Origin of the sequence: Pseudomonas sp. YQ_6 (genome assembly GCF_043103245.1) — a bacterium.
In the GTDB taxonomy this organism is placed as follows: domain Bacteria; phylum Pseudomonadota; class Gammaproteobacteria; order Pseudomonadales; family Pseudomonadaceae; genus Aquipseudomonas; species Aquipseudomonas alloputida.
In genome coordinates, this window is sequence record NZ_JBICJR010000035.1 from 1 (window position 1) to 55,743 (window position 55,743).

Consider the following 55,743-nt stretch of genomic DNA (forward strand, 5'->3'; position numbering starts at 1 on the left):
CCGTTCGCCGCTGCCGCCGCTACCGTATTCGCGGGTAAACCCGCTCCTACACGTCAGTTCAACGCATCCAGCAGTGCCTGGTTCATTTCCGGCGTACCGATGGTAATCCGCAGGAACTGGGCAATACGCGGTTGCTTGAAGTGACGCACGATCACGCCCTGCTCACGCAAGCGTGCCGCCAGCTCGCCGGCATCCTGCTGCGGGTGGCGGGCGAAGATGAAGTTGGCAGCCGACGGCAGCACCTCAAAGCCCTTGGCCTGCAGCTGACCGACCAACATCTCGCGGCTGTCTATCACCTTGCGACAGGTTTCCTCGAAGTACTCACGGTCTTCGAACGCCACCGCCGCGCCGACGATAGCTGCACGGTCCAGTGGATAGGAGTTGAAGCTGTTCTTGATCCGCTCCAACGCCTCGATCAGGTCCGGGTGCCCCACCGCCAGGCCAACTCGCAGCCCCGCCAGCGAGCGCGACTTCGACAGCGTCTGGGTAACCAGCAGGTTATCGTAGCGATCCACCAGGCTGATCGCCGTTTCACCACCGAAATCGATGTAGGCCTCATCCACAACCACCACCGAATCACGGTTGGCCTGCAGCAGTTGCTCCACCATCTGCAACGGCATCAGGCAACCGGTCGGCGCGTTGGGGTTGGGGAAGATGATGCCAGCGTTGGGCTTTCTGTAGTCCTCAATGCGGATCTGGAACTGCTCATCCAGGGCCACCTGTTCGAAGGCAATGCCGTACAGGCCGCAGTAGACCGGGTAGAAGCTGTAGCTGATGTCCGGGAACAGCAGCGGCGCATCGTGCTGGAACAGGCCGTGGAAGATGTGCGCCAGCACCTCGTCCGAGCCGTTGCCGACAAACACCTGCGCCGGGGTCACGCCGTAGTACTCGGCCACCGCTTGCTTGAGACGGTCACCGTTCGGGTCCGGGTACAGGCGCAGGTTATCGTTCAGCTCGCCGCGCATGGCCTCCAGCGCCCTGGGCGACGGGCCATAGGGGTTTTCGTTGGTGTTCAGCTTGACCAGGCGGGCCAGCTTGGGTTGCTCGCCCGGCACGTAAGGCACCAGGTCCTTGACGAAGGGGCTCCAGAATCGACTCATGCTCAGTTCCCCTTCTCTTGGGTCAAAATACGGTATTCAGCGCTGCGGGCGTGGGCGGTCAGCGACTCGCCACGGGCCAGGACCGAGGCAGTGTGGCCCAGTTCGGACGCGCCCTGTTCGGAGCAGAAGATGATCGACGAACGCTTCTGGAAGTCATACACCCCCAGCGGCGACGAAAAACGCGCGGTACCTGAAGTGGGCAGCACGTGGTTAGGGCCAGCGCAGTAATCGCCCAGCGCTTCGCTGGTGTGGCGGCCCATGAAGATCGCGCCAGCGTGGCGAATGTGTGGCAGCCAGGCTTGCGGGTCGGCCACCGACAGCTCCAGGTGCTCCGGTGCGATGCGGTTGGCCACGTCCATGGCCTGCTGCATGTCACGTACCTGGATCAGCGCACCACGGCCATTGATCGACTTCTCGATGATATCGGCACGTTCCATGGTCGGCATCAGCTTGTCGATGCTGGCAGCCACGCGATCGAGGAAAGCGGCATCCGGGCTGACCAGGATGGCCTGGGCGTCTTCGTCGTGCTCGGCCTGGGAGAACAGGTCCATGGCGATCCAGTCCGGGTCGGTCTGGCCGTCGCACACCACGAGAATTTCCGAGGGGCCGGCGATCATGTCAATGCCTACCTGGCCGAACACGTGGCGTTTGGCGGTGGCAACGTAGATGTTGCCCGGGCCGACGATCTTGTCCACCTGCGGCACGCTTTCAGTCCCGTAGGCCAGCGCAGCCACGGCCTGGGCGCCACCGACGGTGAACACCCGGTCGACACCGGCGATGCAGGCAGCCGCCAGCACCAGCTCGTTGACCTCACCACGCGGGGTCGGTACCACCATCACCACTTCAGCCACGCCGGCAACCTTGGCCGGGATGGCGTTCATCAGCACCGACGACGGGTACGACGCCTTGCCGCCCGGCACATACAGGCCAGCACGGTCCAGCGGGGTGACCTTCTGGCCGAGCACGGTGCCGTCGGCCTCGGTGTACTGCCAGGAATCCTGCTTCTGCCGCTCGTGATAAATGCGCACACGGTTGGCGGCCTTTTCCAGGGCCTCGCGCTGGACCGGGGTAATACGGGTCAGCGCCAGTTCCAGGCGCGCGCGATTGAGGATCAGGTCGTCAATCGACTTGGCGTCAACACCATCGAAGCGCTGGGTGAATTCCACCAGCGCCGCATCACCGCGTTCACGCACGGCCTTGATGATGTCGAGCACCCGCTGATTGACCGCGTCATCGGACACACTTTCCCAGCTCAGCAGATGATCCAGATGTCGGGCGAAATCCGGATCAGCAGCGTTGAGACGGGCAATTGCAGTGGACACGGTCATGGCGAGGGCCTCGATTATTAGCGAATGCTCAGGCGCCCTAGGCTACCAGTCCATCCGCGCGGGCACCCGAGAAAAATGGCTATGACGCGGATAGACGGGCGCGACAGCGAAGGTCGCGCGCAGGAGTCAACCGCGGTGTCGCGATTCGACCGCTTGACGCAGCGTGTCGATCAGGCTCTGGATACGGGCGTGCTGCATTTTCATGGAGGCTTTGTTGACCACCAGGCGCGAGCTGATCGTGGCGATCAGTTCCTGGGGTTCCAGGCCGTTGGCACGCAGGGTGTTGCCGGTGTCGACCACGTCGATGATCTTGTCGGCAAGGTTGATCAGCGGCGCCAGCTCCATCGAGCCATACAGCTTGATGATGTCGACCTGGCGACCTTGTTCGGCATAGTAACGCTTGGCTACGTTGACGAACTTGGTGGCCACACGCAGGCGGCCCTTGGGCTCGGCTGCGCCGACTACGCCCGCGGTCATCAGCTTGCATTGAGCAATCTGCAGGTCCAGGGGCTCATACAGGCCCTGGCCGCCGTACTCCATCAGCACGTCCTTGCCGGCCACACCCAGGTCGGCAGCACCATGCTCGACATAGGTCGGCACGTCGGTGGCACGCACGATCAGCAGGCGCACATCGTCCTGCGTGGTAGGAATGATCAGTTTGCGGCTCTTGTCCGGGTTTTCGGTCGGCACGATGCCGGCCTCGGCGAGCAACGGCAAGGTATCGTCGAGAATACGGCCTTTGGAAAGCGCGATGGTCAACATTGGAACGTCGGTCCTTAAGCGGCTGCTGCCGGCCAGGTCATCGACCTGGCCGCATTCAATTCAAAAGGTGCGTCCTTGCACCCGCGGGGTACTAGCCCGGTACGCGGCGGATTTTCGCGCCGAGCATCTGCAGTTTTTCCTCGATGCACTCGTAACCACGGTCGATGTGGTAGATGCGATCGATCAGGGTATCGCCTTCGGCAACCAGCGCCGACAGCACCAGGCTGGCGGAAGCACGCAGGTCGGTGGCCATGACCGGGGCACCCTTCAGCGCCTTGACGCCAGTGACGATGGCGGTGTTGCCTTCGACCTGGATCTGCGCGCCCATGCGGTGCATTTCGTAAACATGCATGAAGCGGTTTTCGAAGATGGTCTCGATTACCGCGCCAGTGCCTTCGGCAATGGCATTCAGCGAGATGAACTGCGCCTGCATGTCGGTGGGGAACGCCGGATACGGGGCAGTACGCAGATTCACGGCTTTCGGCCGCTTGCCGTGCATGTCCAGTTCGATCCAGTCCTCGCCGGTGTTGATGTCGGCACCCGCTTCCTTCAGTTTTTCAAGCACGGCTTCGAGGATGGTAGGGTCGGTGTCCTTGACCTTGACGCGGCCACCGGTCACGGCAGCGGCAACCAGGTAGGTACCGGTCTCGATGCGGTCCGGCATCACGCGGTAGTTGGCCGAATCCAGTCGCTCGACACCATCGATGGTGATGGTGTCGGTACCGGCGCCCTGAATGTTCCCGCCCATGGCGTTGATGAAGTTGGCCAGGTCGACCACTTCAGGCTCACGCGCGGCGTTCTGCAACACGCTGCGGCCCTTGGCCAAGGCAGCGGCCATCATGATGTTCTCGGTACCGGTCACGCTGACGGTGTCGAAGAAGAAGTGCGCGCCACGCAGGCCACCTTCAGGCGCCTTGGCCTTGATGTAGCCGCCTTCCACTTCAATCTTCGCCCCCATGGCCTCAAGGCCACGGATGTGCAGATCGACCGGGCGCGAGCCAATGGCGCAACCGCCAGGCAGGGCCACTTCGGCTTCGCCGAAACGGGCAACCATCGGGCCCAGCACCAGGATCGAGGCGCGCATGGTCTTGACCAGCTCGTACGGCGCGACCAGGGTCTTGATGGTGCGTGGATCGATCTCCACCGACAGCTTTTCGTCGATCACAGGCTCGATGCCCATGCGCCCGAACAGCTCGATCATGGTGGTGATGTCGTGCAGGTGCGGCAGGTTGCCCACGGTGACCGGGCCATCGGCCAGCAGGGTCGCTGCCAGAATCGGCAGGGCTGCGTTCTTCGCGCCCGAAATGCGGATCTCGCCGTCAAGGCGAGCGCCGCCAGTAATAATCAGTTTGTCCATTGGAGTCTCGCCGCCAAGTTGGCTCAGGTGCGCTCAGCCCAGGCTGCGCTGCTGAAAAATTTCATGGTTACCGCATGGATGCTGCCATTGGCGATCCACGGATTCAGGTGAGCATAGATCGCCTGCTGGCGTTTGACCGGACTCAGGCCAGCCAACTCGTCGCTGATCACGTTCAACTGGAAGTTGCAGCCTTCGCCTTCAACTTCGACCCGGGAACCCGGCAATTTCTCTTCAAGGAAGCTTTTAACTTCTACGGCCTGCATGCTCAACCTCAATCGGCGCCCGATGCGCACGGGTCGGCCATCATACAAAAAAGCCCCTCGCCTGCGAAGCCCAACGAAGGCTTCGCTGACCGAGGGGCCATCATCCGTGCCGGGCCACTAGCTTGCCAGCACTTCATCGAGATCATAGACCTCGGCAATTTCCCGCATGTCGTCAGGCATGCCACGCACTTCGCACGCCTTGCCAGTGGCCTGAGCATCACGCATGTACGCAAGCAGTAACGACAAGCCGACACTCGACGACTTCTCGACAGCCGAGCAATCAAGCACCAGTCGCGGCTCGCGCGAGCCATCGATCAGCACCTTGCCTTGCTTGCGCAAGGCCGGGCCGCTGCGGTAATCCAGCACGCCAGCCAGACGCAGCACGCCCGGCTCTGCCATGCTTACAGCGGCCTCGCTCATTTGACGGTCTTCTCTGGCGAGTTGTCGGCAGCCTGCTTGGCCTTGGCCACTTCGCCGGCCCAGCCGTCGATGGTCTTGTCCAGGTCATTGCCATTGCGCTGCATGGCATCGGCGAACTGGTCACGGAACAGCTTGCCGATGTTGATGCCGTTGACGATCACGTTACGCACCTTCCACTCGCCGCCAATGTTCTCCAGGGTGTACTGCACGGGGTACACGGCACCGTTGTTGCCGGTAACCTTCATGCCGACACTGGCGCGCTTGCCGTCGTCGGCTTTAGCCGGGTCGACAGTGATGCCCTGGTTGTTGTACTCGAGCAAGGCATTGCCATAGAACTGCATCAGGCTGCGCTTGAAGTTTTCCTGGAAGCGCTGCATCTGCTCCGGGGTCGCCTTGCGCGAGTACTTCACGGTCATGATGCTGCGCGAGATACCGTCAGCATCCACCACCGGGCCGAGAATGCGGTTGAGCGAGTCATAGAAGGCGTTGGGGTTGGACTTGTACTGTTCCTTGTTGGCCTTGAGGTCGCCGAGCAGTTCATTGGTGGTGCTTTGAACCACTTCGTGCGGTGTCTGCACAGCCAGGGCCAGCAGGGGGAAGGCCGCCAGCAGCACCAGCAAGCCACGTCGCAGGATCGAAATCATGGGTACTCCTTAATTAGCCGGTTGCGCTTCTTTCGGTTCCTTGCCAACAGAGTTGAGCAGGAACTTGCCAATCAGATCCTCCAGCACCAGTGCCGACTGTGTGTCATGGATGGTTGCACCATCCTTGAGCACTTCGTCTTCACCGCCAACGCTGATGCCGATGTACTTCTCACCAAGCAAACCGGCGGTCAGGATAGAGGCAGTGGAATCGGTCGGCAGGTTATCGACCGACTTGTCCAGCTGCAACGTCACCCGACCGGTGTAGGAATCACGGTCCAGATCGATGGCGGTGACCTTGCCGATGGTCACACCGGCCATGGTCACTTTAGCTCTGACCGTCAAACCGGCGATATTGTCGAAGTAAGCATAAACTTTATAGGTATCGCTGCTCGGGCTGGCCGACAGCCCGCTGACACGCAGGGCCAGCAGCAGCAGCGCCAGGATCCCGGCCAGGAGGAACAGGCCGACACCGATTTCCAGGGTGCGGTTTTGCATCAGAAATCTCCAAACATCAAGGCGGTCAGAATAAAGTCCAGACCCAGCACTGCCAACGAGGCATAGACCACGGTCTTGGTGGTTGCACGACTGATCCCTTCTGAGGTGGGCTCACAGTCGTACCCCTGGAATACGGCGATCCAGGTCGAGACGAAAGCAAACACCAGGCTCTTGACCAGCCCGTTGAGCACGTCGTCAGTGAAAGAAACACTGTTCTGCATGTTGGCCCAGAACGAGCCCTCGTAGACACCCAGCCAATCCACCGCCACCCACGAGCCACCCCAGATACCGACCACGCTGAAGATCAGCGCCAACAGCGGCAGCGAGATGAAACCGGCCCACAGGCGTGGCGCAACGATGTACTTGAGCGGGTCGACACCGATCATTTCCAGGCTCGACAACTGCTCGGTGGACTTCATGTTGCCGATTTCGGCGGTCAGCGCGGAACCGGCACGCCCGGCAAACAGCAACGCCGTTACCACCGGGCCAAGTTCACGCAGCAGGGTAAGGGCGACCATCTGCCCTACCGCCTGCTCCGAGCCGTACTTGGCCAGGATGCTGTAGCCCTGCAGCGCCAGCACCATGCCGATGAACACGCCGGACACGACGACGATCGCCAGCGATAGCACACCCACCGAGTACAACTGCTTGGTCAGCAGCTGGAAGCCGCCGCCAATACCACCGCGACCGACCAGCGCATGGAACAGGAACAGGCACGAACGCCCGAGCACGGCCAGCACGTCGATTGCCGAGCGGCCCAGCAGGCGGACACGTTCGAGTAAGGATTTTCTGCGCATCAACGCGCCCCCAGCAGGTCGGCGCGGTAGTCAGGCGCGGGAAAGTGGAAGGGAACCGGGCCATCCGGGTCGCCTTTCATGAATTGGCGGATTCGTGGATTGTCCGAACCCATCAGCTCATCAGGCGTCCCCTGGCCCAGCACTTGGCCGTCACCTACCACGTAAATGTAGTCGGCGATGCTGGCGGTTTCTGCCAGGTCATGGGAAACCACGATGCTGGTGATGCCCAGGGCATCGTTGAGCAGGCGAATCAGGCGCACCAGTACCCCCATGGCGATCGGGTCCTGGCCGACGAACGGTTCGTCGTACATGAGGATCTGCGGGTCCAGGGCAATCGCCCGGGCCAGCGCCACACGGCGCTTCATGCCACCGGACAGCTCGTCGGGCATCAGGTCGATGGCACCGCGCAGGCCCACGGCCTGCAGCTTCATCAGCACGATGTCACGGATCATTTCGTCCGACAGCTGAGTATGCACGCGCAACGGGAACGCGACGTTCTCGAACACATCGAGGTCGGTGAACAACGCGCCGCTCTGGAACAGCACGCCCATCTGCTTGCGGGCGTCGAACAGGTCGCTGCGCGACAGCGTCGGCAGGTTCTGCCCGGCAACCCATACCTCACCGCTCGAGGGGCGCAACTGTGCGCCCATCAGGCGGAGCAACGTGGTCTTGCCGCACCCCGATGGCCCCATGATGCCGGTGACCTTGCCGCGCGGGATGCTGATGTCCACGTTGCTGAAAATGCTGCGCGAACCACGTTTGAAGGTTACTCCCTTCAACTCGACCGCGTAGGCGCTATCCACACTCATCTAGACTCCTTGCTAATGCAGCCTCGTCCTAATGGACGCCGGCCTCCATCTGGAAGGCACACGCACCCCTGACAGGCCGAATAGCGGCGAACTATAGCACCGCTGACAGCCCCGCCCCAAGGCCGGACAAGCAGTCGTTCAGCCCCGGGACAGGCTTTGGTGGTATTCACTACAGCAATCGAGGAGGTGAGGGTTTTCATCATTGCGCGTATAATCGACGCCCTTTCATCAGGCATTGCTTTTTCGACATGAGCCAATCCAGCGAGCTGATCCAATCTGCCCAACGCACTCTGCGCCTGGAACTCGAGGCCGTAGAGGCCCTTTTGGCGCGCATCGACGACAATTTCGTCAAAGCCTGCAAAGTGATTCTGACCAGCAAGGGTCGGGTCGTCGTGGTCGGCATGGGCAAGTCCGGGCACATCGGCAACAAGATCGCCGCGACCCTGGCCAGCACCGGCACACCGGCGTTTTTCGTGCATCCGGCCGAAGCCAGCCATGGCGACATGGGCATGATCACCCGTGATGATGTCATCCTTGCGCTATCGAACTCTGGCAGCACCGCCGAAATCGTCACCCTGCTGCCGTTCATCAAGCGCCTTGGCATCAAGCTGATCAGCCTGACCGGCAACCCGGACTCGCCGCTGGCCCAGGCCGCCGAGGTCAACCTTGACGCACGTGTCGAACAAGAGGCCTGTCCGCTGAACCTGGCACCCACCTCCTCCACCACGGCAGCGCTGGTACTGGGCGACGCCTTGGCCATCGCCTTGCTCGAAGCCCGCGGCTTCACCGCCGAGGACTTCGCCTTCTCGCACCCGGGAGGCGCGCTGGGCCGCCGCCTGCTGCTGAAGGTCGAGAACGTGATGCACGCCGGCGACGATCTGCCTCAAGTTCCACGCGGCACCCTGCTCAAGGACGCGCTGCTGGAAATGTCCCACAAAGGTTTGGGCATGACCGTGATCGTCGAAGCCGATGGCAAACTGGCCGGGATCTTCACCGACGGTGACCTGCGCCGCAGCCTGGACCGCAATATCGATGTGCACACCACCCCGATCGACCAGGTCATGACCGTTCATGGCAAGACTGCGCGTGCCGACATGCTCGCCGCCGAAGCCCTGAAGATAATGGAAGACCACAAGATCAACGCCCTGGTGGTGGTGGACCGTGAAGACCGCCCGACCGGCGCCCTGAACATGCATGACCTGCTGCGCGCCGGCGTAATGTAAAGGAGCGATGGAATGAACCAGGACCTCATGCAACGCGGCAAAGGCATCAAGCTGGCAGTGTTCGACGTGGACGGCGTGCTCACCGACGGCCGCCTGTACTTCCTCGAGGATGGCAGCGAATTCAAGACGTTCAATACCCTCGACGGCCAGGGCATCAAGATGCTCATGGCCTCGGGCGTGACCACCGCGATCATCAGCGGGCGCAAGACCCCAGTGGTCGAACGCCGGGCCAGAAACCTCGGTATCCCGCACCTCTACCAAGGCCGGGAGGACAAATTGGTGGTGCTTGACGGCCTGCTCGCCGAACTGGGCCTAAGCTATGATCAAGTGGCTTACCTGGGCGACGACCTGCCCGACCTGCCGGTGATTCGCCGGGTGGCTCTGGGCATGGCCGTAGCCAACGCCGCACCGTTCGTACGCCAACACGCCCACGGCGTGACCCAGGCACGTGGCGGCGAAGGTGCGGCCCGTGAATTCTGCGAAATGATCATGCAGGCCCAGGGCACCCTGGACGCTGCCAACGCCAACTATCTGTAAGGCTGCCCATGCTCAGCAAGAAAGCCCGAAACATTGCGCTGCTCGGGGCGATAGCCGCCCTGTTGGTAGCCATTGGCTACTGGAATGTCAGCCCGGAAAGCTTCCTCGACAAGCCCGTGGCCCAGGTCGACGAAAGCGCCATCGATTACTACGCGATCAACGCCCATAGCGTGCAGTTCCTGCCCGACGGCAAGCTGCAATACGAAATGACCGCCGACAGGATCGAACACCTCAAGACCAGCGAAATCACCCAGGTGACCACACCGGACCTGCACCTGTACCGCGGCACCGAGTACCCGTGGCATGTGCAGAGCACGCGCGCCGAGGTCAATCCTGACGGTACCGAGGTCGAACTGATCGACAAGGTGCGGATTGCCCGCACCGATGAAAAGCAGCGTGAAACCATCATCACCAGCTCACGCATGACCGTGTTCCCGCAGAAGCAATATGCGCAGACCGAGCAAGCCGTTAGAATCGACGGCGCCGGAGGCACAACTACGGGCAAAGGCATGAAAGCGTATTTGAAAGAAGGCAAGATGGACTTGCTCTCTAACGTAAGAGGACAGTATGAGGCTCGTTAAAACCCTCCCCCTTTTGCTCAGCCTGAGCGCAGCACTGGGAAGCGCGAGCGCCCTCGCCCTGCCGAACGACCGTGACCAGCCTATCCGCATCCAGGCCGACAACGCTCACCTGGATGACAAGCAAGGCGTGGCCACTTACACCGGCGACGTGATCATCACTCAGGGTTCGATGATGATCAAAGGCAACACCGTGACCATTACCCGCTCCGCCTCTGGCGATATCGACGTAGTGACCTCGGTGGGCAACCTGGCCTACTTCGAGCAGCAGCAGAGCGCAGCCAAGCCGGACAAGATGAAAGGCTGGGGCGTAACCATCCAGTACCAGTCGCAGAAGGACTTGGTCATTCTCACCGACCGCGCCAAGGTCGAGAGCGAAGGCAATACCACCGAAGGCGAAAAGATCGTTTACAACACCCAGACCCAGGTGGCGACCGCCGGTCGCGGTGGCAATGTGACAACACCCCGCCAGCGCATCGACATGGTGATCCAGCCCAAGAAGAAGGCCGAGTAAATGGCAACCCTCAAAGCCCAGCATCTGGCAAAGAGCTACAAGGGGCGGCAGGTAGTACGTGATGTCAGCCTGTCTATCGACAGCGGCCAGATCGTCGGCCTGCTCGGCCCCAACGGCGCCGGCAAGACCACCTGCTTCTACATGATTGTCGGGCTGGTCCAGGCCGAACAGGGCCGCGTACTGATCGACAACCTCGATGTCAGCCACCAGCCCATGCACGGCCGCGCCCGCGCCGGAATCGGCTACCTGCCGCAGGAAGCCTCGATCTTCCGCAAGCTGTCGGTCGCCGACAACATCATGGCCATCCTCGAGACCCGCAAGGACCTCGACCGGGACGGCCGCCGCAAAGAGCTGGAAAGCCTGCTGCAGGAGTTCCACATCAGCCACATCCGGGACAACCTCGGCATGAGCCTGTCCGGTGGTGAACGCCGCCGCGTCGAAATTGCGCGCGCCCTGGCAACCGCACCCAAGTTCATCCTGCTGGACGAACCGTTCGCCGGTGTCGACCCGATTTCGGTCGGCGACATCAAGCAGATCATCCACCACCTCAAGGCCAAAGGTATCGGCGTACTGATTACCGACCACAACGTGCGTGAAACCCTGGATATCTGCGAAACCGCTTATATCGTCAACGATGGCCGACTGATCGCCGAAGGCGACGCTGAAACCATCCTGGCAAACGACTTGGTCAAAGAAGTTTACCTGGGTCACGAGTTCCGCCTCTGACCCGGCACGCGCCTGAAGTACTGGCAAACAGCCCTGAAACTGCGGGTAAAGTTGTTACGGTACTCTAGGCAAACGCTACAATTTAAGGCATAAAACTTGCTTGATCTGGCGCTCCGGCGCCCTCGTGTAGTGGATGGCGCATGCGCGCCGGCGAACAAGGTATTAAGCCCCTGCCATGAAACCATCGCTCGTCCTAAAAATGGGCCAGCAACTGACGATGACACCTCAGTTGCAACAGGCCATCCGCCTGCTCCAGCTCTCTACCCTGGATCTCCAACAGGAAATCCAGGAAGCGCTGGAGTCGAACCCGATGCTCGAACGTCAGGAAGACGGCGAAGACTTCGACAACAGCGACCCGATGGCCGACAACGCCGAGAACAAGCCGGCCGCCGAAGTTCAGGACAACAGTTTCCAGGAAAGCACCGTCAGCGCCGACAACCTGGAAGACGGTGAGTGGAGCGAGCGCATCCCCAACGAGCTCCCGGTCGATACCGCCTGGGAAGACATCTACCAGACCAGCGCCAGCAGCCTGCCGAGCAACGATGATGACGAATGGGACTTCACCACGCGCACATCGGCCGGCGAAAGCCTGCAAACCCACCTGCTGTGGCAGTTGAACCTGGCGCCGATGTCCGACACCGACCGCTTGATTGCCGTGACCCTGATCGACAGCATCAACGGCCAGGGCTACCTGGAAGACACACTCGAAGAAATCTGCGCCGGTTTCGACCCCGAGCTGGATATCGAGCTGGACGAGGTCGAAGCGGTACTGCACCGCATCCAGCAGTTCGAGCCGGCTGGCGTCGGCGCCCGCAACCTGGGCGAATGCCTGTTGCTGCAACTGCGCCAGCTGCCCGCTACAACCCCGTGGATGACCGAAGCCAAGCGCCTGGTCACCGATTTCATCGACCTGCTCGGCAGCCGTGACTACAGCCAGCTGATGCGTCGGATGAAAATCAAGGAAGACGAGCTGCGCCAGGTCATCGAACTGGTACAAAGCCTTAACCCCCGCCCTGGTTCGCAGATCGAGTCCAGCGAGCCCGAGTACGTGGTGCCCGACGTCATCGTGCGCAAGGACAGCGACCGTTGGCTGGTAGAACTGAACCAGGAAGCCATCCCACGCCTGCGCGTCAACCCACAATATGCCGGCTTCGTGCGCCGTGCCGACACCAGCGCCGACAACACCTTCATGCGCAACCAGCTGCAGGAAGCGCGCTGGTTCATCAAGAGCCTGCAGAGCCGTAACGAAACCCTGATGAAGGTTGCCACGCAGATCGTCGAGCACCAACGCGGCTTCCTCGACCACGGCGACGAAGCGATGAAGCCGTTGGTACTGCATGACATTGCCGAAGCCGTAGGCATGCACGAATCGACCATTTCGCGGGTTACCACGCAGAAATACATGCACACCCCGCGTGGCATCTACGAACTGAAATACTTTTTCTCCAGCCATGTCAGCACCTCCGAGGGCGGAGAATGCTCGTCCACGGCGATCCGCGCGATCATCAAGAAACTGGTTGCGGCGGAAAATCAGAAAAAGCCATTGAGTGACAGCAAGATCGCTGGTTTACTGGAGGCACAAGGCATCCAGGTAGCCCGTCGCACCGTCGCCAAGTACCGCGAGTCTCTCGGCATCGCACCGTCGAGCGAACGCAAGCGACTGATGTAGCCCCTGAGATGTGCCACAGCGTTTTCGTGGCAGGTGCAAGACCTGCCTCTTTATGCACGGGCAACAAAGGAGAAGCTGTATGCAAGTCAATATCAGTGGACAGCATGTAGAAGTCACCCAGCCACTGCGCGATTACGTGCTTGAAAAGCTCGCCCGCGTGGAGAGTCACTTCGACAAGATCACCAACGTGCAGGTAATCATGAAGGTCGAGAAGCTTCAGCAGAAGGTCGAGGCGACCCTGCAGATTCCCGGCGGCGAAGTGGTAGCCAACGCCGAACACGAAGACATGTATGCAGCGATCGACGCCTTGGCCGACAAGCTCGACCGCCAACTGAAAAAACACAAGGAAAAACAGCAAAGCCTGCTGCAAGGTGCAGCTGCCCGCTGATCCCCCTCATCCATGATCCGACTTGAAACCATCCTGACCCCCGGCCGTTCCCTCGTGAACGTGCCGGGCGGCAGCAAGAAGCGCGCCCTGGAAAAGGTCGCCACTGTCATCGCCGACCAAGTGCCAGAACTGGAGATGCAGGACGTCTTCGAAAAACTGGTAGCCCGGGAAAAGCTCGGTTCTACCGGTTTCGGCAATGGCATCGCCATCCCGCACTGCCGGCTTGAAGGATGCTCCGCGCCAGTCAGCGCCCTGCTGCACCTGGAAGCGCCTATCGATTACGACGCCATCGATGGCGCGCCAGTGGACCTGCTGTTTGTGCTGCTGGTGCCCGAAGCGGCCACCGATGCTCACCTTGAACTTCTGCGTCAGATTGCCAGCATGCTCGATCGCAAGGAGGTCCGTGATCGACTGCGTGCGGCCACCAGCAACGAGGCCCTGTTCCAGGTTGTCCTGGACGTACAGAACGAGCACTGAACATGCGCCTGATCATCGTCAGCGGCCGGTCCGGCTCCGGCAAGAGCACGGCCCTCGATGTCCTGGAAGACAGCGGTTTCTACTGCATCGACAATCTGCCAGCCGGGCTACTGCCGCAGTTGGCGGAAAATGCACTGATCAACACCGAATTGCTGCAGCCCAAGGTGGCGGTTTCGATCGACGCGCGCAACCTGCCCAGCCACCTGATGCGTTTCCCCGAGCTGCTTGAAGAAGCCCGCGCACGGCACATCCAGTGCGACGTGTTGTACCTGGATGCCGATGAAGAGGTCCTTCTCAAGCGTTTCTCGGAAACCCGCAGGCGGCACCCCCTGACCAACGCCAACCGCTCGCTCGCGGAAGCGATACGCGTGGAAAGCGATTTGTTGGGCCCCATTGCCGACCTGGCCGACCTGAAGATCGACACCACCAACCTGAACCTGTACCAGTTGCGTGACTCGATCAAGCTGCGCCTGCTCAACCAACCCGAGCCTGGTACAGCGTTTCTGGTCGAGTCGTTCGGGTTCAAGCGGGGCATGCCGGTCGACGCCGACCTGGTTTTTGACGTGCGCTGCCTGCCCAACCCGTACTGGAAACCGGAACTGCGTGAGCACTCGGGCCTCGATCAACCCGTGATCGACTACCTGGCCGCACAACCGGATGTCGAAGACATGTACAACGACATCTCCAGCTATCTGCTCAAATGGTTGCCCCGCTTCGCTGCCAGCAACCGCGCCTACGTAACCATTGCCATCGGCTGCACTGGCGGACATCACCGTTCGGTGTACATCACCGAGCGCCTTGGTCGACAGCTGCAGCAAACCCTGAAAAACGTCCAGGTCCGCCATCGCGACCTATAGCCCAAGGATCCGCCCCAGATGCCCGCCCGCGAAATCACCATCATCAACAAGCTGGGTCTGCATGCCCGGGCGGCAGCCAAGTTCGTCGGTGTGGCCGGCCGCTTCCCCTGCCAGGTACGGGTGGGTCGCGCCCCGGACAAGCTGGTGGATGGCAAGAGCATCATGGCGGTGATGATGCTGGCCGCAGGCAAAGGCACCCAGGTGCACCTGCATACCGAGGGCGAGCAGGACAGCGACGCCATGGACGCACTGGTCGAGCTGATCAACAATTTCTTTGACGAAGGCGAATAGGCCTCGCAAACCTGCGCTTGCACAAGTTCAGGACATCGCGGTATCCATCACCATCATCAAACAGAATCCTGTACACAGCCCAAGGCTGGCCAGTCGATGATGGCCGTTGCTGCGCGATTCGGGGATGATTTCCTGGGTGACCACCAGCAACATCGCCCCCGCTGCACAGGCCAGCCCCAGCGGCAGCAGCAGTTCGGCCACATTCACCAGCCAGGCACAGATCAACGCCGCCACCGGCTCGACCAAGCCCGAGGCTGCGCCGATCAGGAAGGCCTTGAAGCGCGGCATGCCCGCCCCTGCCAGCACCAGCGCGATCACCAGCCCCTCAGGCACATCCTGCAAGGCAATGCCCATGGCCAGGCTGTCGGCGTCGGCCATGCCACCCCCGGCCGACACACCAATGGCCATACCTTCGGGGATGTTGTGGGCAATGATGGCAATCACGAACAGCCAGATACGCGCTGCAATCACCGGCTGGTTTGCCGTGCCCACCAACGCCTCCGGCGAAGCCCAGGATACCTTGAGGTCGACCAGGAACAGGCACAACGCCCCGAACATCAGGCCAAAACTGACCAGGCCACCGGCCCCCCAAGGGCTGAAGCCAATAGACTGAGCCGCCGCCAGGCCCGGCATGATCAGGGAAAACGCGGTGGCCGCCAGCATCACGCCAGCACCGAAGCCCAACAGCGTATCCGCCAGCGCCACGGGCATATTGCGAATGACCAGTACCGGTACTGCGCCCAGTGCTGTACCCAGCGCGCATAAAGCACCGCCCTCCAGGGCGCGCAGCATGCGCGGGTCGAGGTCTAGCCAGGCGAGGCCCCGCGCCACCAGTAACGCGGCGCCAGCCAGCAAAAGCAAAGTCCCAAGCGCCAGGCGGAACAGGCGCACACTGCTGACAGACATCACCTCAGAGCGCATACCGGTCCGACTCACTTCAGGGCTTCAAGGTAACGACGTTCAACTTCCACCCAGTCAATGACGTTGTAGAAGGCACCGATGTATTCCGGACGACGGTTCTGGTACTTGAGGTAGTAAGCGTGCTCCCACACGTCCAGGCCCAGGATCGGCGCATTGCCGTGCATCAGTGGGCTGTCCTGGTTGCCGCTACTTTCCACCATCAAGGTTTTTTGCGGCGTCACGCTGAGCCAGGCCCAACCGCTGCCGAAGCGGGTCAACGCGGCTTTGGTGAAAGCCTCCTTGAAAGCCTCGAAGCCGCCAAGTTGTGCAGTGACGGCTTGCGCCAGCTGGCCCACAGGCTCGCCACCGCCCTGAGGTGACATGACAGTCCAGAACAGGCTGTGGTTGGCGTGACCACCGCCGTGGTTGGTCACGGCGCCACGCAGGTTTTCCGGCAGTTGCTTGACGGCAGCGACCAGTTTTTCCACTGGCCATTCGGCCCACTCGGTACCTTCGAGGGCGGCGTTGAGGCCGTTCACGTAGGTCTGGTGATGCTTGGTGTGGTGGATTTCCATTGTCTGGGCATCAATGTGTGGTTCCAGCGCATCGTAGGCGTATGGCAATGCAGGCAAGGTATGGGGCATGTCAGTGAATTCCGTAGGCATGGGTTCTGGGTGCCACATCCGGCTGGGCAGCGAGCTCGCTGGCCCCGGCGCTGTGGCGGGTGAGCAAGCGCTCGGTACGCGGGTACTGGCCATACTCGGCAATGAAACTCAGCAGCTCGGTGTAAGTGCGCGCACTGTGGCGCAAGGCGGCATCACGCAGTGCCAGAGGCAGGCGCGCTTCCTGGCAGGCCTGCAGCAGTCGCTGGTGAGCAGCGCACAGGTAGTCGGCGCTTTCATGCGGCTGGTCAAGGCGCAGGTGCAGGTCAGCCAGGTTGTGGTGGGCGATGACGAATGCAGCCACCGCTTCGTCCACGTCATGCCAGCGCTCGAACAGCACCTGCGCCAACGCCAAGGCTTGCAGGTAGTGTTCCCGGGCGTCCACCAGCTCGCCTTGTTCGAATAGGCGGTTGGCGGTTTCCGTGGTGCGTTTCCAGTGCTGCATGGTTGTCTCCTGGGCGGTGACGCAGTGTCAGATACCGCCGGCGGTGAGTTTTTCCGGGTCCAGCAGCGCTTCGAGCTGGTCGCGGGACAGGTCGGTGTGCTCCAGCGCCACATCGATGATTGGACGACCCTGCTTGTAGGCGGTCTTGGCGATTTCGGCGGCCTTGAGGTAGCCGATGATCGGATTCAACGCCGTGACCAGAATCGGGTTGCGCGCGAGGGCTTCCTTGAGTTTGTCTTCATTGACCTTGAAGCTGGCGATGGCTTTGTCGGCCAGCAAGCGGCTGACATTGGCCATCAGCTCGATGCTTTCCAGCAGGTTGCGGGCGATCACCGGCAGCATCACGTTCAGCTCGAAGTTACCGGCTTGGCCTGCGACGGCGATGGTCGCGTCGTTGCCAATCACTTGGGCGGCGACCATGGCAGTGGCCTCCGGGATCACCGGGTTGACCTTGCCTGGCATGATCGAAGAGCCCGGCTGCAGAGCTTGCAGCTCGATTTCGCCCAGACCGGCCAGCGGACCGGAGTTCATCCAGCGCAGATCGTTGGCGATTTTCATCAACGCCACCGCGGTGGTCTTGAGCTGGCCAGACAAAGCCACGGCAGTGTCCTGCGAGCCGATCAGTGCGAACAGGTTCTGGCCGGGCGTGAACTCGACCTTGGTCAGGCCACTGAGCTGGCGAGCGAAACCGACAGCGAACTGCGGATGGGCATTGATGCCGGTACCCACGGCGGTTCCGCCCTGGGCCAGCGCCTGCAAGTGCGGCAGCACCCCTTCGATGTGCGCCTTGGCAGCATTGATCTGCGCTGCCCAGCCATCCAGCACCTGGCTCATGCGCACGGGCATCGCGTCCATCAGGTGAGTACGACCGGTCTTCACGAACTGATGTACTTGTGCCGACTTGACCTCGATCACCTGTACCAGGTGCGCCAGGGCTGGCAGCAACTGCTCGTGCAGGGCCAGCGCGGCGCTGACGTGGATGGTGGTCGGAATGATGTCATTGCTGCTCTGGCCACAGTTGACATGGTCATTGGCATTGACCGCCTCACCCAGTACATGGGTAGCCAAGGTGGCGATCACCTCGTTGGCGTTCATGTTCGAACTGGTGCCAGAGCCTGTCTGGAACACATCCACCGGGAAGTGCTGGATGAAGTCCTCGGCCAGCAGTTGCTCGACAGCCTTGACGATAGCCTGGCCCTGCCCGGCAGACAGTTGCTCCAGTTCGACGTTGGCCTTGGCCGCAGCGGCCTTGGCCAGCAACAAGGCACGAATGAACTGGGCCGGCATACGCTGGCCGCTGATCGGGAAGTTGTCGACCGCGCGCTGGGTCTGGGCACCGTAGAGGGCCTGGGCCGGCACCTGCAGCTCACCCATGCTGTCACGCTCGATACGGGTATCACTCATCATCAAATCCTTGCATCAGTTCATCGGGAGAAATCGAAGGCAGCAGACGGCAATTGGCCAACTGCAGGGCATAGGGTTGCCAGCGTTGGTTCTGCTCCTGGCGGTCGAGGTTGCGCAGGTCCAGCAGAGGGCGCCACGCCTGATCCAGGCACAGGCAACGCCAATGCCAGGGGAGCATGCGATCGCAGGCGGTATCCAGCAGCAGGCGAAACGCTGTCAGCGCCACCGTCCATGGCGAGGTTTCGGTGCAGCACACCAGATAGCGGCCTTCGGCCAGGTAATGCTCGATCAGGCGCGGCTCGTCGGGATCGAGCGCACAGCGAATGCGCCGGCTGAGCCAGCGCCAGTTTTCCAGGTAGGGCAGTTCGCGGAGGACGGATTTCATGAACATCATCGCCGGGTTACTGGATAATGATATTCATTATTAAGTGATAAACAGAATCACTTCAAGAAGAACGTGATGAAATAAAAACCCGGCGCGAGGGCCGGGTCTTCGGATTTGCAGAGAAAGGTGTAGTGCTGTGCCGGCCTCTTCGCGGGTAAACCCGCTCCTACACGGCCTGTGTCCAACCCCGATGTACGTCCAACACCGTGTAGGAGCGGATTTACCCGCGAAAGGGCCGGCGCAGGCTAAAGATCAGCTACCAGCAACGGTCATCCGCTCGATCAACACCGAGCCCGTATGAATATTGCTACGGGTTTCAAGATCGCTGCCAATCGCGACAATCTGCTGGAACATGTCCTTCATGTTTCCGGCGATGGTGACTTCCTGCACGGCATGCTGGATCTCGCCATTCTCGACCCAGAACCCCGCCGCACCACGGGAATAGTCCCCCGTTACCATGTTCAAGCCATGCCCCATCAGTTCGGTCACCAGCAGCCCGCGCCCCATACGGCGAATCAGCGCGGCCTGATCTTCGACACCATGGCTGACGAACAGGTTGTGCACGCCACCGGAATTGGCCGTACTCGGCAAACCCAGCTTGCGCCCCGAATAGGTACCCAGCAAGTACGACACCAGCTCGCCTTTATCGACAAACGGTTTGGCATAGGTGGCCAGGCCATCACCGTCGAAGGCGGCGCTGCCCAACGCGCGCGGAATATGCGGGCGTTCGTCGAGAGTCAGCCAGGAAGGGAACAGGCGCTGGCCAATGGTACCCTCCAGGAACGACGACTTGCGGTACAGGTTGCCGCCGGAAATGGCCGACAGGAAGCTGCCGAACAGGCCACCGGCCAATTCGGCCGAGAACAGCACCGGTACCTCGCAAGTTGGCACCGGCCGGGCGCCAAGGCGGCTGGCGGCACGCTGGGCAGCGCGCAGGCCGATGCTGCTCGGGTCGGCCAGCAGGTTGCCTTGGCGGTTCACGTCGTACCAGTAGTCACGCTGCATCTGCCCGTCGCCTTCGGCAATCATCACGCAGCTCAGGCTGTGCCGGGTCGAGGCGTAACCACCGATGAATCCATGGCTGTTGCCATACACACGGCAGCCCTGGTGGGTATTGAGGGTGGTGCCATCGGCGTTGAGGATGCGCGGGTCGGCGTCGAACGCCGCCGCCTCGCAGGCCAGGGCCATTTCGATGGCCTTCTCGGGCTCGATATCCCAGTCGTGGTACAGGTCCAGATCCGGGATTTCACGCGCCATCAGCGCTGCGTCGGCCAAGCCCGAGCATTCATCCTCGGAGGTATGCCTGGCAATTGCCAACGCTGCGGCGACGGTCTCGCGAATCGCCTCCGGACCACTGGCCGAGGTGCTGGCCGAACCTTTGCGCTGGCCAACATAAAGGGTGATACCAAAGCCTTGGTCGCGGTTGAACTCGACCGTTTCGACCTCACGCTGGCGTACGGTGGTGGACAGCCCTTGCTCCAGCGACACCGCCACTTCGCAGGCACTGGCCCCCTGACGACGCGCCTCGGCGATGATCGCCTCGACCTGTTCCTGCAATGCTGGCAGGTCTTTCGGACCTACGCTCTGGACTGCACTCATGGTTCTCTCCACTCAAATTCTGCGTTCGGCTTGGGGTCATTCTACGACCGGGCCGGACAAGCGGCCCCCGACTGGTTATCATGGCGGCGATTTCTAGCGGACTGCCACCATGGTTGATTCAAACGACGACGCCTTCGACGGCGAAAAAAGCAAAACCCAGATCAAGCGCGAACTGCATGCGCTGGTCGAACTCGGCGAGCGGCTTACCACGCTCAAGGCCGATACCTTGGCGCGCCTGCCTTTGACCGACGAGCTGCGCAAGGCACTGGCTGAGGCCAGCAAGCACACCGCTCATGGCGCCCGTAAACGCCACATGTCGTTCGTCGGCAAGCTCATGCGCGTGCAAGACCTCGATGCCATCCACGCCTTGCTCGAACAGATGGACAGCTCGACTCGCCAGTACAACGAACGTTTCCACAGCCTGGAGCGCTGGCGTGACCGGTTGATCGACGGTAACGACGAAGACCTCGAGCGCTTCGTCAACGAGTACCCCGACACCGACCGCCAGCAGCTGCGCTCGCTGGTGCGCCATGCCCAGCACGAGAAGGCGCGGAACAAGCCGCCCGCCGCCGCGCGCAAGGTGTTCAAGTACATCCGCGACCTCGACGAGTTGCAGCGCGGGTTGCGCTGACGGACTGGGGCCCTGTAGGAGCGGGCGTGCCCGATCCTACAATGGCTCCCGAAGCCATCAAGCCCCGGTACCGCCCACGGTGATCGCATCCAGTTTCAAGGTAGGCTGCCCCACCCCGACCGGTACCGACTGCCCGTCCTTTCCGCACGTTCCTACCCCGCTGTCCAGTGCCAGGTCGTTACCGACCATCGAAACCCGGCTCATCGCCTCGGGACCATTGCCGATCAGGGTTGCACCCTTCACTGGCGCGGTAATCTTGCCGTCTTCGATCAGGTAGGCCTCGCTGGTGGAGAACACGAACTTGCCGCTGGTGATATCCACCTGCCCACCACCGAGGTTGGCGCAGTAGATACCCTTCTTCACCGACGCGATAATCTCCTGTGGGTCGCTTTCGCCGGCTCGCATGTAGGTGTTGGTCATGCGTGGCATAGGCAGGTGCGCGTAGGATTCACGGCGGCCGTTGCCGGTCACGGACATGCCCATCAGGCGCGCGTTCAGCTTGTCCTGCATGTAACCCTTGAGCACGCCATTCTCGATCAGCGTGGTGCACTCGGTCGGGGTACCTTCGTCGTCCACGCTCAACGAGCCGCGGCGGCCTTCAAGGGTGCCATCGTCAACGATGGTGCACAGGCTCGACGCCACTTTCTCGCCAATGCGGCCACTGAACGCCGAACTGCCCTTGCGGTTGAAGTCGCCTTCCAGGCCATGGCCGACCGCTTCGTGCAACAGCACGCCCGACCAGCCCGAGCCCAGCACTACCGGCAAGGTACCGGCCGGTGCCGGGATCGCTTCCAGATTCACCAGGGCCTGGCGCAGGGCCTCGCGGGCATAGCCCATCACCCGCTCTTCGGTGAAGTAGCGGTAATCGGTACGCCCGCCACCGCCCTGCCCGCCACGCTCGCGACGGCCATTCTGCTCGACGATGACGCTGACATTGAAGCGCACCAGCGGGCGTACGTCGGCGGCCAGGCTGCCATCGGCGGCGGCAATCAGAATGCGTTCCCAGACCCCGGCCATGCTCACGCTGACTTGCTGAATGCGCGGGTCCAGGGCACGGGTGGCGGCATCGACACGCTTAAGCAGCTCGACCTTTTCGGCGCGGCTGAGCACGTCCAGCGGGTTGTCCGCGGTATACAGGGCGGCCACTTCCTGGCTGCGGAAGGCTTGCACCGTGCCGTTTTGCCCGGCACGGGAAATCGAACGGGCGGCACGGGCTGCCGAGGTCAGCGCTTCAAGGTTGATCGCGTTGCTGTAGGCGAAGCCGGTTTTTTCGCCGGACTGGGCACGCACGCCCACGCCCTGGTCGAGGTTGAAGCTGCCCTCTTTGACGATGCCGTCTTCCAGGGCCCAGGTTTCCGAGATCTGGCCCTGGAAATACAGGTCGGCGGCATCGATGCCGGGGCCAGCCAACTCACCCAGCACGCTCTGCAGGCTGTCCAGGGTCAAGCCGCCTGGGGCCAGGAGCTGCTCACTGACGGTGGATAACATCTGGCTCATAGTCACTCCGAGGTATGCGCAGGCCGCAACGCGCCCTGCGAAAAAAAGCGCCGGTGCGATACCACCGGCATGCGCGTCCGAATGGACGCTTGTTCTTCAATGTCGCGCTCGGCAAGCAGTACCGCTTCACCTTGCGCCTGTTCTGCGAGAATGCGCCCCCAAGGGTCGACGATCGCCGCATGGCCATGGGTTTCCCGTGGTCCAGGGTGGGCGCCGCCCTGTGCCGCAGCCAGCAGATAACACTGGGTTTCGATGGCCCTGGCACGCACCAGCACCTCCCAATGTGCTGCGCCGGTCACTGCAGTAAAAGCTGCCGGTGCGGTGATCAGCTCCGCGCCGGCCGCGCGCAGCGCGCTGTACAGTTCGGGAAAGCGCAGGTCATAACACACACTCAGCCCCAGCCGACCGACCGGCGTATCAGCCACCACCACCTGAGCACCCTGTGCGTAGTCATCCGACTCGCGGTAACGGCCCCGGTTGTCGGCCACGTCCACATCAAACAAGTGCAGCTTGTCATACCTTGCCGCCACCTCGCCGTGTTCATCGACCAGCAGCGAGCACGCATGGGCCTTGGCATCGGGCTGGCCGAACGGTGGCAATGGCAAAGTACCGGCAACAATCCATAACTTGAGGTCGCGGGCGGTGCGTTTCAACCACGGCAGAATGGGACCTTCCCCCAAGGCTTCGGCACGACCGATGGCAGCAGCATCCTTGCGCCCCATGGCGGCAAAGTTTTCCGGCAGCACCGCCAGCCGTGCGCCGCCCAGCGCGGCCTGCTCCAACAGGGCGCCGGCACGCTGCAGGTTGGTCTGCACGTCGTCCTGGCTGACCATCTGGATTACCGCTGCCTTCATGGGTACTCCTAGCGGGATTTCTCGAAAGGTTTCACAAATGTGATTCTAGGCTCTTTCCACGGCCCTTCGACACGGTAGTGCACGCTGGCAAAGCGTGACACGCGGTCACCGATCAGCCGATCGACCAGGAACAGCGCACCGCCCACCGCCGGCGCGCCGACGATCAACGCCGCCAGCGGCAGGTTGTTGGTCACCGGCAGGCTCACCTGCAAGTCAGCATCGACCCGGTCCCTGACCATGTCCAGCGTGCCGTCGAGTTCGAAGTTGCTCGACGGGCCGGTCACGGTAATCGGTTCGCGGGTTACGTACACGCCACTGCTGGCCACCAGCAAGCCCTTGACCCGGTCATAGGCCAGGCCCTTGTCAAACAGGTCGGAAAAGTCCAGACGCAGGCGCCGGCCAATCGAGTTGAAGTTGAGCAGGCCGAACACCCGCAGTGCCTGTGCGCTGCCTTCGACCTCGACGAACTGGCCGGTGCGCAGCGCCGCATCCATGCTGCCCGAGAAGCGCTTCAGGCCCACTGCGGCCGGCGAACCCGGCCAGCGGCCATCCACGTCCAGGCGGAAGTCGCGGCTGGTCACCGTCGGGGCAAAGCCCCAGGCGCTGAGCACATCCGCCAGGTTCTTGCCGTCAAGGCGCCCTTTGTACCAACTGCTGGTTTTGCCCGTTTCCCCCTCCCAGCCACCACCGCCATCGATGCGCAACCCCTTGAGGTCGAGGTCGATATCACTGGCTGTAACGCCACGTGGGGTCGGCCGCAGCTTGATCGCGGCACTACCGTAAAGATCGTCACCGCGATAGAGCTTGTCGATGCTCAGGTCCAGTGCCGGTACTTTGCGCGGATCGAACGAGGCAAGCGGGTCGGGACCGTCTTCAGCCTGCTGTTCAGCGGCGCTGGCGGCAGGCAGCCGCAAGGTCTGCATGCGCACGACCATCGGCGCGCCCTTGGCATCCGGAACGCGTGCGTTACCGATGACTTCCTTGCTGTCGAGGCGCAAATCCCAGGCCGGGCCGCCCCGGTCCAAGCGCACCACGGCCTGGTTCAGGTCCATGCCGAAGGCTTTCAACTGGCCGATGCTCAGGTCGACGCTTTGCAGGTTCTGCCGCGCGCTGCCACCGGGGTCGTCCCCCGCCAGCCGGCCCGCCTGCTCTTGCCAGGGGGCCAGGTCCAGGGTCTCCAGGCGCCCGCGTACCCTCAGCCCCTGGCTGGCAGGTACCCGGGCGTCGCCTGTGCCCAGCACTAGCTCGCCACGGCCCTGGGTCAAGTTTTCAGCCGGTGCAGCATAGGCAAAGCGGGCAAGGTCGGCGTAGGCAGCATCGAATTGCCGCTCCGGGCCCTGAAGGCTCATGTTGAAACGGCTGTCACGGGTATCTGCTGCCGCTTTGCCGAACGGAGCCGGCAGGTCGATGGCCAGCCCCTTGAGGCTGGAAGTGACACTCAGGCGGTTGTCCCGGCTCCCCAGACTGAGCTGCAACTGATAGGGCAGGTCACCGGAGGCCGGCAAGGCCTGCTTGAACTGCAGCCAGTCAGTCAGCGCCTTGAGCGATACCTGGCCATTGGCATTGATGCGGGTCTGCATCTGCCCAGCCTGACCTTCAGCAGTTATTTGCGCCGTTACCGGCTTGCCGAAGGCCTGCAGGCTGATGCCCTTGCCACTCAGGCCCTTGTCGAAGTCGAAGCTGAAGTCGCCCTTGAGGCGGTTCAACTCCAGGCTTGGCGGGGCAACTTTCAGGCGCGCATCGTGGGTGGCGAAGTCCACCTGCACCTTTGGGCGCTGCCCATGGGCCAGCGGGATATCGAGCTTGACCTTGCCCTTCAGCGGCCCCTCACCTTCCCAGCCGGCGAAAATTTCACCGGTGCCGATTGGCGCCTCCTTGAGAATCTTCAGGCCATCACCCAGGCTACCGTCGAAGTCGCCATCCAGGTAGAGATGGCTGTGCTGGTCACCGTCGACATGCGGGATATCGACATTCACATCGCTGACCTTGGTGTCGAGCAGCACGCCTCGCTGGGCCTTGATGCGCACGCCACTGTCCTCGATGAACACATCGCCATCGACATGCTGCACCTGTGGCCAACCGGGCTGGAAGTCCAGCGCGGCGTCATGCACCTTGAAGAACAGGCTGATGCTGCGCGCTTGCGGGGATGCGCCATGGTTCAGCGAGCCCTGATACTGGAAGTAGCCTTCATCCACAGCGCCTTTGACTATAGCGCTGCGCAGCCACTCGTCGAGGGCCGGGCTGAGCACCTCGGGCAGATACTTGGCAGTAAAGCGGCCATCGCCTTCGGTCAGGCCGACGCGCAGGTCCATGTAGTCTTCGCGGCCTTCCTCGAACAACAGGCGAATCAGGAAGTCACCGGCGATCTTGCCCTCCTCGCCCAGCACCTTGAGGTAAGGCGCAATCAGGGTGAAACCGTCTTTGTCCAAGGTCCAGGTCAAGCGCGCATTCGCCTTCTGGTAATGCCAGGGCTTGGCGAAGATCGGGTACAGATGCAGCATGAACGCATCGGTATCCAGGCGCAGCTCGCCGTGGCCCAGGTCACCACTGATGCTGCCACTGACGTTACCGGCCGCCGGGGCGTTGTGATAAGCATCGAAGCCTACCTTCTCCAGGTTGGCTGCGAACTGCAGGCGCTGGTCACCCTCGGCCTTGGGCCTGGCCTCGAGGCGCACATTGCGCAGCGCACCGGTCACCTTCAAGCCATCGACCACATCCTTGACCTTGTCCGGCAGGGGGGCCAGGGCATCGATCAGCGGAGTCAGCGGGGTGAGGTCGAGGCGGTCGGCCTGTAACTGCCAGCTTTCATCGGCTGCGCTCTGGCCAGGGCGCTGCTGCAACTGCAGGTGAGACTCCCAGCGGGCCTTGCCGAGGTCCATGGCCAACGAGTCGACGACCACATCGAAGCCTTGCTCCCGGCGCTGGAACCAGGCGCCCAAAGCGAGGTTATTCAGGTTGGCAGCCTTGCGCCCGGCATAGGCCCCCTCCAGCCTGGGTGCATTGAGCCTTACGACGGCCCGTTGCAACTGCCCCTTGCCCCAGCCGATCCAGAACTCACCGCCCGCCCGCAGGGTGTCAGCATGCCACTGCCCCAACACCCGGGGCGGCAACCAATGTGCCCAGTCACTTTGCGGCAGGCTCACATAGGCTTCTACCTCGCCATCACGCCAGGCCTCGGCCGACATTCGGCTGTTCAGGCTCAACGCCAGGGGCTGGCCGTCAGGCAGGGTCGCACGCAAATCCAGGGCCTGGCGTTTAGCACCGGCCTGCAGGCCGGCACTCACATAAGTCAGGGTCAGCGGATCGCGCTGCCAGGGGTGCAGAGTGACCAGACTGTCGAACACATCGATGCGCCCCAGCTGGCGCAGGCGCTGCAGCAAGTCGGCAGGGTCCAGCGGCGCGTCGTCCTTCTTCGGCAGGCCTTCCAGGCTCCAGGCGCCCTGCTCGTTCTCGCGAAGGATCAGTTGCAGCCCGCCCAGCTGGATGCGTGCCAGGCGCACTTCGCGGGCGGTGAGGCTGGCCCAGATGTCGGGCACCGCCATGACGTCGTCCAGCCGGAGCGCCTTGGTGCCTTCGCCCAATTGCAGGTCGCGCACCCGCAGCACAGGGGCCAGTCCGCTCCAGTGCCCTTCCAGGGCACCGACATGCACGGGCAGGCCAAGCGCCTGCTCGGCCTTGCTTTCTACGTCGGCACGGTACTCGGCTACCAGCGGCACCAGTTCACGACCAAGGCTGACATACAGCGCCACCAATACGGCCAGCAGGGCACATATGCCCAACCCCCAGCGGGTCAGAGCAACAAGAACGCGGTTCAGACGTCCCATGGCCATGGCCCTCCAAGTCGTTTATCCATGATGGCCCGTCGTGCCGGTTTTGCCAGCGCGACGATGCAGTGGCGTGTTTCAGAAGGCCTCAGAGCAGCACCACGTCGTATTGTTCCTGCGAATACATCGACTCGACCTGGAAGCGAATGGTTCGACCGATGAAGGCTTCCAGTTCCGCCACGTTGCCTGACTCTTCATCGAGCAGGCGGTCGACCACCTTCTGGTTGGCCAGCACACGGTAGCCTTCAGCCTGATAGGCACGGGCCTCACGCAGGATCTCGCGGAATATTTCGTAACAGATGGTCTCGGGCGTTTTCAGCTTGCCGCGGCCCTGACAGGCCAGGCACGGCTCGCAAAGCACCTGTTCCAGGCTTTCCCGCGTGCGCTTGCGGGTCATCTGCACCAGGCCGAGCTCGGTGATGCCGATGATGTTGGTCTTGGCGTGATCGCGCTCCAGTTGTTTTTCCAGGGTACGCAGAACCTGGCGCTGGTGATCTTCGTCTTCCATGTCGATGAAGTCGATGATGATGATGCCGCCAATGTTGCGCAGACGCAGTTGTCGGGCGATGGCGGTAGCGGCCTCGAGGTTGGTCTTGAAGATGGTTTCTTCGAGGTTGCGATGGCCGACGAAAGCCCCGGTGTTGACGTCGATGGTGGTCATCGCTTCGGCCGGGTCGACCACCAGGTAACCGCCGGACTTCAACGGTACCTTGCGCTCCAGAGCCCGCTGGATCTCGTCTTCGACGCCGTACAGGTCAAAGATTGGGCGCTCGCCCGGGTAGTGTTCGAGGCGGTCGGCAATTTCCGGCATCAACTCGCCGACGAACTGCGTGGTCTTCTGGAAGGTTTCCCGCGAGTCGATGCGGATCTTCTCGATCTTCGGGTTGACCAGGTCGCGCAGGGTACGCAGGGCCAGGCCAAGGTCTTCGTAAATGACCGTGGGCGCGCCGCAGGTCTTGATCTGGGTGCCAATCTGCTCCCACAGGCGGCGCAGGTAACGGATGTCCTGCAAGATCTCCTCGGCACGCGCGCCTTCGGCGGCGGTGCGCAAGATGAAACCACCGGCATCCTTGATGTTTTCGCCATCCATGCAGTCGCTGACCACTTGCTTGAGGCGCTCACGCTCGGCTTCGTCCTCGATTTTCAGCGAAATACCGACATGGCTGCTGCGTGGCATGTACACCAGGTAACGCGACGGAATCGATAGCTGGGTGGTCAGGCGTGCACCCTTGGTGCCGATCGGGTCCTTGGTCACCTGCACCACCAGGGCCTGGCCTTCATGTACCAGTGCGGTGATGTTCTCTACCGCCGAGCCTTCGCGCTGGGAGATTTCCGAGGCATGGATAAACGCTGCGCGTTCGAGGCCGATGTCGACGAAGGCCGCCTGCATGCCTGGCAGCACACGCACCACCTTGCCCTTGTAGATATTGCCGACGATGCCACGGCGCTGGGTGCGCTCGACGTGCACCTCCTGCAGCACCCCGTTTTCCACCACCGCCACACGTGACTCCATCGGGGTGATGTTGATCAGGATCTCTTCACTCATGGCAGGCTCTCGTCAAAGGTTCTTCTAATGATGGATGGCGTATGCACTGCTGGCTACTGCGGGTTTGTTACCTCTGGCGTATGCGCGAGCGACTGCCAGCAGGCGATGCCGAACTGGCCAAGCAAATCGGCCGTTTCACAGAGTGGCAAGCCGACCACCGCCGAATAGCTGCCGGAAAGGCCGCTGACGAAGACCGCACCCAGCCCCTGGATGGCATAGCCGCCAGCCTTGTCAGATGGCTCGCCGCTGGCCCAATAGCGTTGCGCTTCATCGGTGCTGATGGCGCGAAAGCGCACCGTGCTGGTCACGCAAAAACTGTGCACACGCTGGCCATCGTCCAGGGCGACAGCGGTCAGCACCTGATGCTCACGGCCTGACAGGTCAGCCAGCATGGCCAAGGCATCTTCACGGTTTTCCGGTTTGCCGAGAATACGACCATCGAGCACCACGGCAGTGTCTGCGCCGAGCACTACAGCCGGGCCGTCGACACTGGCCAGGCCGGCGGCGGCCTTTGCCCGGGCAAGGCGCTCGACGTAGGCAGGGGCGCTTTCGCGGGGTAGCGGAGATTCATCGACCGGGGCACTGATGACAATGAACGGCACGCCGATCTGCGTCAGCAGTTCACGACGACGGGGCGAGCCTGAAGCCAGGTATAGCGGGGTCATGCAGACATCTCCCTGTCAGTGGCGCGTTGCCGTCAGTTGATGTGCAAGCGTCGACGCAGGTCGCGCAAGGCAAAGCTGATCCACGGCCAGAGCAAGGCGCTGATCACCGCCGACCAGACCAGCGCCAGGGTGGGCAGGCGGTTGCCGGTCAGTGCACTGAGCCACAGCTGGATCAACTGGGCGATACCGAAGATCACCAGAATGACCAGGCTTTGCTGCCACATGGGGAACATGCGCAGACGCTGCTGCAGGGACAGCACCAAGAAGGTGATGAGGGTAAGGACCAGCGCATTCTGCCCCAGCAGCGTGCCATACAGCACGTCCTCGGCAAGGCCCAGCACGAATGCCGTGGTCATGCCGACCTTGTTCGGCACGGCAAGGGTCCAGAACGACACCAGCAAGGCCAGCCACATGGGCCGGAACACTTCCATGAACTGCGGCATGGGGGAAACGCTGAGCAGCAGGCCGATGGCGAACGTAAGCCAGATGACCCAGCCGTTATTGCGGCGTGATGCAGCCATCATTGCCTCCGGGGTTGAGCGGGTGCGGCCGGCGTGGCAGGTGCAGCAGACGGGGCTGCTGGCTGCGCGACCGGAGTGGCCGGTGCTGCCGGTGTGACCGACGCGGCAGGCGTGCCAGCGGCGGGTGCGACCTGATCACGGGTAGCGGCCGGCTGGCCAGCAGGTGCAGCGCCCTTGCGGTCAGCCTCTTCCTGGGCAATGGCGGCATCGGTGGCGCGCTGCTCCGGGCTACGCCGGTCACTGAACACCAGCAACATATAGCGACTGCGGTTGAGCGCGGCGGTGGGGATGGCACGGACGATGGCAAAGGGCTGGCCGGAATCGTGGATCACTTCGTTGACCGTGGCCACCGGGTAGCCGGCAGGAAAGCGCTGCCCCATGCCGGAGCTGACCAGCAGGTCGCCTTCCTTGATGTCGGCAGTGTCGGCCACATGGCGCAACTCCAGGCGCTCCGGGTTGCCAGTGCCGCTGGCGATGGCACGCAGACCGTTGCGGTTGACCTGCACCGGAATGCTGTGGGTGGTATCGGTCAGCAACAGCACCCGCGCGGTATAGGGCATCAACTCTACGACCTGGCCCATCAGGCCGCGGGCATCGAGCACCGGCTGGCCCAGGAACACACCATCACGCTCACCCTTGTTGATCAGAATGCGGTGGGTAAACGGGTTGGGGTCGACGCCGATCAGCTCCGCCACTTCAACCTTCTCGTTGACCAGCGCCGAAGAGTTGAGCAACTCGCGCAGCCGCACGTTCTGCTCGGTCAGGGCCGCCAGCTTCTGCAGGCGCCCCTGCAGCAGCAGGGCTTCGGTCTTGAGCTTCTCGTTTTCGGCAATCAGCTCGGTGCGGCTACCGAACTGGCCGGCCACACCTTGCCAGGCACGCTGTGGCAAATCGGTGATCCAGTACGACTCCATCAGCACCAGGCCCATCTGACTGCGCACGGGTTTGAGCACGTCGAAGCGCGCGTCGACAACCATCAACGCGACCGACATCACCACCAGAACGAGCAGGCGAACGCCCAGCGAAGGGCCCTTGGAGAAAAGCGGTTTAATGGGCCGTTCCTCGTGGACGACTCAGGAGGTCATTGGACATGGAACAACGCACCAGCCTGGTTGCGGGTTGACGGATACGGCGCCCCAAACGGGCGCCAGCCCAGCGCATACAGGTAGCACTGTACGTACTACCTGTAAACCGGGCGCTCGTGAACAGCGAGCGGGATCACTCGCTGGAGAGCAGGTCCATCGCGTGCTTGTCCATCATCTCCAGGGCGCGACCGCCGCCACGGGCGACGCAGGTCAGCGGGTCCTCGGCGACGATCACCGGCAGGCCGGTTTCCTGGGCCAGCAGTTTGTCGAGGTCACGCAGCAGCGCACCACCACCGGTCAGCACCAGGCCGCGCTCGGCGATGTCCGAGGCGAGTTCCGGCGGCGATTGCTCGAGGGCGCTCTTGACCGCCTGGACGATGGTCGCCAGCGATTCCTGCAGCGCTTCGAGCACTTCGTTGGAGTTCAGGGTGAAGGCACGCGGTACACCTTCGGCCAGGTTACGACCACGCACGTCGACTTCACGTACTTCGCCACCTGGGTAGGCAGTGCCGATTTCCTGCTTGATACGTTCGGCGGTGGATTCGCCGATCAAGCTGCCGTAGTTGCGGCGCACGTAGGTCACGATGGCTTCGTCGAAGCGGTCACCGCCAACGCGGACGGACTCGGCATAGACCACGCCGTTCAGCGAGATCAGGGCGATTTCAGTGGTACCGCCACCGATATCGACGACCATCGAACCGCGGGCCTCTTCAACCGGCAGGCCTGCACCGATGGCAGCGGCCATCGGCTCTTCGATCAGGAACACTTCACGGGCACCCGCGCCGAGGGCCGACTCGCGGATGGCGCGGCGCTCGACCTGGGTCGACTTGCACGGCACGCAGATCAGCACGCGCGGGCTCGGCTGCAGGAAGCTGTTCTCGTGAACCTTGTTGATAAAATATTGCAACATTTTTTCGCAGACGCTGAAGTCGGCAATGACGCCGTCCTTCATCGGACGAATGGCTGCAATGTTGCCGGGCGTACGGCCCAGCATGCGTTTGGCTTCGGTACCGACGGCGACGACGCTTTTCTGGTTGCCATGGGTACGGATGGCAACAACCGAGGGCTCATTCAGGACGATACCGCGCTCACGCACGTAAATAAGGGTGTTGGCAGTACCCAGGTCGATAGAAAGATCGCTGGAAAACATGCCACGCAGTTTCTTGAACATGGGAAAGTGACCCTGGGGAAAGCGTGGGTAAAAAAGTGCGGCAAACTCTAACAATGGCAGGGATTTTGGGCAAGGAGCCAATATGTTAAATTGGCTGTTTTTCCGAGCACGCCAGCAGAATTTCGCGGCCGTTAGACCGCCAGAAAGCTGACATGTTCCTCACCGCGGACCCAAATTCCGTTCTTTGTTTCCCTTGGAGATCCTCATGGCGCTTGAACGCTGCGACGTGGAAAAGATCGCCCATCTGGCCCGCCTGGGCCTGAATGATGGCGAACTGCCACGCATTACCGACGCCCTGAACAGCATTCTCGGCCTGGTCGACCAGATGCAAGCGGTCGATACCACTGGCATCGAGCCCCTGGCCCACCCGCTGGAGGCCAGCCAGCGCCTGCGTCCTGACCAAGTCACCGAAAGCAACCAGCGCGATGCCTACCAGGCCATCGCGCCGTCGACCGAAAGCGGTCTGTACCTGGTTCCCAAAGTCATCGAGTAAGGGATAGAGCCTGCCATGCATCAATTGACCCTGGCCGAGATCGCCCGCGGACTCGCCGACAAATCGTTTTCTTCCGAAGAGCTGACCGGCGCCCTGCTGGCGCGCATCAAACAGCTCGACCCGCAGATCAACAGCTTCATCAGCATCACCGACGACCTGGCCCTGGCTCAGGCGCGTGCCGCCGATGCCCGTCGCGCCGCTGGCGAAACCGGCGCGCTGCTGGGTGCACCGATCGCCCACAAAGACCTGTTCTGCACCAACGGCGTACGCACCAGCTGCGGCTCGAAGATGCTCGACAACTTCAAGGCGCCCTATGACGCCACCGTGGTCGCCAAGCTGGCCGAAGCCGGCATGGTCACCCTGGGCAAGACCAACATGGACGAGTTCGCCATGGGTTCGGCCAACGAATCCAGCCATTACGGCGCGGTGAAGAACCCGTGGAACCTCGAGCACGTTCCGGGCGGGTCGTCCGGTGGTTCGGCCGCTGCTGTGGCCGCGCGCCTGCTGCCCGCCACCACGGGCACCGACACCGGCGGCTCGATCCGCCAGCCAGCGGCACTGACCAACCTCACCGGCCTCAAGCCGACGTACGGTCGTGTGTCGCGCTGGGGCATGATCGCCTACGCCTCCAGCCTCGACCAGGGCGGCCCACTGGCCCGCACCGCCGAGGACTGCGCGCTGCTGCTGCAAGGTATGGCCGGTTTCGACGCCAAGGACTCCACCAGCATCGAAGAACCGGTGCCGGACTACAGCGCCAGCCTGAACGCTTCGCTGCAGGGCCTGCGTATCGGCCTGCCGAAAGAGTACTTCGGTGCCGGTCTAGACCCACGCATCGCCGACCTGGTCCAGGCCAGCGTCAAAGAGCTGGAAAAGCTCGGCGCAGTGGTCAAGGAAATCAGCCTGCCGAACATGCAGCATGCCATTCCGGCCTACTACGTGATCGCCCCGGCTGAAGCCTCTTCCAACCTGTCGCGTTTCGACGGCGTACGCTTCGGCTACCGCTGTGAAGAGCCGAAAGACCTCACCGACCTGTACAAGCGCTCACGCGGCGAAGGGTTCGGCGTTGAAGTACAGCGCCGCATCATGGTCGGTACCTACGCCCTGTCGGCCGGCTACTACGACGCCTATTACGTGAAGGCGCAGCAAATCCGCCGCCTGATCAAGAACGACTTCATGGCCGCCTTCAACGATGTCGACCTGATTCTCGGCCCGACCACGCCAAACCCGGCCTGGAAGCTTGGCGCCAAGAGCAGCGACCCGGTTGCCGCCTATCTCGAAGACGTCTACACCATCACCGCCAACCTGGCGGGCCTGCCTGGCCTGTCGATGCCTGCGGGCTTCGTCGACGGCCTGCCGGTCGGCGTGCAACTGCTGGCGCCCTACTTCCAGGAAGGCCGCCTGCTCAACGTCGCGCACCGCTACCAACAGGTGACCGACTGGCATACCCGCGCCCCCAACGGCTTCTGAGGAATTCACACATGCAATGGGAAGTTGTGATCGGGCTGGAAATCCACACTCAGCTCGCCACCCAGTCGAAGATCTTCTCCGGCAGCGCTACCACCTTTGGCTCCGAGCCGAATACTCAGGCCAGCCTGGTTGACCTGGGCATGCCCGGTGTACTGCCGGTGCTGAACGAGGAAGCCGTGCGCATGGCGTGCATGTTCGGCCTGGCCATCGATGCCGAAATCGGCAAGCGCAACGTGTTCGCACGCAAGAACTACTTCTACCCCGACCTGCCCAAGGGCTACCAGATCAGCCAGATGGACCTGCCGATCGTCGGCAAGGGCCACCTGGACATCGCGCTGGAAGACGGCACCATCAAGCGCATCGGCGTAACCCGCGCGCACCTGGAAGAAGACGCCGGCAAGAGCCTGCACGAAGACTTCAGCGGCTCCACCGGCATCGACCTGAACCGTGCCGGCACCCCGCTGCTGGAAATCGTCTCCGAGCCTGACATGCGCAGCGCCAAGGAAGCCGTGGCTTACGTCAAGGCAATCCACGCGCTGGTGCGCTACCTGGGCATCTGCGACGGCAACATGGCCGAAGGTTCGCTGCGCTGCGACTGCAACGTATCGATCCGCCCGAAAGGCCAGACCGAGTTCGGCACTCGCTGCGAAATCAAGAACGTCAACTCGTTCCGTTTTATCGAGCGCGCGATCAACAGCGAAATCCAGCGCCAGATCGACCTGATCGAAGACGGTGGCAAAGTCGTGCAGGAAACACGCCTGTACGACCCGAACAAGGACGAAACCCGCTCCATGCGCAGCAAAGAGGAAGCTAACGACTACCGTTACTTCCCCGACCCCGACCTGCTGCCGGTAGTCATCGAGGACAGCTTCCTCGAAACCATTCGCGCCGGCCTGCCGGAGCTGCCACCACAGAAGGTCGAGCGCTTCCAGACTCAGTACGGTCTGTCGGCCTACGACGCCAACGTGTTGGCTTCCAGCCGCGAACAGGCTGACTACTTCGAAGAAGTGGTGAAGATCGGTGGTGATGCCAAGCTGGCGGCCAACTGGGTCATGGTCGAACTGGGTAGCCTGCTGAACAAGCTGGGTGTCGAAATCGATCAGGCGCCGGTCAGCGCCGCGCAACTGGGCGGCATGCTGCTGCGCATTCGTGACAACACCATCAGCGGCAAGATTGCCAAAACCGTGTTCGAGGCCATGGCCGCCGGTGAAGGCGATGCCGACAGCATCATCGAGAGCAAGGGCCTGAAACAGGTTACCGACACGGGTGCGATCGACAAGATGCTCGACGAAATGCTGGCAGCCAATGCCGAGCAGGTCGAACAGTATCGCGCAGCCGATGAGGCCAAGCGCGGCAAGATGTTCGGCTTCTTCGTCGGCCAGGCCATGAAAGCCTCCAAAGGCAAGGCCAACCCGGGGCAGGTGAACCAATTGCTCAAAGCCAAGCTCGAAGGGTGATGGTTTTACCCCTGTAATGCTGCGAGGGCGTCGCCCTCGTTCGCGGCTGAAGCCGCTCCTACACAAGCCAGCGGTCCCTGTAGGAGCGGATTTACCCGCGAATGGTCGCACCGGAGAGCACCTGACTTGCTAAAACGTTCCCTCGGCACCCTCGCCCTGTTTTCTTTCCTGGCCGGCTGCGCCAGCCATGACATCGACCCGCGCGGCTACGACCAGACGGGCACCGCTTCCTACTACGGCTCGCGCCACCATGGCAAACGCACCGCCAGTGGCGAACCGTTCAACCAGCACGGCCTTACCGCCGCCCACCGCAGCCTGCCCTTCGGCACACGTGTACGGGTGACCAACATGGCCAACCAGCGCAGTGTGGTGGTACGCATCAACGACCGTGGCCCGCACACCCGCGGCCGCCTGATCGACCTGTCTCGCGCAGCAGCGGAAAAAATCGGCATGCTCCGTAGCGGAACAGCGCGCGTGCGCGTACAAGGGCTTAGCGACTGACGCGACAGGAGTCCAACCATTTTCGACCTGGCCACCCTTCCCACTTTTAGCCTGCTGCAAATGGGCGTTGCCCTGCTGTTGCTGGTCGGCGGCGCCGAGTTACTGGTGCGCTCCGCCTTGCGCCTGGCGCAGCGCCTGCACGTGCGCCCGCTGATCATAGGCCTGAGCCTGGTGGCCTTCGGCAGTACCGCGCCACAATTGACCGTAAGCCTGCAGGCCGCCTACCAGGGTGCGCCGGATGTGGCAGTAGGCAGCGTCATCGGCAGCAACATCTTCAACGTACTGGTCATTCTCGGCCTGGCCGCGCTGATCATCCCGCTGCGGGTGTCACGCCAGCTGGTGCGCCTGGACATTCCCTTGATGATCCTTGCCAGCGGGCTGGTGTATGCACTGTCCGCCAATGCCCATCTGGGCAGGGTTGAAGGGGCACTGCTATTGCTGGGGCTGGCCGGTTACCTGGCAATGCTCTGGCATCAGTCGCGCCATTACGCACGCACCTACCCTGCCCCGGACGCCGCCAGGTCCGGGGCCGGGCGCTTCTGGTCAGGTACGCTGCTGCAGATACTGGTCGGCCTTGGCCTGCTGAGCCTGGCGGGCCACTTGCTACTGGAAGCTGCCATCGAGGTGGCCACCGACCTGGGCCTGTCCGAGCGTATTATCGGCCTGACGGTCGTCGCCATCTGCACCTCCCTGCCGGAACTGGCCGCTGCGCTGATCGCCGCCTTGCGTGGCGAACGGGAGATCGCGGTGGGCACGGTGATCGGCAGCAACCTGTTCAACCTGCTGGCCGTACTGGGCCTGACCGCACTGATCACCCCGGAACCCCTGTCGATCTCGCCTAACGCGCTGTCTTTCGATCTGCCTGTAATGCTCGGCGTTGCCGTACTGAGCCTGCCAGTGTTCTATTCCGGTTACCGCATCACTCGCGCCGAAGGCCTGGTGTTTCTTTGCCTGTACCTGGCCTACGGCCTTCATGTGGCGGCTTTTACCATGGGTATGCCGCTGGCTGGCCGCCTGGAGCGATTGATGCTGTTCTATGTACTGCCGGTGCTCGCTACAGTGTTGCTGTACACCACCGTGCGTGCCTGGCGGAGGCAGCATTGAGGGGCATGCGTCAGGGCCGCCAGACGCATGCCTTTAGGCTTTCGTCGCCTGTGAGATCGAGCGCCGAAAACCTAACGGCATACCCCTTACGAACAAACCCGATCAGCCCTTGGCCTGGCGAGCCTTCTTCAACTTGAAGGCCACCCACAGCACAGCGATCCATACCGGGATCAGCATTACCGAGATGCGAATCGGCGGCGTCAGGTACATCACCACCAGGATCAGCACGATGAACGCCAGGCACAGGTAGTTGGTCAGTGGGTGACCCAGGCTTTTGTAGAAGGGGGTGATCCCGGCGGCCAGCTTGGCCTTGCGGAATTTCAGGTGGGTAATGCTGATGCTCGCCCAGTTGATCACCAACGCGGACACTGCCAACGCCATCAGCAAGCCAAAGGCCCCACCCGGCATCAGGTAGTTGATCAGCACGCACAGGCCGGTCGCAAAGGCCGACACGCCCAGCGCGGTCAGCGGCACGCCGCTACGGCTTACCTTCAGCAACTGACGCGGCGCATCGCCCTGGCTGGCGAGGCCGAACAGCATACGGCTATTGGCGTACACACAGCTGTTGTACACCGAGAGCGCAGCCGTCAGCACCACGATATTGAGGATGGTCGCCACCAGGTCGCTGTCCAGTTCGTGGAAGATCATCACGAATGGGCTGCCGCCTTGCACCACCTTCTGCCAAGGGTACAGCGACAACAGCACTGCCAAGGCACCGATGTAGAAAATCAGAATACGGTACACCACCTGGTTGGTGGCCTTGGGGATGCTCTGGCGCGGGTTGTCAGCCTCGGCAGCCGTGATGCCGACCAACTCCAGGCCACCGAACGAGAACATGATCACCGCCAGGGCCATTACCAGACCCGTGACGCCGTTAGGGAAGAAGCCGCCGTACTGCCACAGGTTGGCCACGCTGGCATCCGGGCCACCATGACCGCTGCCCAGCAACCAGGCACCAAAGCCGATCATGCTGACGATGGCTACTACCTTGACCAGGGCGAACCAGAACTCCATCTCGCCATAGACCTTTACCTGGGTCAGGTTGATCAGGTTGATCACCACGAAGAAGATCGCTGCCGTGGCCCAGGTGGGGAAGTCCGGCCACCAGTACTGCACGTAGATACCGACCGCCGTCAGCTCGGCCATGCCGACCAGCACGTACACCACCCAGTAATTCCAGCCTGAAACAAAACCGGCGAACTCGCTCCAGTATTGGTGGGCGAAGTGGCTGAAGCTGCCGGCGACCGGCTCTTCCACCACCATTTCGCCCAGCTGGCGCATGATCAGGAAGGCCATCAGGCCGGCGATGGCGTAGCCCAGCAACACGGAGGGGCCGGCCAACTGGATGGTCTGGGCAATGCCCAGGAACAACCCGGTACCGATGGCCCCGCCCAGCGCGATCAGCTGGATATGGCGATTCTTCAGCCCGCGCTGTAACCGCTCGGGCGTGCTCTGGTCTTGCATGAAGTGTCCTTTAGCTCAGTGAGGCAGTGTTGTTGCTGTTATTTGCAGTCAAGGATCTAGATCCATCCGCCCCACTGCAAGATGAAAATACCAATGTTGGTGGTGATCGCCGCCATTAGCGTGGTAATCACGATGATCGACGCGGCCAGTTCATGATTGCCGTTGGCCGCCCGCGCCATCACGTAGCTGGCCGCAGCGGTCGGGCTGCCTATGTACAGGAACAGGATGCCCAGCTCCGCCCCGCGAAACCCACACAACCAGGCCCCAAGGGTGCCGAGCAGCGGCAGCCAGAGCATTTTCACGAGGCTGGCATCGATGGCCAGCCGGCCACAGTTACGCAGCGCTGCCAGCGACAGCGTGCCACCGATACAGATCAGCGCCAGCGGCAGGGTCATCTGTGCCAGGTAGTCGCCCGAGGTCAGTAGCCAGTTGGGCAACGGCACTTGGCCGTAAGCCATCGGCGCGGCCACCAGCACGCTGATGATCAGCGGGTTGCTGAAAATGCTCTTGCAGATGCTCCACGGGTCGGACTTGAGGTCCGGGCTGTACACCGCCAGTACCACCGCTGACAGCGAGTTGTACATGAGGATGACCAGGCCTGCGAGTACCGCCCCCAGGGAAATGCCGTAGTCACCGTACAGGCTGGCGGCCAGGGCCAGGCCGATCACACCGTTGTTGCCGCGGAAGGCGCCCTGGGTATAGATGCCCCGGTCGGCCATCGGGCTACGCCAGATGGCCATGCCCCAGGCAATGGCGAAACCGGCCAGGGTGGCGACGATGAAATACAGGATGACACCGGGCTTGACCGCTGCGGCCAGGTCGGCGTGATAGATACCGAGGAAGAGCAGCGCCGGCATGCAGACGTTGAACACCAGCTGCGAGGCGACGCGGTTGAAGTTATCGTCGATCAAGTGAATGCGTTTGAGCAGGACGCCCATGAACAGCATGGCGAAAACCGGTGCCGTGATGTTCAGGGTCTGGATAAGAAGGGCGAGCATGCGCAAGCGATCCTGGAGGGGTTGCCGTCAGGCGGCCAATGATACGTCAACGGCTGGGATTTGCGGGGATCAAGCGCGATAAAAGGAAATGTCTTTCAGGTTTTCTGCTGCCAGTACCGGCCGCTTTGCACGTAACCCCGCCCTCCCACAGGTACCACGCCGCGACTCATCGGTTCACACAAACCTGTCAGCCATTCATGAAAAGCCCGCAGCAACCCACGCCTTGTTCAGCCGCTTCTCCCGCGCCGACGCCGCCAGCGCCATCACCCCTTGGTCACGCTGCCAGATTTGCGCCCACTGCACCGGCCCTGTCGCCAACGCCGCATCGATCTCCGCCCGCAACGACTGGAACTGCGCAAACAACCCGCCCAGCAACAAGTGACAACCCATGCTATCGGCACACTGCCGGCTACCCTCGGCACAGCCGGCCAACAGCCCAAGCAACTGCAGGCGCAGCCCCTGCGGCCAGGCGCACTCCTGCCCCACGCCATACAACCAGGCGGTCAGCGCCGCGAGCACATACAAATCCTCCAGCGAACGGAACGGCTTCACGTAGGCATCCCAGCCGTCACCGGCCAGCAACTCGCACGATGCCTGCTCCAGCAGCAGTCGGCCGTGCCCGACGTCCGGCATCAGCGGCAGGGTCGGCAATGGCTCCAGTGTCACCCCCGGCTCCCCGGGGTAGACCACCGCCAGGCTCAGTTGCGGCGCCGCGCCAGCCGCTTCGCTACGCGCCGCCACCAGCAACCACTCCGCCTCCAGGCCTGCGGTAACGAAGTCTTTGCAGCCCGACAGCCGCAGAGCGTCCAGCCGCGTGTGCATGTCTGCAGGCCGCACGCTGCGCCGCTCGGTGGCACACAAGGCGCCAAGGCTGTGCGGCGCACTGGGCCACAGCACGCGAAGGGCGGCCTGGTAACCCATCAGGAAGGCCAGGCCCGGGGTGGCCATTGCACGCCCACCCAGTACCGCCAGTTCGAAGGGGGTAACCGGGCCGAGGCGCTCAAGCAGCGCGGCGTAGGTTTCGCCCAGGGAGCCTGTCGGCGCGAGGCGAAGCGGATCGTTGAGTCGTTGCAACCAGGCCATGGAACAGCTCCTTGCTGGAGGGCTTTCAGTTAAGGCTCAGGGTGTGTCACGCAAGCATCACCAAACATTCACAGGGGTGACACCGGGTCTACCTAGGCTGACTTTGCACAACAAAGCCGACCGGCCGCAACCTTTCTTGGCTGGCTTATGGAGACTCGTAATGACTCGGATCGCTACCGCTGGCGACTACAGCACCGAACGCCGTCTGCAAGCCGAACGCCTGGTTGGCGCCGCGGCGCTGCAAGAAGCCCAGGCTCTGCGCTACACCGTATTCAGCGCAGAATTCAAGGCCAAGCTCAAAGGTGCCGAGCAGGGCCTGGACATGGACGACTACGACGTGCACTGCCGCCATATTGGTGTACGCGACTTGAGCACCGGCGAACTGGTTGCCACCACCCGCCTGCTCGATCACCAGGCTGCCAGCAGCCTGGGCCGTTTCTACAGCGAAGAAGAATTCAGCCTGCACGGCCTGTTGCAGTTGCAAGGCCCGATCCTCGAACTGGGCCGTACCTGCGTCGCCCCCGACTACCGCAACGGCGGTACCATCGCCGTGCTCTGGGGCGAACTGGCCGAGGTGCTCAACGAGGGCCGCTACAGCTATCTGATGGGCTGCGCCAGTATCCCCATGCAGGACGGCGGCGTGCAGGCCCATGCAGTGATGCAGCGCCTGCGTGAACGTTACCTGTGCACCGAACACCTGCGTGCCGAGCCGAAGAACCCACTGCCGAAACTGGCCCTGCCCAACAACGTCATTGCCGAAATGCCACCGCTGCTCAAGGCCTATATGCGCCTGGGCGCGAAGATTTGCGGCGAGCCATGCTGGGACGAAGACTTCCAGGTGGCAGACGTGTTCATCCTGCTCAAACGCGACGAGCTGTGCCCACGCTACGCCCGCCACTTCAAGGCGGCGGTCTGATGCCGAATTTGCGGGTACTGGCCCGCCTCATCCGACTGCTGCTGGTGCTGGCGCAGGGCATGCTGATGGCCAGCATTATCGCCTTGGGCGAGCGCTTGGGCTTCAAGGCGCCGATCGAACGGCGCCAGCGCTGGACCTGCCTGTTCATGAAGCGCCTGGTCGCCGCCCTGCCCTTCGACGTCAAGGTAGTTGGCGAACTTCCACAGCGGCCGATGCTGTGGGTCAGCAACCATGTTTCCTGGACCGACATCCCCCTGCTTGGCATGCTCACGCCGCTGTCTTTCCTGTCCAAGGCCGAAGTGCGCCACTGGCCGGTGGCCGGCTGGCTGGCGGAAAAGGCCGGCACGCTGTTCATTCGCCGCGGTGGTGGCGACAGCCAGCGCCTGCGCGAACAGATCGCCGGGCAACTGGGGCTGGCCCGCCCGCTGCTGATCTTCCCCGAAGGCACCACTACCAGCGGCCGTACGTTGCGCACCTTTCATGGGCGCCTGCTGGCAGGTGCCATCGACCGTGGCGTGGCAGTGCAGCCAGTCGCTATCCAGTACCTGCGTGATGGCCAGATCGACCCGGTAGCACCGTTCATTGGTGAAGACGATCTGGTGTCGCACCTGATGCGCCTGTTTGCCCAGCCGCGGGGCGAGGTGTGCATCCACCTGCTGCAGCCAATAGGTAGCGTGGGCAAGGAACGTGCGGTGCTGGCGTTGCAGGCGCAACAGGCGATTCACCTGGCGCTGTTCGGGGTTGAAGACGTGGAGATGGCGCCACGTCGGCAGGCGCGGGCTGCCTGAATGCTTGCACTGCCTGTTCTGGCCCTTTCGCGGGTGAACCCGCTCCTACACCGAGCGCATTACCCGTAGGAGCGGGTTCACCCGCGAGGAGGCCAGTATCACTCACACACCTCTAACTGTCAGACATCCGCCCTACCGCTGCAAACGCCTGCAGTTGCGGGTAGAACTCGCGAAAATCCGCCAGCAGCGGCTCATACAGCCGCTCCAGTTCCACCATCACCCCGGCCATCCCCTCAGGCCGCGACAAACGCCGGGCAATGCCGTTGAACACCTGTTCCAGCGTGTCGAAGTCGCCATACGCCCCTAGCCAGTCATCCGCTGCCATGAACGGCGCAATCCGCGCCAGCCGCCCAGGCAGCTCGGGCTCTGCCAGCAATACCCGATAGAACGCGCCAGTGAACTGCTCCAGCGGCTGATCGGCGTAGTTGCCCCAGTGCCGTGCAAGGCAATGGTCAAAAAACACATCCAGGACGATGCCGGCAAAACGCCGCCGCTCGCGCGGAAAACGTGCCAGAGCCGCCAGCACCACTGGGTGCCGGTCAGTGTAACTGTCGATTTGCCGGTGCAGCCGGATGGCCGCCTCCAGCGCAGGCGGAAAGCGCCCTTCCAAAGAGCCTTTGACAAAGTCGCCATACAGGCTGCCAAGCAGTTGTTGCGGCGCCGGGCCGCCCAGGTGCAAGTGTGCGAGGTAGTTCATGAGCGCAGTCTAGCATCGCCACCGAGCATATCGTTATAACGCGATATATCGATTCGTGCTCAGCTCAGAACGCCTTCGTATTTGTATATCGGAATTCAGCGAATTATATTTCGCCCTATCGCGATATACCGCTACAACGAGCCTCAAACCATGCCACTCGATCTCGACGAAATCATAAAAGCACTGGCCCACCCGGTCAGGCGAGAAATTCTCAGCTGGCTGAAAGACCCGGCAACCCAGTTTCCGGACCAGTACCACAGCACCGAAAACGGTGTGTGTGCGGGGCAAATCGACCAACGCTGCGGCCTGTCGCAGTCGACCGTCTCTGCCCACCTGGCCACGTTGCAGCGCGCCGGGCTTATCAGCAGCCAGAAGATCGGCCAATGGCACTTCTTCAAACGCGACGAAGCCACCATCCAGGCGTTCCTCGAACAACTGCGCCAAGCACTTTGACAAGACAGGTAACGACTATGACCACGCTTTTCGATCCGATCAAACTGGGCGACCTGCAATTGCCCAACCGTATCATCATGGCCCCGCTCACCCGCTGCCGCGCCGATGAAGGTCGCGTGCCCAATGCGCTGATGGCCGAATACTACGTACAACGTGCCAGCGCCGGGCTGATCCTCAGCGAGGCGACTTCGGTCAGTCCCATGGGCGTCGGCTACCCAGATACCCCCGGCATCTGGAACGATGAACAGGTACGTGGCTGGAACAACGTGACAAAGGCCGTGCATGCTGCGGGCGGTCGCATTTTCCTGCAGCTGTGGCACGTGGGTCGTATCTCCCACCCCAGCTATCTGAATGGCGAACTGCCTGTGGCCCCCAGCGCGATCCAGCCCAAGGGCCATGTGAGCTTGGTGCGCCCACTGAGTGACTACCCTACCCCGCGGGCGCTGGAAACCGAAGAAATCAACGACATCGTCGAGTCCTACCGCAGTGGCGCCGAAAATGCCAAGGCTGCAGGTTTCGATGGTGTTGAGATCCATGGCGCCAACGGTTACCTGCTCGACCAGTTCCTGCAGAGCAGCACCAACCAGCGCACCGACCGTTACGGTGGCTCGCTGGAAAACCGCGCGCGCCTGTTGCTGGAGGTGACCGATGCGGCCATTGAAGTGTGGGGCGCGCAGCGCGTAGGTGTGCACCTGGCACCGCGTGCCGACGCCCACGACATGGGCGACGCCGACCGCGCCGAGACCTTCACCTATGTGGCCCGAGAGCTGGGCAAGCGCGGCATCGCCTTCATCTGCTCACGGGAGCGGGAAGCCGACGACAGCATCGGGCCGCTGATCAAAGAGGCATTCGGTGGCCCGTACATCGTCAACGAGCGGTTCGACAAGGCCAGTGCCAATGCGGCCCTGGCCAGTGGCAAAGCGGATGCCGTGGCGTTTGGTGTGCCGTTCATCGCCAACCCCGACCTGCCGGCACGGCTGGCAGCGGATGCGCCGTTGAACGAGGCACATCCCGAAACCTTCTATGGCAAGGGGCCGGTGGGTTACATCGATTATCCGCGGTTGTGATCGAGGGCCATTCGCGGGCATGCCCGCTCCCACCGGTATAGCGACAGGCTTGAAAGCTGTGCTCGATCCTGTGGAAGCGGGCGTGCCCGCGAACAAGGCTCAGCTGATGTTACGGACGGGCGTTGATCTGTTGCTGCAGGTTCTGAATCTGGCTCTGCAGCGTATTCAGGTTACGCGTCATCTGTGCACGGAAGGCATCGAACTCCTGCACCGAAGCACCACTGGATGACACCGCAGCCGGGCGGTTGTCGACCTGGCTCTTCAACACCAGCATGTCCTGCTGCAGGCTCTGAATGTCAGCGCTCGGGTTGCCCTGTTTCTTCAAGGCTGCCACCTCGCTACCCAAACTCTTGAGCTGGCCGTCCAACTGGCCGCCATCCACCTGTGAGGCTTTCAGCGCGGCAACCTGCTCGCTCAGGCTCTTCAACTGGGCATCCAGCTTGCCACCATCGACCTGGCCCGAACGCAGCGCCGCCAACTCGCCATTCACCAGCTTCAGTTGCGCCTGCAACTGGCTTTGCAGCTCGGTCACAGCCTTCTGCTGTTCTCGGGTATCGGCCAGCACCTGCTCCAGACGTTTGCCCAGGTCGCCGGTCTGCCCGGCAACACCCTGCTGCAACTGGCGCAGCTGTAGCTTCAATGCCTCACTGCTGGTAGTGGCGCCAGACTCACTGGCCGCCACCTTGCCACTGATCGCCTGAAGGCGGCCAGCCGCCTCTTCACTGATGCGGGCAAAGCTTTCCTGGGTCGCCACCAGTTGCTGCTCCATCAGCGAGATCTGCTGAAAGCTCCACCAACCCAGGCCCGCCAACGCGATGAACGCGGCACCGATCAGCGCCCACAACGGCGCCGTGCTAGCCCCGCGGGCGGCTTTCTGGCGGCTGCGCATCACATGCGCCGGCATCAGTTCGTCATCATCAACGGTGCCCGCCCGCAAGGCAGGCACATCATCAAAGTCATCGTGAGCATGGTTACGCATGGATACATTCAACCGCGGTAGTCACAAAGAGGCACGAGTATAAACCGCCAGCGCGGCGCATTGATGACCATTGTCAGCCGGGCGGCAAATGCTTCCACCAGCCGCAGAATTCATCCACCGCCGTCCACAGGCTGACCTTGGGCTGGTAGTCCAGGTACTGCCGGGCACGGCTGATATCCAGGGTGAAATCCCGGCTCATCACCTGCATTCCCAGGCGCGACAATGTCGGTTGCGGGCGCCCTGGCCATAACATGCAGGCCGCCTCGTTCAGCGCGGCCAGGCTGTAGGCAAGGCCATAGGAACGGTAGCGGGTCACCTGGGGAAGCTGCATCTTGCGCATCACGTAGTTGACCACGTCCCACAGCGGCAGTGGCTGGCCGTTACTTATGTTGTAAGCCTGGCCCAGCGCCCGGTCATCAGCGAACAATGCACTCAGCAGCGCCTCGTTGAGGTTGTGCACACTGGTGAAATCGACCTTGTTCAGGCCGTTGCCGATGATCGCCACACGCCCTTTGCGCTGCATCTGCATCAGCCGCGGGAAGATACTGGCATCGCCCGCGCCGGTGACGAAGCGCGGGCGCAGCGCCAGCACTTCCAGGCCGAACTCCTGGGCGCCGAACACTTTCTGCTCGGCCAGGTACTTGGTTTGCCCATAGTGATCGTGGAAGCGACGCGGTACCTGGTCTTCACGGACGTCCAGACGCGAACGGCCATTGAAGTAGATCGACGGAGAAGACAGGTGCACCAGGCGCCGTACGTGCTCTTTCAGGCAGCCCTCGACCACGTTCTCGGTCACCACCACGTTGCCTTGGTAGAAATCCTGATAGCGCCCCCAGTTACCCACTGCGCCAGCGCAGTGCACCACGGCTTCGACACCCTGGCACAAACGCCGGGCCAGCTCGGCGTCACCCAGGTCGCCCGGGATGAACTGTGCGCCACGCTTGACCAGATGCTCGACCCCTTCGGCACGGCGGCCGCTGACGCGAACGTCCAGGCCTTGCTCCAGGGCGAAACGCGCAAAGCGCCCGCCAATGAAGCCACTCGCGCCGGTGACCAGAATTCGCATGTAACACTCCGTCTTGCCAGATTTCAGATGCAACTGACGTCAGCCATGGCTACAAGGGCACCAGCCAATGCTGTGCGGTGTGCCGCAGGTGGTCGGTCAGTTGCGCGAGCAATTGCCCGCCATTGCGCCAATGATGCCAGTACAGCGGCACATCGATAGGGGTATCGCGGCAGATTTCCACCAATTGCCCACTGCCCAGTTGCTCCCGGGCCTGCAGTTCGGGCACCAGGCCCCACCCCAACCCGGCCTCGGTCATGCGCAGGAAGCCTTCGGATGAAGGGCACAGGTGGTGCAGGAAACCACCCTCAATGCCCAGCGATGCCAGGTAGCGATGCTGCAGGAAATCGTCCGGGCCGTAAACGATCGCTGGAGTACGGGCCAAACGGCTGGCGACAAAACCTTGGGGGAAGTGCCGCGCCATGAACACGGGACTGGCCAATGCCCGGTAGCGCATGGCCCCCAGTGGCAAACTGCGTGCGCCGGCGACCGGCCGCTCACTCCCACACAGGCAGGCCGCCACTTCGCCGGCACGCATGCGTTTCAGGCCCACTTCCTGGTCCTCAACCACCAGGTCGGTCAGCACGTTCTGTTGTGCGCAGAAGTTGCCCACCGCGCCGGCCCACCAGGTGGCCAGGCTATCGGCGTTGAGAGCGATGCGCAGGCGCTCCGGCAAGCCCTCTTCGTCCAGCGCCGGTACCTGGCGCTGCAGGTCGCGTTCAAGCAGGCGCACCTGCTGCACATGGTTGAGTAGCTGGCGGCCGACTTCGGTCGTGCCGGGCGGCGAGGCACGTACCAGCACCGGCTGGCCGACCCGCGCCTCAAGCAACTTGATACGCTGGGAAATCGCCGATTGCGACAAGCCCAGCACCTGCGCCGCACGCTCGAAACCGCCTTGTTCGATCACTGCCGCGAGGGCAGCCAGCAGTTTGTAGTCGAACATCGATTTTCCTAATGGGTGATCAGCTTTATTTGTTTTTCTTATACAGCGCCGAACATCACAATGGCCAGCATCTTTCGTGACCCTTTTTGGAGAGCCCTGCCATGTGGCAAAGCTATCTCAATGGCATGCTGGTGGCCTTCGGCCTGATCATGGCCATTGGCGCCCAGAACGCCTTCGTCCTCGCCCAGAGCCTGCGCCGTGAGCATCACCTGCCGGTGGCAGCGCTGTGCATCGTCTGTGACGCCATCCTCGTGGCCGCCGGGGTGTTCGGCCTGGCCACCGTGCTGGCACACAACCCGACCTTGCTGGCGATTGCCCGCTGGGGCGGCGCAGTGTTCCTGATCTGGTACGGCGCCAAGGCGCTGCGCAGCGCCTGCTCCAAGCAGAGCCTGCAGCACCAGCAAGGCCAAGGCGTTCGCTCACGTCGCGCCGTACTGCTCAGCGCCTTGGCGGTGACCCTGCTGAACCCGCACGTGTACCTCGACACGGTGTTGCTGATCGGCTCGCTGGGCGCCCAACAGTCCGCCCCTGGCGCCTACGTGGCCGGTGCGGCCAGCGCTTCGCTGCTGTGGTTCTCGACCCTGGCCATTGGCGCGGCGTGGCTGGCACCGTGGCTGGCGCGGCCGGCGACCTGGCGCATGCTCGACCTGATGGTGGCGGTGATGATGTTCGCGGTGGCGGCGCAATTGATCTTCAACTGACCCCGGGGCGCGGCATATTCATCAACGGCAAGATCGAGCGGCACGCGGTCTTGCAGGCAACACCCGCGCAACGCCGAGCCGCCGGTCGGCACAGCCCAACCCCTGCGGAACCTCTATTCCCTATGTTTGTTGCGTGGTTATGCGCCGGGCCCGGTGCTATGATCCAGCCCTTGCGTCGCAAAGAGTACAGACTCGCCGACGCTTATCGGGCCGCCCGTGATCGGCCTTGCGCAAACCGCAAACAGACCTGAATCAGGAGATCCACCATGGCTTTTGAATTGCCGCCGCTGCCGTACGCCCATGATGCTCTGCAGCCGCACATCTCCAAGGAAACCCTGGAGTATCACCACGACAAGCACCACAACACCTATGTCGTGAACCTGAACAACCTGGTCCCAGGCACCGAATTCGAAGGCAAGACCCTGGAAGAGATCGTCAAGAGCTCTTCGGGCGGCATCTTCAACAACGCCGCTCAAGTCTGGAACCACACCTTCTACTGGAACTGCCTGTCGCCAAACGGCGGCGGCCAGCCTACCGGTGCACTGGCTGAAGCCATCAACGCCGCTTTCGGTTCCTTCGACAAGTTCAAGGAAGAGTTCACCAAGACTTCGGTTGGCACCTTCGGTTCCGGCTGGGGCTGGCTGGTGAAGAAAGCTGACGGTTCCCTGGCCCTGGCCAGCACCATCGGCGCCGGCTGCCCACTGACCAGCGGCGACACCCCGCTGCTGACCTGCGACGTCTGGGAACACGCCTACTACATCGACTACCGCAACCTGCGTCCGAAGTATGTCGAAGCGTTCTGGAACCTGGTCAACTGGGCCTTCGTTGCCGAGCAGTTCGAAGGCAAGACCTTCAAGGCCTGAGTCATTCGGCCTTGAACGAGAAACCCGGCCATGTGCCGGGTTTTTTTGTGCCTGTGTTGCCCGCAAAAAGGCTGGCACGGTTTTGCTTGCTCAGCCCGCATAGCGCGCTAACATCAAACCTCTGGAAGATTGATACAGCGCATTCAAGTTGCGGGGTCAGGCAACCGATACACTGCTCATGATCGGCCGGTAGTGTATCGTCATCGTTGATGGCAAAATGATGCCATGCGCATGGATTAAGGAAACCCCATTGAAGCTGGAATTGCGGAACAGCTTGTCGGTCAAGTTGCTCAGGGTCGTGCTGCTGTCGGCGTTGGCGGTTGGCGTCGTGCTCAGCTGTGCGCAAATCATCTATGACACCTACAAGACCCGCCAGGCCGTGGACAACGATGCCCAGCGCATCCTCGACATGTTCCGCGATCCCTCGACCCAGGCGGTTTACAGCCTCGACCGTGAAATGGGCATGCAGGTCATGGAAGGCCTGTTCCAGGACGAATCAGTGCGCATGGCCTCCATTGGCCACCCCAACGAAACCATGCTGGCAGAAAAGTCCCGCCCGCTGCAGGACATGTCCATGCGCTGGCTCACCGACCTCATCCTCGGCCAGGAGCGCACCTACACCACGCAACTGGTCGGCCGTGGCCCTTACAGCGAATACTACGGCGACCTCAGCATTACCCTCGATACCTCCTCCTACGGCAAAGATTTCCTGATCAACGCGGTGATCATCTTCATATCCGGCGTGCTGCGGGCCATGGCCATGGGCCTGGTGCTCTACCTGGTCTACCACTGGCTGCTGACAAAACCGCTGTCGAAGATCATCGAGCACCTCACCCAGATCAACCCTGACCGCCCCAGCCAGCACCAGATACCGCTGCTCAAGGGCCACGAGAAAAACGAACTGGGCCTGTGGGTGAACACCGCCAACCAGTTGCTGGCCTCGATCGAGCGCAACACCCATCTGCGTCACGAGGCGGAAAACAGCCTGCAGCGCATGGCCCAGTACGACTTCCTCACCGGCCTGCCCAACCGCCAGCAACTGCAGCAGCAACTGGACAAGATCCTCGTCGACGGCGGCCGCCTGCAGCACCGTGTGGCAGTGCTGTGCGTTGGCCTGGACGACTTCAAGGGTATCAACGAACAATTCAGCTACCAGGTCGGTGACCAGTTGCTGCTGGCCCTGGCCGATCGACTACGCGCCCACAGCGGCCGCCTGGGCGCTCTGGCGCGGCTGGGCGGCGACCAGTTCGCCCTGGTACAGGCCAATATCGAACAGCCCTACGAGGCTGCCGAACTGGCGCAAAGCATCCTTGATGACCTGGAAGTACCGTTCGACCTCGACCACGAGCAAATCCGCCTGCGTGCGACCATCGGCATCACCCTGTTCCCCGAAGACGGTGACAGCACCGAAAAACTGCTGCAGAAAGCCGAACAGACCATGACCCTGGCCAAGGCCCGCTCGCGAAACCGCTACCAGTTCTATATCGCCAGCGTCGACAGCGAGATGCGTCGCCGTCGCGAACTGGAAAAGGACCTGCGTGAAGCCCTGCCTCGCAACCAGCTGTACCTGGTGTATCAGCCACAGATCAGCTACCGCGACCACCGAGTGGTTGGCGTAGAGGCCCTGCTGCGCTGGCAGCACCCGGAACTGGGCATGGTGCCACCCGACCAGTTCATCCCCTTGGCCGAGCAGAATGGCAGCATCATCAGCATCGGCGAATGGGTGCTTGACCAGGCCTGCCGGCAACTGCGCGAATGGCACGACCAAGGCTTCAGCGACCTGCGCATGGCGGTCAACCTGTCTACCGTGCAACTGCACCACAGCGAGTTGCCACGGGTGGTCAACAACCTGCTGCAAGCCTATCGCCTACCACCGCGCAGCCTGGAACTGGAAGTCACCGAAACCGGCCTGATGGAAGACATCAGCACCGCCGCCCAGCACCTGTTGAGCCTGCGCCGCTCCGGGGCGCTGATTGCCATCGACGACTTCGGCACCGGCTACTCGTCACTCAGCTATCTGAAGTCGCTGCCACTGGACAAGATCAAGATCGACAAGAGTTTCGTGCAGGACCTGCTCGACGACGATGACGACGCCACCATCGTTCGCGCCATCATCCAGCTGGGCAAGAGCCTGGGGATGCAGGTGATCGCCGAGGGCGTGGAAACGGCCGAGCAGGAAACCTACATCGTGGCCCAGGGTTGCCACGAGGGCCAGGGCTACCACTACAGCAAGCCCCTTTCGGCCCGTGAACTGACCCATTTCCTCAAACAAGCGCAACGCAACCGGGTTTCGGTGTCCTGAGGCACCTGCCCGGTTACAGGCCGAGCCCCTGATTTTCATGAATTGCGCGCCCGCCCCTTTACAGCAAATGCAAATCTTTCGCATGATGTTGTAGTTTTGCGTGCCACGGCGCACGGTCCACCCCTTTGGTCCAACCACACGATGCAGGAAAACCAATAATGATTCGAATGCCTCTGGCCTCCGCCAGTCTGCTGGCCATTGCCATCGCCCTCGCCGGTTGCGGTGAAGGCAAGGACGAAAAAGCCGCCGCGCCGCAAGCACAGGCACCTGCTGCCGCCACCACCGCTGTTGCGTCAGGGGCTGTCGACGAAGCAGCCGGCAAAGCCGTGGTCAAGCATTACACCGACATGGTCTACGCCGTGTACAGCGACTCGCTGAGCACTGCCAAGACGCTGCAGACCGCAGTCGACGCGTTCCTGGCCAAGCCCAACGACGAAACCCTGAAAGCCGCCAAGGAAGCCTGGTTCGCCGCGCGCGTACCGTACCTGCAGAGCGAAACCTTCCGCTTTGGCAACACCATCATCGACGACTGGGAAGGCCAGGTGAACGCCTGGCCCTTGGACGAAGGCCTGATCGACTACGTCGACAAGAGCTACGAGCACGCCTTGGGCAACCCGGGGGCCAGCGCCAACATCATCGCCAACACCGAGATCCAGGTGGGCGAAGAGAAGGTCGACGTCAAGGACATTACCCCCGAAAAACTGGCTAGCCTGAACGAGCTGGCTGGCTCCGAGGCCAACGTCGCCACGGGCTATCACGCCATCGAATTCCTGCTCTGGGGCCAGGACCTGAACGGCACCGGCCCTGGCGCTGGCAACCGCCCGGCATCCGACTACCTGGAAGGCCAGGGCGCTACCGGCGGCCACAATGACCGCCGCCGCGCCTACCTGAAAGCGGTTACCGACCTGCTGGTCACCGACCTCGAAGAGATGGTCGGCAACTGGGCACCGAACGTCGCCGACAACTACCGCGCCAAGCTGGAAGCCGAGCCTGTCAACGACGGCCTGCGCAAGATGCTGTTCGGCATGGGCAGCCTGTCGCTGGGCGAACTGGCTGGCGAGCGCATGAAAGTTTCGCTGGAAGCCAACTCGCCGGAAGACGAGCAAGACTGCTTCAGCGACAACACCCACTACTCGCACTTCTACGACGCCAAGGGCATCCGCAACGTCTACCTGGGCGAGTACACCCGCCCGGACGGCACCAAGTTGACCGGCCCTAGCCTGTCGTCGCTGGTCGCCAAGGTTGACCCGGCCGCCGATGCAACCCTCAAGGCCGATCTGGAAGCCACCGAGGCCAAGCTTCAGGTGATCGTCGACCATGCCCTCAAAGGCGAGCACTACGACCAACTGATCGCCGCCGACAACGCTGCCGGCAACCAGGTTGTACGGGACGCCATCGCCGCCCTGGTCAAGCAGACCGGGTCGATCGAGCAGGCCGCGGGCAAGCTGGGCATTGCCAACCTGAACCCGGACACTGCGGATCACGAGTTCTGATCCTGCTGTAGCGCTTCATCGCGAACGCCCGGCCTTGTGCCGGGCGTTTTCGTTTGCTGCCGGGTAAAACGCTTCCCGCTGCCTGGCGTGCGCGCAGATGCTCATCCTGTAGGCCTTCGATCAAACCTAACAGGAGGCACAGTGCTGCAGATTCTTGATGTCTGGGGCGAAGGCCGAATCGTCCAGCGCATGAATGGGGAAGACCTCATCACCGGATTCAACGATGCGTACAACCTGAACAAGGCTGGCCAGCTCATCTCCAACGGGCCGTTCGCTGGCGGGCACATTCCCAACCTCATCGTCGTATGGGAATACGATGCTCCGGATTTTCCCCTCGACGACCATGCAGTCCCTCACGTGACGCTGATGGGCGCTCCGATCACCCGGCATGTGGCCGAGGAAATGTGCCGGGTAGTTGCCCGCCACGGCAAGATCTACCTGTACGACCCCAACGAAACTGACCGCCGTATGTTCGAGGCAGTCGCCATCGACCAAGGGATGCAGCTGCTCGGACGCTTTCATCCAGCCGAGCTCGACCCTCCGTTCAACGAAATCACCTTGCTCGCGGCCTATGTCTATCGCGCCCCGACCAGCCCGTTACCACGCCCGAAAACTGAACATTGAAAGGAAACACTACATGGCCAACGTCACCTACTTGCGCTCCATCGCCAATAACACGCCTTATACCCTGACCCTGATCGACGGTGAAAACCGCAGCAACAGCCTGGCAGTCGGCGCCCAGCACGTCTGGAATGGCTCGCTGGCCATCCCGTGGATCGGCAGATCCACTGAGAACCACAAGGCCTTGCGCCTGATCCTCGGCCCGTCTGCCGACACCAGCATCTGGATATTCCAGGATTACTGGCAACCTGCGCACATGGACGCAATCAAGTGCATTACCGCCTCCTCCATGGAATACACCAGCGAAGAAGTGATCGAAGTCACCGGCGATAATCGCGGTGGCGGCAACAAGAACCTGATCGTCAACCTGGTCAACCGACACTTCATGCTCTATTTGGCCTGACCAACCGCGCTCGCAGCGATTTCATCAAGCAAACGCAAATTGCTCTTATTCAATGATCCTGGGCCTGCTAAGCTGCACGCCGGTTTTTCGCTCACGCCCAGGATTCTAGATGTCCTTGTCGCTGTCCCGACTCCCTCCCCTGCTGCTGACCCTGGCCTTGGCCGCCTGTGACGACGCCCCGCGTTTTACCCACGCCGAGCCCGGCGAAGCGTTGTCGGGTGGCCAGGCGACCGTGCAGCGCAGCGACCGCAGTGCCTATTCCCTGCCCTCGGCCAACCTCTCGCCAGAGCAGCGCCTGGACTTCGCCGTGGGTAACAGCTTCTTTCGCAACCCCTGGGTGATCGCACCGTCAACCACCACCGCGCGTGATGGTCTGGGCCCGTTGTTCAATACCAACGCCTGTCAGAACTGCCACGTGCGCGACGGCCGTGGCCACCCGCCAGAGCCGGGCGACAGCAACGCCGTGGGTATGCTGGTGCGCCTGTCACTCCCCGACCAACCCTACCTGGCCAAAGTGATCGAGCGCCTTGGCGTGGTGCCAGAGCCCGTCTACGGCACCCAGTTGCAGGACATGGCCGTCCCCGGCGTGGCGCCCGAAGGCAAGGTGCGGGTGAGCTACGCACGCGAAACCGTGTCATTCAAGGACGGCCACCAGGTCGAGCTGCGCAAGCCGGCCCTGCAAATCACCCAGCTCGGCTATGGAGTGATGCACCCCGACACGCGCTTTTCTGCGCGGGTGGCACCACCGATGATCGGCCTGGGCCTGCTTGAAGCGATCCCCGAAGCCGACCTGCTGGCCAACGAAGACCCGGACGACCGTAACCGCGATGGTATCCGCGGGCGGGCCAACCGTGTGTGGGACGACGCCCAGGGCAAAACAGTGATCGGCCGCTTCGGCTGGAAAGCCGGGCAGCCCAACGTCAACCAGCAGAACGTGCACGCCTTTGCCGGCGACATGGGCCTGACCAGCACCCTGCTGCCCAACGACGATTGCACCCCGGCACAAACCGGCTGCCTGGCTGCGCCCAACGGCGACGGTGCCGATGGCGAGAAAGAAGTCAGCGACAACATCCTGCGCCTGGTCACGTTCTACACCCGCAACCTGGCTGTGCCGGCCCGCCGCGACGTCGGCTCGCCACAGGTACTGGCGGGCAAGAACCTGTTCTACCAGGCGGGTTGCCAAGGTTGCCACACACCGCAGTTCACCACCGCCGCCGACGCCACCGAACCCGCGTTGGCCAACCAGGTCATCCGCCCCTACAGCGACCTGCTGCTGCATGACATGGGCCCGGGGCTGGCCGACGAGCGCACCGAATTCGCCGCCAACGGCCAGGACTGGCGTACGCCGCCACTGTGGGGCATCGGCCTGAGCGAAACGGTCAGTGGCCATAGCCAGTTCCTGCATGACGGCCGCGCCCGCAACCTGCTTGAGGCCGTGCTGTGGCACGGTGGCGAAGCCGAGG

The 55,743-nt window shown here is 62.4% G+C and carries 58 protein-coding genes (1 of these 58 only partly in view); 27 read left to right on the forward strand and 31 right to left on the reverse strand.

Translation table 11 applies throughout. The features are described from left to right. Positions 1–53: 53 nt before the first annotated feature. The 10 genes from hisC to ACF8FG_RS11240 all read right to left on the reverse strand — a co-directional run bounded on the left by hisC (position 54) and on the right by ACF8FG_RS11240 (position 7,975). Positions 54–1,100 (reverse strand): histidinol-phosphate transaminase, encoded by a 1,047-nt coding sequence (gene hisC, locus ACF8FG_RS11195; RefSeq protein ID WP_241791643.1) that lies wholly within the window; start codon positions 1,098–1,100, stop codon positions 54–56. Between the two features lie 2 nt (positions 1,101–1,102). Next, on the reverse strand, positions 1,103–2,428 hold the full coding sequence (hisD, locus tag ACF8FG_RS11200; protein WP_003255117.1) for a histidinol dehydrogenase: 1,326 nt from the start codon (positions 2,426–2,428) through the stop codon (positions 1,103–1,105). 126 nt (positions 2,429–2,554) lie between these two features. Next, positions 2,555–3,190 carry an ATP phosphoribosyltransferase gene (gene hisG / locus ACF8FG_RS11205; RefSeq protein ID WP_003255118.1) on the reverse strand — a complete coding sequence of 212 codons (636 nt, stop codon included), beginning with the start codon at positions 3,188–3,190 and terminating at the stop codon, positions 2,555–2,557. Positions 3,191–3,281: 91 nt separating this feature from the next. After that, entirely contained in the window at positions 3,282–4,547 is a 1,266-nt protein-coding gene (gene murA, locus ACF8FG_RS11210; protein WP_003255119.1) for a UDP-N-acetylglucosamine 1-carboxyvinyltransferase, read from the reverse strand. Positions 4,548–4,570: 23 nt separating this feature from the next. Then, positions 4,571–4,810, reverse strand: a complete 240-nt coding sequence (locus ACF8FG_RS11215; protein ID WP_003255121.1) for a BolA family protein — start codon at positions 4,808–4,810, stop codon at positions 4,571–4,573. Between the two features lie 117 nt (positions 4,811–4,927). Then, complete coding sequence (locus ACF8FG_RS11220) at positions 4,928–5,230, reverse strand: lipid asymmetry maintenance protein MlaB (RefSeq protein WP_003255122.1); 303 nt, start codon at positions 5,228–5,230, stop codon at positions 4,928–4,930. After that, the gene (locus tag ACF8FG_RS11225) at positions 5,227–5,874 is read right to left on the reverse strand and encodes a phospholipid-binding protein MlaC (protein WP_003255123.1); all 648 of its coding nucleotides are present in this window, start codon (positions 5,872–5,874) and stop codon (positions 5,227–5,229) included. Before ACF8FG_RS11225 ends, ACF8FG_RS11220 begins: the two co-directional genes overlap by 4 nt. A gap of 9 nt (positions 5,875–5,883) precedes the next feature. Then, positions 5,884–6,369, reverse strand: coding sequence for an outer membrane lipid asymmetry maintenance protein MlaD (gene mlaD, locus ACF8FG_RS11230; protein WP_010952152.1), 486 nt, complete (start codon positions 6,367–6,369; stop codon positions 5,884–5,886). After that, entirely contained in the window at positions 6,369–7,166 is a 798-nt protein-coding gene (mlaE, locus tag ACF8FG_RS11235) for a lipid asymmetry maintenance ABC transporter permease subunit MlaE (protein WP_014589830.1), read from the reverse strand. The genes mlaD and mlaE overlap by 1 nt, the downstream gene beginning before the upstream one ends. Continuing rightward, a complete protein-coding gene (locus ACF8FG_RS11240) occupies positions 7,166–7,975 on the reverse strand; it encodes an ATP-binding cassette domain-containing protein (protein ID WP_010952150.1) in 810 nt (269 codons plus the stop codon). The genes mlaE and ACF8FG_RS11240 overlap by 1 nt, the downstream gene beginning before the upstream one ends. A gap of 248 nt (positions 7,976–8,223) precedes the next feature. Here ACF8FG_RS11240 and ACF8FG_RS11245 point away from each other — a divergent pair, with 248 nt between their 5' ends. The 10 genes from ACF8FG_RS11245 (at position 8,224) to ACF8FG_RS11290 (ending at position 15,235) form a co-directional block, all read left to right on the forward strand. Next, positions 8,224–9,198 carry an SIS domain-containing protein gene (locus ACF8FG_RS11245; protein ID WP_014589829.1) on the forward strand — a complete coding sequence of 325 codons (975 nt, stop codon included), beginning with the start codon at positions 8,224–8,226 and terminating at the stop codon, positions 9,196–9,198. A gap of 12 nt (positions 9,199–9,210) precedes the next feature. Beyond that, on the forward strand, positions 9,211–9,735 hold the full coding sequence (locus ACF8FG_RS11250) for an HAD family hydrolase (protein WP_014589828.1): 525 nt from the start codon (positions 9,211–9,213) through the stop codon (positions 9,733–9,735). A gap of 8 nt (positions 9,736–9,743) precedes the next feature. Beyond that, positions 9,744–10,316 (forward strand): LPS export ABC transporter periplasmic protein LptC, encoded by a 573-nt coding sequence (gene lptC / locus ACF8FG_RS11255; RefSeq protein ID WP_019438078.1) that lies wholly within the window; start codon positions 9,744–9,746, stop codon positions 10,314–10,316. After that, the gene (gene lptA, locus ACF8FG_RS11260) at positions 10,303–10,827 is read left to right on the forward strand and encodes a lipopolysaccharide transport periplasmic protein LptA (RefSeq protein WP_003255131.1); all 525 of its coding nucleotides are present in this window, start codon (positions 10,303–10,305) and stop codon (positions 10,825–10,827) included. The genes lptC and lptA overlap by 14 nt, the downstream gene beginning before the upstream one ends. Then, positions 10,828–11,553 carry an LPS export ABC transporter ATP-binding protein gene (gene lptB, locus ACF8FG_RS11265; protein WP_003255132.1) on the forward strand — a complete coding sequence of 242 codons (726 nt, stop codon included), beginning with the start codon at positions 10,828–10,830 and terminating at the stop codon, positions 11,551–11,553. Positions 11,554–11,728: 175 nt separating this feature from the next. Beyond that, positions 11,729–13,222 (forward strand): RNA polymerase factor sigma-54, encoded by a 1,494-nt coding sequence (locus tag ACF8FG_RS11270; RefSeq protein ID WP_026031904.1) that lies wholly within the window; start codon positions 11,729–11,731, stop codon positions 13,220–13,222. 79 nt (positions 13,223–13,301) lie between these two features. Then, entirely contained in the window at positions 13,302–13,610 is a 309-nt protein-coding gene (hpf, locus tag ACF8FG_RS11275; protein WP_003255135.1) for a ribosome hibernation-promoting factor, HPF/YfiA family, read from the forward strand. Between the two features lie 12 nt (positions 13,611–13,622). Further along, the gene (ptsN, locus tag ACF8FG_RS11280; protein ID WP_003255137.1) at positions 13,623–14,087 is read left to right on the forward strand and encodes a PTS IIA-like nitrogen regulatory protein PtsN; all 465 of its coding nucleotides are present in this window, start codon (positions 13,623–13,625) and stop codon (positions 14,085–14,087) included. Between the two features lie 2 nt (positions 14,088–14,089). Then, positions 14,090–14,944: an RNase adapter RapZ gene (gene rapZ / locus ACF8FG_RS11285; RefSeq protein ID WP_010952145.1), complete on the forward strand. Its 855-nt coding sequence runs from the start codon at positions 14,090–14,092 to the stop codon at positions 14,942–14,944. An 18-nt stretch (positions 14,945–14,962) separates the two neighbouring features. Then, a complete protein-coding gene (locus tag ACF8FG_RS11290) occupies positions 14,963–15,235 on the forward strand; it encodes an HPr family phosphocarrier protein (protein ID WP_010952144.1) in 273 nt (90 codons plus the stop codon). 27 nt (positions 15,236–15,262) lie between these two features. Here the strand turns inward: ACF8FG_RS11290 and ACF8FG_RS11295 are convergent, their stop codons facing one another. From ACF8FG_RS11295 to pmbA, 6 genes are all read right to left on the reverse strand, one after another. Next, entirely contained in the window at positions 15,263–16,156 is an 894-nt protein-coding gene (locus ACF8FG_RS11295; RefSeq protein WP_003255142.1) for a ZIP family metal transporter, read from the reverse strand. Positions 16,157–16,167: 11 nt separating this feature from the next. Beyond that, entirely contained in the window at positions 16,168–16,779 is a 612-nt protein-coding gene (locus tag ACF8FG_RS11300; RefSeq protein WP_014589823.1) for a superoxide dismutase, read from the reverse strand. A gap of 1 nt (position 16,780) precedes the next feature. Then, entirely contained in the window at positions 16,781–17,242 is a 462-nt protein-coding gene (locus ACF8FG_RS11305) for a hypothetical protein (RefSeq protein ID WP_014589822.1), read from the reverse strand. A gap of 27 nt (positions 17,243–17,269) precedes the next feature. After that, entirely contained in the window at positions 17,270–18,646 is a 1,377-nt protein-coding gene (locus ACF8FG_RS11310; RefSeq protein WP_004574481.1) for a lyase family protein, read from the reverse strand. Continuing rightward, positions 18,639–19,040 (reverse strand): hypothetical protein, encoded by a 402-nt coding sequence (locus ACF8FG_RS11315; RefSeq protein ID WP_012051310.1) that lies wholly within the window; start codon positions 19,038–19,040, stop codon positions 18,639–18,641. The genes ACF8FG_RS11310 and ACF8FG_RS11315 overlap by 8 nt, the downstream gene beginning before the upstream one ends. A 243-nt stretch (positions 19,041–19,283) precedes the next feature. Further along, positions 19,284–20,630, reverse strand: a complete 1,347-nt coding sequence (gene pmbA / locus ACF8FG_RS11320; protein WP_014589820.1) for a metalloprotease PmbA — start codon at positions 20,628–20,630, stop codon at positions 19,284–19,286. Between the two features lie 109 nt (positions 20,631–20,739). Here pmbA and yjgA point away from each other — a divergent pair, with 109 nt between their 5' ends. Beyond that, positions 20,740–21,261: a ribosome biogenesis factor YjgA gene (gene yjgA / locus ACF8FG_RS11325; RefSeq protein ID WP_003255152.1), complete on the forward strand. Its 522-nt coding sequence runs from the start codon at positions 20,740–20,742 to the stop codon at positions 21,259–21,261. Positions 21,262–21,318: 57 nt separating this feature from the next. Here yjgA and tldD read toward each other — a convergent pair whose 3' ends face one another. From tldD to mreB, 8 genes are all read right to left on the reverse strand, one after another. Next, positions 21,319–22,758, reverse strand: a complete 1,440-nt coding sequence (tldD, locus tag ACF8FG_RS11330; protein WP_318081778.1) for a metalloprotease TldD — start codon at positions 22,756–22,758, stop codon at positions 21,319–21,321. 2 nt (positions 22,759–22,760) lie between these two features. Beyond that, positions 22,761–23,612: a carbon-nitrogen hydrolase family protein gene (locus tag ACF8FG_RS11335; RefSeq protein ID WP_014589818.1), complete on the reverse strand. Its 852-nt coding sequence runs from the start codon at positions 23,610–23,612 to the stop codon at positions 22,761–22,763. 8 nt (positions 23,613–23,620) lie between these two features. After that, a complete protein-coding gene (locus ACF8FG_RS11340) occupies positions 23,621–27,442 on the reverse strand; it encodes a YhdP family protein (RefSeq protein WP_392518788.1) in 3,822 nt (1,273 codons plus the stop codon). A gap of 82 nt (positions 27,443–27,524) precedes the next feature. Further along, on the reverse strand, positions 27,525–28,982 hold the full coding sequence (gene rng / locus ACF8FG_RS11345; protein ID WP_010952135.1) for a ribonuclease G: 1,458 nt from the start codon (positions 28,980–28,982) through the stop codon (positions 27,525–27,527). A 53-nt stretch (positions 28,983–29,035) separates the two neighbouring features. Next, on the reverse strand, positions 29,036–29,647 hold the full coding sequence (locus ACF8FG_RS11350; RefSeq protein WP_064492410.1) for a nucleoside triphosphate pyrophosphatase: 612 nt from the start codon (positions 29,645–29,647) through the stop codon (positions 29,036–29,038). A gap of 32 nt (positions 29,648–29,679) precedes the next feature. Continuing rightward, entirely contained in the window at positions 29,680–30,168 is a 489-nt protein-coding gene (gene mreD, locus ACF8FG_RS11355; RefSeq protein WP_003255161.1) for a rod shape-determining protein MreD, read from the reverse strand. Continuing rightward, complete coding sequence (mreC, locus tag ACF8FG_RS11360) at positions 30,168–31,220, reverse strand: rod shape-determining protein MreC (protein WP_079732573.1); 1,053 nt, start codon at positions 31,218–31,220, stop codon at positions 30,168–30,170. Before mreC ends, mreD begins: the two co-directional genes overlap by 1 nt. Before the next feature lie 166 nt (positions 31,221–31,386). Continuing rightward, positions 31,387–32,424, reverse strand: a complete 1,038-nt coding sequence (gene mreB, locus ACF8FG_RS11365; RefSeq protein WP_003255163.1) for a rod shape-determining protein MreB — start codon at positions 32,422–32,424, stop codon at positions 31,387–31,389. Positions 32,425–32,629: 205 nt separating this feature from the next. Here mreB and gatC point away from each other — a divergent pair, with 205 nt between their 5' ends. From gatC to ACF8FG_RS11390, 5 genes are all read left to right on the forward strand, one after another. Then, positions 32,630–32,917 (forward strand): Asp-tRNA(Asn)/Glu-tRNA(Gln) amidotransferase subunit GatC, encoded by a 288-nt coding sequence (gene gatC / locus ACF8FG_RS11370; RefSeq protein WP_003255165.1) that lies wholly within the window; start codon positions 32,630–32,632, stop codon positions 32,915–32,917. A gap of 15 nt (positions 32,918–32,932) precedes the next feature. Continuing rightward, on the forward strand, positions 32,933–34,384 hold the full coding sequence (gene gatA, locus ACF8FG_RS11375) for an Asp-tRNA(Asn)/Glu-tRNA(Gln) amidotransferase subunit GatA (protein ID WP_004574465.1): 1,452 nt from the start codon (positions 32,933–32,935) through the stop codon (positions 34,382–34,384). A gap of 11 nt (positions 34,385–34,395) precedes the next feature. Beyond that, the gene (gene gatB, locus ACF8FG_RS11380; protein ID WP_003255169.1) at positions 34,396–35,841 is read left to right on the forward strand and encodes an Asp-tRNA(Asn)/Glu-tRNA(Gln) amidotransferase subunit GatB; all 1,446 of its coding nucleotides are present in this window, start codon (positions 34,396–34,398) and stop codon (positions 35,839–35,841) included. Between the two features lie 126 nt (positions 35,842–35,967). After that, positions 35,968–36,342, forward strand: a complete 375-nt coding sequence (locus tag ACF8FG_RS11385; RefSeq protein WP_003255170.1) for a septal ring lytic transglycosylase RlpA family protein — start codon at positions 35,968–35,970, stop codon at positions 36,340–36,342. 60 nt (positions 36,343–36,402) lie between these two features. Continuing rightward, positions 36,403–37,446, forward strand: coding sequence for a calcium/sodium antiporter (locus ACF8FG_RS11390; RefSeq protein WP_064492408.1), 1,044 nt, complete (start codon positions 36,403–36,405; stop codon positions 37,444–37,446). Positions 37,447–37,548: 102 nt separating this feature from the next. On the opposite strand, the gene ACF8FG_RS11395 is transcribed toward ACF8FG_RS11390, so the two are convergent. The 3 genes from ACF8FG_RS11395 to ACF8FG_RS11405 all read right to left on the reverse strand — a co-directional run bounded on the left by ACF8FG_RS11395 (position 37,549) and on the right by ACF8FG_RS11405 (position 40,991). Continuing rightward, a complete protein-coding gene (locus ACF8FG_RS11395; RefSeq protein WP_014589809.1) occupies positions 37,549–38,910 on the reverse strand; it encodes an amino acid permease in 1,362 nt (453 codons plus the stop codon). Positions 38,911–38,966: 56 nt separating this feature from the next. Continuing rightward, positions 38,967–39,908, reverse strand: coding sequence for an AEC family transporter (locus tag ACF8FG_RS11400; protein ID WP_014589808.1), 942 nt, complete (start codon positions 39,906–39,908; stop codon positions 38,967–38,969). A gap of 195 nt (positions 39,909–40,103) precedes the next feature. Next, positions 40,104–40,991: a hypothetical protein gene (locus ACF8FG_RS11405; RefSeq protein WP_014589807.1), complete on the reverse strand. Its 888-nt coding sequence runs from the start codon at positions 40,989–40,991 to the stop codon at positions 40,104–40,106. 160 nt (positions 40,992–41,151) lie between these two features. Between ACF8FG_RS11405 and olsB the strand changes: the two genes are divergently transcribed. Together olsB and ACF8FG_RS11415 are read left to right on the forward strand one after the other, a co-directional pair. Then, on the forward strand, positions 41,152–41,907 hold the full coding sequence (gene olsB / locus ACF8FG_RS11410) for an L-ornithine N(alpha)-acyltransferase (protein WP_003255175.1): 756 nt from the start codon (positions 41,152–41,154) through the stop codon (positions 41,905–41,907). Further along, positions 41,907–42,695 (forward strand): lysophospholipid acyltransferase family protein, encoded by a 789-nt coding sequence (locus tag ACF8FG_RS11415; RefSeq protein ID WP_019436963.1) that lies wholly within the window; start codon positions 41,907–41,909, stop codon positions 42,693–42,695. The genes olsB and ACF8FG_RS11415 overlap by 1 nt, the downstream gene beginning before the upstream one ends. Before the next feature lie 112 nt (positions 42,696–42,807). Here ACF8FG_RS11415 and ACF8FG_RS11420 read toward each other — a convergent pair whose 3' ends face one another. Next, a complete protein-coding gene (locus ACF8FG_RS11420; RefSeq protein ID WP_019439051.1) occupies positions 42,808–43,392 on the reverse strand; it encodes an ACP phosphodiesterase in 585 nt (194 codons plus the stop codon). A gap of 150 nt (positions 43,393–43,542) precedes the next feature. On the opposite strand from ACF8FG_RS11420, the gene ACF8FG_RS11425 reads away from it, so the two are divergent. Next, on the forward strand, positions 43,543–43,845 hold the full coding sequence (locus tag ACF8FG_RS11425; RefSeq protein ID WP_003255178.1) for a helix-turn-helix transcriptional regulator: 303 nt from the start codon (positions 43,543–43,545) through the stop codon (positions 43,843–43,845). Positions 43,846–43,862: 17 nt separating this feature from the next. Beyond that, positions 43,863–44,912, forward strand: coding sequence for an alkene reductase (locus ACF8FG_RS11430; RefSeq protein WP_135198689.1), 1,050 nt, complete (start codon positions 43,863–43,865; stop codon positions 44,910–44,912). A gap of 109 nt (positions 44,913–45,021) precedes the next feature. On the opposite strand, the gene ACF8FG_RS11435 is transcribed toward ACF8FG_RS11430, so the two are convergent. The 3 genes from ACF8FG_RS11435 to ACF8FG_RS11445 all read right to left on the reverse strand — a co-directional run bounded on the left by ACF8FG_RS11435 (position 45,022) and on the right by ACF8FG_RS11445 (position 47,897). Further along, a complete protein-coding gene (locus tag ACF8FG_RS11435; RefSeq protein ID WP_014589803.1) occupies positions 45,022–45,891 on the reverse strand; it encodes a hypothetical protein in 870 nt (289 codons plus the stop codon). 73 nt (positions 45,892–45,964) lie between these two features. Next, on the reverse strand, positions 45,965–46,957 hold the full coding sequence (locus ACF8FG_RS11440; RefSeq protein WP_392518791.1) for an NAD-dependent epimerase/dehydratase family protein: 993 nt from the start codon (positions 46,955–46,957) through the stop codon (positions 45,965–45,967). Positions 46,958–47,006: 49 nt separating this feature from the next. After that, entirely contained in the window at positions 47,007–47,897 is an 891-nt protein-coding gene (locus ACF8FG_RS11445) for a LysR family transcriptional regulator ArgP (RefSeq protein ID WP_014589801.1), read from the reverse strand. Between the two features lie 101 nt (positions 47,898–47,998). Here ACF8FG_RS11445 and ACF8FG_RS11450 point away from each other — a divergent pair, with 101 nt between their 5' ends. From ACF8FG_RS11450 to ACF8FG_RS11480, 7 genes are all read left to right on the forward strand, one after another. After that, complete coding sequence (locus tag ACF8FG_RS11450; RefSeq protein ID WP_003255185.1) at positions 47,999–48,598, forward strand: LysE/ArgO family amino acid transporter; 600 nt, start codon at positions 47,999–48,001, stop codon at positions 48,596–48,598. A gap of 266 nt (positions 48,599–48,864) precedes the next feature. Next, entirely contained in the window at positions 48,865–49,461 is a 597-nt protein-coding gene (locus ACF8FG_RS11455; protein WP_012312902.1) for a superoxide dismutase, read from the forward strand. 250 nt (positions 49,462–49,711) lie between these two features. Continuing rightward, positions 49,712–51,763, forward strand: a complete 2,052-nt coding sequence (locus ACF8FG_RS11460) for a bifunctional diguanylate cyclase/phosphodiesterase (protein WP_014589800.1) — start codon at positions 49,712–49,714, stop codon at positions 51,761–51,763. A gap of 158 nt (positions 51,764–51,921) precedes the next feature. Next, complete coding sequence (locus ACF8FG_RS11465; protein ID WP_014589799.1) at positions 51,922–53,256, forward strand: imelysin family protein; 1,335 nt, start codon at positions 51,922–51,924, stop codon at positions 53,254–53,256. Between the two features lie 141 nt (positions 53,257–53,397). Beyond that, complete coding sequence (locus ACF8FG_RS11470; RefSeq protein WP_014589798.1) at positions 53,398–53,880, forward strand: hypothetical protein; 483 nt, start codon at positions 53,398–53,400, stop codon at positions 53,878–53,880. A 13-nt stretch (positions 53,881–53,893) separates the two neighbouring features. Continuing rightward, a complete protein-coding gene (locus ACF8FG_RS11475; RefSeq protein ID WP_014589797.1) occupies positions 53,894–54,280 on the forward strand; it encodes a hypothetical protein in 387 nt (128 codons plus the stop codon). 109 nt (positions 54,281–54,389) lie between these two features. Further along, on the forward strand, positions 54,390–55,743 hold the 5' portion of the coding sequence (locus tag ACF8FG_RS11480) for a di-heme oxidoredictase family protein (protein ID WP_135198691.1). Its footprint extends 74 nt past the window's final position; the window shows 1,354 of its 1,428 coding nt (coding positions 1–1,354); it begins with the start codon at positions 54,390–54,392; the stop codon falls past the right edge of the window.

Coding starts and splice junctions, on each gene's coding strand:
- hisC (WP_241791643.1), bottom strand. CDS start 1,100: ATGAGTCGATTCTGGAGCCCCTTCGTCAAGGACCTGGTGCCTTACGTG.
- hisD (WP_003255117.1), bottom strand. CDS start 2,428: ATGACCGTGTCCACTGCAATTGCCCGTCTCAACGCTGCTGATCCGGAT.
- hisG (WP_003255118.1), bottom strand. CDS start 3,190: ATGTTGACCATCGCGCTTTCCAAAGGCCGTATTCTCGACGATACCTTG.
- murA (WP_003255119.1), bottom strand. CDS start 4,547: ATGGACAAACTGATTATTACTGGCGGCGCTCGCCTTGACGGCGAGATC.
- ACF8FG_RS11215 (WP_003255121.1), bottom strand. CDS start 4,810: ATGCAGGCCGTAGAAGTTAAAAGCTTCCTTGAAGAGAAATTGCCGGGT.
- ACF8FG_RS11220 (WP_003255122.1), bottom strand. CDS start 5,230: ATGAGCGAGGCCGCTGTAAGCATGGCAGAGCCGGGCGTGCTGCGTCTG.
- ACF8FG_RS11225 (WP_003255123.1), bottom strand. CDS start 5,874: ATGATTTCGATCCTGCGACGTGGCTTGCTGGTGCTGCTGGCGGCCTTC.
- mlaD (WP_010952152.1), bottom strand. CDS start 6,369: ATGCAAAACCGCACCCTGGAAATCGGTGTCGGCCTGTTCCTCCTGGCC.
- mlaE (WP_014589830.1), bottom strand. CDS start 7,166: ATGCGCAGAAAATCCTTACTCGAACGTGTCCGCCTGCTGGGCCGCTCG.
- ACF8FG_RS11240 (WP_010952150.1), bottom strand. CDS start 7,975: ATGAGTGTGGATAGCGCCTACGCGGTCGAGTTGAAGGGAGTAACCTTC.
- ACF8FG_RS11245 (WP_014589829.1), top strand. CDS start 8,224: ATGAGCCAATCCAGCGAGCTGATCCAATCTGCCCAACGCACTCTGCGC.
- ACF8FG_RS11250 (WP_014589828.1), top strand. CDS start 9,211: ATGAACCAGGACCTCATGCAACGCGGCAAAGGCATCAAGCTGGCAGTG.
- lptC (WP_019438078.1), top strand. CDS start 9,744: ATGCTCAGCAAGAAAGCCCGAAACATTGCGCTGCTCGGGGCGATAGCC.
- lptA (WP_003255131.1), top strand. CDS start 10,303: ATGAGGCTCGTTAAAACCCTCCCCCTTTTGCTCAGCCTGAGCGCAGCA.
- lptB (WP_003255132.1), top strand. CDS start 10,828: ATGGCAACCCTCAAAGCCCAGCATCTGGCAAAGAGCTACAAGGGGCGG.
- ACF8FG_RS11270 (WP_026031904.1), top strand. CDS start 11,729: ATGAAACCATCGCTCGTCCTAAAAATGGGCCAGCAACTGACGATGACA.
- hpf (WP_003255135.1), top strand. CDS start 13,302: ATGCAAGTCAATATCAGTGGACAGCATGTAGAAGTCACCCAGCCACTG.
- ptsN (WP_003255137.1), top strand. CDS start 13,623: ATGATCCGACTTGAAACCATCCTGACCCCCGGCCGTTCCCTCGTGAAC.
- rapZ (WP_010952145.1), top strand. CDS start 14,090: ATGCGCCTGATCATCGTCAGCGGCCGGTCCGGCTCCGGCAAGAGCACG.
- ACF8FG_RS11290 (WP_010952144.1), top strand. CDS start 14,963: ATGCCCGCCCGCGAAATCACCATCATCAACAAGCTGGGTCTGCATGCC.
- ACF8FG_RS11295 (WP_003255142.1), bottom strand. CDS start 16,156: ATGCGCTCTGAGGTGATGTCTGTCAGCAGTGTGCGCCTGTTCCGCCTG.
- ACF8FG_RS11300 (WP_014589823.1), bottom strand. CDS start 16,779: ATGCCCCATACCTTGCCTGCATTGCCATACGCCTACGATGCGCTGGAA.
- ACF8FG_RS11305 (WP_014589822.1), bottom strand. CDS start 17,242: ATGCAGCACTGGAAACGCACCACGGAAACCGCCAACCGCCTATTCGAA.
- ACF8FG_RS11310 (WP_004574481.1), bottom strand. CDS start 18,646: ATGAGTGATACCCGTATCGAGCGTGACAGCATGGGTGAGCTGCAGGTG.
- ACF8FG_RS11315 (WP_012051310.1), bottom strand. CDS start 19,040: ATGATGTTCATGAAATCCGTCCTCCGCGAACTGCCCTACCTGGAAAAC.
- pmbA (WP_014589820.1), bottom strand. CDS start 20,630: ATGAGTGCAGTCCAGAGCGTAGGTCCGAAAGACCTGCCAGCATTGCAG.
- yjgA (WP_003255152.1), top strand. CDS start 20,740: ATGGTTGATTCAAACGACGACGCCTTCGACGGCGAAAAAAGCAAAACC.
- tldD (WP_318081778.1), bottom strand. CDS start 22,758: ATGAGCCAGATGTTATCCACCGTCAGTGAGCAGCTCCTGGCCCCAGGC.
- ACF8FG_RS11335 (WP_014589818.1), bottom strand. CDS start 23,612: ATGAAGGCAGCGGTAATCCAGATGGTCAGCCAGGACGACGTGCAGACC.
- ACF8FG_RS11340 (WP_392518788.1), bottom strand. CDS start 27,442: ATGGCCATGGGACGTCTGAACCGCGTTCTTGTTGCTCTGACCCGCTGG.
- rng (WP_010952135.1), bottom strand. CDS start 28,982: ATGAGTGAAGAGATCCTGATCAACATCACCCCGATGGAGTCACGTGTG.
- ACF8FG_RS11350 (WP_064492410.1), bottom strand. CDS start 29,647: ATGACCCCGCTATACCTGGCTTCAGGCTCGCCCCGTCGTCGTGAACTG.
- mreD (WP_003255161.1), bottom strand. CDS start 30,168: ATGGCTGCATCACGCCGCAATAACGGCTGGGTCATCTGGCTTACGTTC.
- mreB (WP_003255163.1), bottom strand. CDS start 32,424: ATGTTCAAGAAACTGCGTGGCATGTTTTCCAGCGATCTTTCTATCGAC.
- gatC (WP_003255165.1), top strand. CDS start 32,630: ATGGCGCTTGAACGCTGCGACGTGGAAAAGATCGCCCATCTGGCCCGC.
- gatA (WP_004574465.1), top strand. CDS start 32,933: ATGCATCAATTGACCCTGGCCGAGATCGCCCGCGGACTCGCCGACAAA.
- gatB (WP_003255169.1), top strand. CDS start 34,396: ATGCAATGGGAAGTTGTGATCGGGCTGGAAATCCACACTCAGCTCGCC.
- ACF8FG_RS11390 (WP_064492408.1), top strand. CDS start 36,403: ATGGGCGTTGCCCTGCTGTTGCTGGTCGGCGGCGCCGAGTTACTGGTG.
- ACF8FG_RS11395 (WP_014589809.1), bottom strand. CDS start 38,910: ATGCAAGACCAGAGCACGCCCGAGCGGTTACAGCGCGGGCTGAAGAAT.
- ACF8FG_RS11400 (WP_014589808.1), bottom strand. CDS start 39,908: ATGCTCGCCCTTCTTATCCAGACCCTGAACATCACGGCACCGGTTTTC.
- ACF8FG_RS11405 (WP_014589807.1), bottom strand. CDS start 40,991: ATGGCCTGGTTGCAACGACTCAACGATCCGCTTCGCCTCGCGCCGACA.
- olsB (WP_003255175.1), top strand. CDS start 41,152: ATGACTCGGATCGCTACCGCTGGCGACTACAGCACCGAACGCCGTCTG.
- ACF8FG_RS11415 (WP_019436963.1), top strand. CDS start 41,907: ATGCCGAATTTGCGGGTACTGGCCCGCCTCATCCGACTGCTGCTGGTG.
- ACF8FG_RS11420 (WP_019439051.1), bottom strand. CDS start 43,392: ATGAACTACCTCGCACACTTGCACCTGGGCGGCCCGGCGCCGCAACAA.
- ACF8FG_RS11425 (WP_003255178.1), top strand. CDS start 43,543: ATGCCACTCGATCTCGACGAAATCATAAAAGCACTGGCCCACCCGGTC.
- ACF8FG_RS11430 (WP_135198689.1), top strand. CDS start 43,863: ATGACCACGCTTTTCGATCCGATCAAACTGGGCGACCTGCAATTGCCC.
- ACF8FG_RS11435 (WP_014589803.1), bottom strand. CDS start 45,891: ATGCGTAACCATGCTCACGATGACTTTGATGATGTGCCTGCCTTGCGG.
- ACF8FG_RS11440 (WP_392518791.1), bottom strand. CDS start 46,957: ATGCGAATTCTGGTCACCGGCGCGAGTGGCTTCATTGGCGGGCGCTTT.
- ACF8FG_RS11445 (WP_014589801.1), bottom strand. CDS start 47,897: ATGTTCGACTACAAACTGCTGGCTGCCCTCGCGGCAGTGATCGAACAA.
- ACF8FG_RS11450 (WP_003255185.1), top strand. CDS start 47,999: ATGTGGCAAAGCTATCTCAATGGCATGCTGGTGGCCTTCGGCCTGATC.
- ACF8FG_RS11455 (WP_012312902.1), top strand. CDS start 48,865: ATGGCTTTTGAATTGCCGCCGCTGCCGTACGCCCATGATGCTCTGCAG.
- ACF8FG_RS11465 (WP_014589799.1), top strand. CDS start 51,922: ATGATTCGAATGCCTCTGGCCTCCGCCAGTCTGCTGGCCATTGCCATC.
- ACF8FG_RS11475 (WP_014589797.1), top strand. CDS start 53,894: ATGGCCAACGTCACCTACTTGCGCTCCATCGCCAATAACACGCCTTAT.